The sequence below is a fragment of the Pigmentiphaga kullae genome, from assembly GCF_004216695.1.
GTDB lineage: Bacteria > Pseudomonadota > Gammaproteobacteria > Burkholderiales > Burkholderiaceae_B > Pigmentiphaga > Pigmentiphaga kullae.
Genome location: NZ_SGXC01000002.1, coordinates 1401393 through 1457161, shown reverse-complemented (window position 1 = coordinate 1457161; position 55769 = coordinate 1401393). Strand labels below are relative to the sequence as shown.

The window sequence follows — 55769 nt, the reverse complement described above, 5'->3', positions numbered from 1 at the left end:
GGGGCCGTTCGTGGCGGTCAACTGCGGCGCGATCCCCGACGGCCTGTTCGAGTCGCACTTCTTCGGCCATGCCAAGGGCGCCTTCACGGGCGCGACCTTCGCGCACAAGGGGTATTTCGAGCAGGCCCAGGAAGGTACGCTCTTCCTGGATGAAATCGGCGACCTGCCGCTCTACCAGCAGGTGAAGCTGCTGCGGGTCCTGGAGCAAAGCTGCGTGACCCGGCTGGGCTCCACGGCCGAGATCCCGGTGGATTTCCGCCTCGTGGCCGCGACCAACCGCGACCTGCGCGAACTGGTGCGCCAGGAGCTGTTCCGGGCCGACCTGTACTACCGCCTGGCGGTGATCGAACTGCAGGTGCCCAACCTGGAAGAGCGCGGCGCCGTGGACAAGATCGCCATCTTCAAGGCCCTGCTGGGACAGATCCTGCCCGAGCAGGAAGACGAGGTGCCCGACTGGTTGGCGGCCCTGGTGACGCGCACGCGCTTTCCAGGCAACGTGCGCGAGCTGCGCAACGTGGCCGAGCGGGTGGGGGTGATGGTCAGGCAGTTCCGGGCCTGGGACCGGGAGCGCATCGGCCGCATCTTCGCGTCGCTGGCCGAGGGGGTGATACCGGCCAACGAGCGCAGCCCGCAGGAACTGGCCGAGCGCAACCGGATCGTGGGCGCGCTGGATGCCCACGGCTGGCGGCGCCAGGACACCGCCAGTTTCCTGGGAATCAGCCGCAAGGTGCTGTGGGAAAAGATGCGCAAGTACCAGATTGTCGGCCAGGACGCCGAGGTGGCGGGCGAACTGGACTGATTTGGAGTGCCTTGGCGCCAAAAAAGGCTCAATAAAGAGCCCAAGGCGCCGTACTTTCATTAAAATCGGACACGCTTTGTTACGGCCTGTCCGACGAACTCGATATGACCAAGGAAGCTGGAATGAAAATGAGGACATGCAGAATGTTCCGACAAGTGGGGATCGCACTGTTGCTTTCCGCGGCATCCCTGGGGGCCTCCGCCCAGGTGGTCCAGAACGCGACCGCCAGGACGGCGGCGCAGGCGCCGGCCCAGGCCGCGCCAGCCCGGCCGGTCGATGCCGCCCAGTCTGCTTCCAACAACAGCACGATGGCGGAACTGCAGCAGCTCATACAGAACCGCACGCTGAACGAACTGCGCACCACGTACAACGGCAACTACGGAGCCAGCCTGCTGTTCAAGGCGGATGACCTGACCTACTACGTGGCGATGTTCCAGCAGAAGAATTTCTGGCGCGTGGTCAAGACCACTTCCGAGTCGCAGGCGGAGCAGACCTACAAGGCCTTCGTCGAACAGACGGTGCAGCTGGCGGATGTGGACATCCGCCGCATCAAGCTCGACGCCGAGCGCGCCGTGACCGAAAAGCAGATCAGCGCCAACGAGACGCGCCTGAACGCGCTGCAGAACGACCTGAGCATGCAGCGCCAGCAGGAGCAGCAGGTGGCCGCCCGCCAGGAGCAGGCCCGCCAGGAAGCCGCCGCGCTGGCCAACGAACGGCAGGCCGCGCGCGAACAGCTCAATACCCTGCAGCGCCAGATCCGCATGCTGGAAGAACAGCAGACCAAGCTCGACAGCGCCAACAGCGTGACGAGCCAGGACGGCCGGCGCGGCCGCTGAGTCTCGACCGCCGCACAGTGCCGGAACCGGGGCCCCGGCCCCGGTTTTCATTTCGGGGCGCCAGGAACCAGCAAGGCTGCCAGCCCGAGCGCCGCGCCGGTCGCGCATACCGCTTGCCACTGGCCCAGGCTCCATGCCAGGCCGGCCAGTGCGGATCCGGCCGCGCCGCCAAGAAAGAACAGGCCGACGAACAGTGCGTTGATGCGGCTGCGGGCCGCGGGATCCAGCAGATTGACGGCGCGCCGTCCCAGTGTCTGGTCGCCGGTGACGCCGGCATCCAGGACGATGGCCGCCAGGCCCATCGCGATCCAGGGCGCATGGCCGCCGTGCCCGGTGCTTGCGGCCCAGGCCGCCAGGGCAAAGCGCCGATCATGCCGAGATGGGAGATTGCCGTCACCGGCCGGGTCCAGCCCCGGTCGCCGGCCCGGCCCACCCAAGGCGTGATGAAGGCGGCGGCCGCGCCCACCAGCGCGAACACGGCGATGCCGCGCTGTCCCACCGAGTAGGGCGGCTGCGCGAGACGCAGCGCGACGGCGGTCCAGAACAGGCTGAAGGCCGCCATGCTGAGGGCGGCGCTGGCCGCGCGCCGGCGCAGGACCGGTTCGCGGCGCAGCAGCGATCCCAGCGACACGATCAGATCGAGGTAGCGCGGACCGGGCGGCGGCGGCCGGTCGGGAATGCCGCGCACCAGCGCCCGGCCGAGCGCCAGCGACGCCACGGCGCTGGCGGCATAGAACGCGCGCCAGCCCAGCGTGTCGGCCAGCAGGCTGGCCAGCGGACGGGAAAGCAGAATGCCCACCATCAGGCCGCCCATGATGTCGCCGATCACTCGTCCTCTGATTTCGGGGCCCACCATGGCGGCGGCGATGGGCACCAGCACCTGGATGACGGAACTGGCCGCGCCCAGGACGAACAAGGCCGCCAGCAGCAGCGCGGCGGAGGGGCTGCACGCGGCGGTTGCCGCGGCCGCCGCGGCGACCGCCAGCATCGCGCGCACCAGGCGGCGGTGCGGCGCCACGTCCGCCAGGGGCACGAGCAGGAATAGTCCGGCCGCATAGCCCAGCAGCGTGGTCATCGCCATCAGGCCCGACGCCATCGGTGCCAGGCCCAGCGAGGCGCCCATGACGCCAACCAGCGTCTGCGGCGCGAAGAGATTGGTGACGAGGACGCCGGTGGCGGTGCCGAACAGCAGCACCGGGGGCCGGGTCGATGGAGACGCGCGCGGGGCCAGGGCCCCGGACTTGCCGCAGGTGGTCATGCAAAGCTCCGTTTGATAAATTAATTGCATATCGAACAGAAACTTTATTTTTCTATCGCATGATCAGGCAATTCAATCCTTCGCATCATCATTATGCGCAGACGTCATGAATATCCATGACCTGGAAGCTTTCGTGGCGGTGGTGGAAACCGGTTCCATCGTCGGCGCATCGGCCCGCCTGCACCTGACGCAGCCGGGCGTCACACGTCGCGTGCAGAACCTGGAGGAGCGCCTGGGCGCGACCCTGCTGGACAGGCAGTCCAAGCCCCTGAAGCCGACGGCGGCGGGCCGCGAGGCCTACGAGCACGGCCGCCGGGTGTTGCGCTCGCTGGAAGACCTGAAGGCCGGGGTGTCGCCCCACGGGGAAGTGCAGGGCGAATTCCGGCTCGGCATCATGCCCTATCTGTCCGAAGCCGCGCTGATGCAACCTTTCGATCGGCTGCGCACCGATTTCCCGGCGCTGACCCTGCGCGTGACCTCGGGCTGGTCGCCGCGCCTGGTGGAGCAGGTCGCGCGCAGCGAACTGGATGCCGTCGCGGTGTGCCTGGCCGATGGCGTGCCCCCGCCCGAGACTCTGGTGTGCGATGACCTGGGCGCCCAGCGGGTGCTGCTGGTTGCCGCGCGTTCGCTGAAGGTGCCGCGCCGTCCGGACCTGGAACAGTTGTCCCGCTTCCCCTGGGTCATGAACGAAAACGGTTGCGGCTTCCGGGCCTTCATCCGCCATCGGTTCGAGGCCGAGCGGCTGCCTCTCCAGGTAGCGGTCGAAGCGCTGAGCGTGGACTTGAGGATGTCGCTGGTGGCACGCGGCTTCGGCATCGGCATCGTGACGCCCGCCGCATTCGCGGGGGGCGCGTGGCGCGACGAGGTCGAGGTCATCGCGTCGCCTGATTTCCGCCCCTGCGTGCGCGCCTGGCTGTTGCACCGTGAGCCGGCGGGCCGGCTGGCGCGGCCCATCGCCGCGTTTCGGGAGGCGCTGGTCGAGGTGCTGAGGGAACCGGACTCGTTGCGCGAGCCGTGACCGTGGGGTGGCCGACCAGCGGTCCAGGATTCAGGTGATGGACGTAGCCCGTGCCGGGGCATGGCCGGCATCCGGGCGCCTGTCCACCCAGGCCAGCGCTGCCAGCACCGCCAGCGCGGCCGCGGCCGGCACGACCGCGGTCAGCACGATGTCCCGGGGGCTCCAGTTCAGCGCCAGCATCAGGCCGCCAAGCGCCGGTCCGGCGATGGAGCCTATGCGGCCCGCGGCGGCGGCCCAGCCCACGCCGGTGGTGCGGATCTCGGGCGGGTAGTAGGACACCGCCAGCGCGCTTTGTCCCACGCAGCCAGTGATCAGGCCGGCACCCATGCCGCCGATCACGGCCAGCACCTGTCCAGGCGCCAACGCGGCCTGGTTCACGACCAGTATCGAGGCGATCGCGATCAGCGTCGTGATCGCCAGGAGCCGCTTGACGCCCAGCTTCGCCACCAGCGCCATCATCGCCAGGCTGCCCAGCAGGCCGCCCATGCCGAAGGCGGCCGTCGCGGCCGGCGCCTGCGCGGGACCGAAGCCGAACTCGGCCAGCAGCGTGGGAATCCAGAAGGTAAGGGCATAGGCGTCCACGAAGATCAGGAAGGCGAACAGCCACAACAGCCAGGTGCGCAGCCGCCACCGGCGGTCGAACAGCGCCGCCACGCTGCCGCCCTGGGCCGGCCGGGCGGCCAGGGTTGCCAGGCTGCGGCCGGGAATGGCTTTCAGGAAGAAGGGCAGCAGCACCAGCGGCAGGATGCCGCCTATCATGAACACCGAATGCCAGCCGTACTGCCGCATCAAGGGCACGCCGGCCACGCCGCCGATAACGGCTCCCGCCGACAGGCCCGCCGCCACCAGCATGGCCGCCGTTTCCTTGTAGCGCGCCGGCGTTGCGCCGGCGGCCACCGACACCGCCACGGGCAGTGCGCCGCCCAGGCCCACGGCCGCGACGAAGCGCAGCGCCGCCAGCACCGGGACATCGGGCGACCAGGCCGACAACAGCGTGCCCAGGCCGAACAGCACGACACTCAGGCCCCCCACCGTGCGCTGGCCCCAGCAGCCGGCCAGCGGGCCGCAGGCCAGGTAGCCCACGACGGCGCCGACGCTGGTGGCGACGAAGGCCGGCGTGAACGCCGCGGGCGGCAAACCCCATTCACGCGCCAGCGCCGGCGCGACGAAGGCGATGGACGTGGTGTCCAGACCGTCCAGCAGCACGATCAGAAAGCAGATCGCCACGACGCCGATGCGGGCCAGGCGCGAACGCGGCGCGTCGCCGGACGCGGCGGCCGATGCGGAGGAAGTGTCCATGGTGGTCCTTGCTGGGAAGGGATTCAACGCGGGGCGTACCAGGCCTGGATGCGGCGGTCGATGTGCAGCACGGCGCCGTCCTGCGCATGGCCGGGCCACGGGGGCAGCGTCGTGCGATTGGGGTCGCCGGTGTGGGCGAATGCCGCGCAGATGTCCTGGAAACTTCGGCTCAGTCCCGCAAGCTCGGCGGCATCCGCACCGGCCACCATGGGGGCGTCCCGCCAGACGGCCAGATTGCCGAACAGGAAGGGCAGGTCGATGCAGTGGCAGGCGCCGATGCCCGGCGTGGGCGACTGCCAGTCGAACTGATAGACGAAAGGCGAGCGGCCCTTGGCGGCCAGCGCGCGGGCATAGGCCAGCGTGGGTTCGATGAAATCCAGGTCGGACCGCAGGTCCATCAAGGCCGCGATGGGCGTGCCCGGCGTCCGGCTGGCGCACGCCTGTTCATACCGCTCGGCGCCGGCCTGTCCATGAAGGGCCCGGTACACCTCGCGCACGGTGTCCGCCGGCAGGTCGCGCATGGCGGCGTCGTCCACGTAGAACGCGGCGTTCTCTTCGCGCGTGTAGCCGATGATGGTGTCGCACCAGGCGCCTGCCCCGGCGGCCGCGAGCGGAGGCGCGGCGATCACCTCGCCGTCGACCGTCGGCATGAAGGGCGGCGTGACTTCGCCGGGACTGGCCGGAACCGTCTGCCGCAGTACCTGCAACTGGGCTTTCAGGATGGCATCGACCGGCAGCCGCGACAGGGTGTCCGGCGCCGCGGTATCGATCCCCGCGGCGCGCGTGAACATATCGGCCACCTCGCGCTTCTCCGCCGGCGTCTGCAAGGCCACGCCCAGCGGCGTGCTCATCATGATGGCGCGGTCGAACAGCTCCGGACCGTCCGCGCGCGTTTGCAGCGCGGCGATCGAATACGCGCCGGCCGACTGTCCGGCCACCGTGACGTTGGCCGGATCGCCGCCGAACGCGCCGATCGCGCGGCGTATCCACGACAGCGCGGCCATCTGGTCGCGCAGCCCCAGGTTGGCCGGCGCGACTCCGGGAATGGGCAGGAAACCCAGTGCGCCCAGGCGATAGGTCACGTTGACCACGATCATGCCGGTGCGCTCGGCCAGCACGGCGCCGTCGTAGCAGGGCAGCGAACCTCCTCCCGTCATGAACGCGCCGCCATGTAGAAACACGAACACCGGCGCCCGGGACGGGCGGTCGACGGGTACCCAGATGTCCAGGTGCAGGCAGTCCTCGTCCTGCCGGGCGGGATAGTCGCCCATGACTTTGGCCAGCCTCGACGGCAACTGCGGCGGGATGGCCGCGGGCGCCGTCGCGTCGAACCGGCCATCGCCTTCGGCCAGCGGCCGGGGCGGCGCGAAACGCCGGCTGCCGGTGGGGGGCAGGGCGTAGGGCACGCCCAGGAAACGGACCACCTTGCCCTCGCGGGCGCCTAGCAGGCGGCCGTAAGGCGTGTCCACGACGCTTGGATCGTTCGGGTTCATGGCATGGGCTCCCCTTTGTGGTGAAGGAAGCGTAGCATCGTGAACTGCCCGAGTTCGTTCTGTTATTGGAACGCTAACGTACTGGAAAAGGAACGAATCCATGCGCGGCCTGGACGACATGTACGTGTTCAAGATGGTGGTCGACCATGGCGGCCTGTCGCCCGCCGGACGACAGATGGGCGTGGCCAAGTCCACGCTGGCGCGCAGGCTGTCCGACCTCGAGCGCCGCCTGGGAGCGCCACTCTTCCACCGTGGTCCCAGGCAGTTCGTGCTGACCAGCTTCGGACAGGAGTGCTACCGGCAGTGCGCGCGGGTGGCCGCCGAGGCCGACAAGCTGCTGGCACTGGCCGAACGCCTGCAGGCCGTGCCCACCGGATCCCTGCACGTCATCGCGCCGCCCTACCTGAGCGAGATCGCCGTCGAACAACTGGCCACCGAGTTCGCGCTGGCCCACCCCCACGTGCGGCTCCACTTCGAGGCCAGCGCGCTCATCTTCGACCCGCGCTTCGTTTCGGCCGACCTCGTCATCTACCCCGCGTTCGAAGCGCTGCCCGACGCCGACATCGTCGCGCGCAAACTGATCACCAGCCCCTTCGCCCTGATGGCCAGCCCCGGCCTGCCCGGCGTGGACACCTTGGCCGACCCGTCCGGCCTGGCTGCCATGCCCTGCCTGGGATTCGGGCGCAAGACCACCGAATGGCTGTGGCGGCTCCGGCGCGGCCGGGAAACCAGCGTCGTGCGCTTCGAACCGCGCTTCACCACCTACCACCTGTCCGCGCTGCTGCAGGCGGCACGCCAGGGCCTGGGCATCGCCGCGCTGCCCCTGGACCTGTGCGCGGAGGAACTGCGCCAGGGCCGGCTGGTACGCGTCCTGGAGGACTGGCTGCCGCCGCCGGTCAATATCTTTGCCGTCTATCCCGGGGGCAGGACCCTGACTACCGCGGCCCGGTCTTTCCTGGACATGCTGGTACAGCGCCTGCCGGGCGCGGATTTCGACGTCTCGCACACGCCACGGGGCAGGGCGGAGCACCCTGGCAAGAGCGGGCGCGGCAAGCATTCGGGGTAGGGGGAATGCGCGGTTTGCAGATTTTTCAGCCCCCGATTTGCAAGCCGAAAAAAGTGTCGCTATAATCTTATTTCTTTGCAGCGCCCGTAGCTCAGTTGGATAGAGTACTTGGCTACGAACCAAGGGGTCGTGGGTTCGAATCCTGCCGGGCGCGCCAGAATTACCCTGTTAAATCAGGGACTTAAACGGCTTGAGGTCCACGACCCTCAAGCCGTTTTTCTTTGCGTTGAGGGGATTTGGGGGAGATACGTCCGCCTGATTTCTCTCACGAGAGCCAGCAGATTGGGCATAAGAAGGCTATCCAGGCGAATGCGTCTTGAGCCAGTCCTTAAGGGCGTTATTCATCCGTGTCTGCCAACCCCTGCCGGTGGCGCGGAAGGCGGCCAGGACTTCTTCGTCCAGTCGAATGGTCGTGGCGGACTTGCTGCTGCCGGTTGGCCGGCCACGGCGCTTGCGCGCTTCCTCCACTCCGGCTTCCATCTCTTGCCTGGTCAGCGGACGTTCATCTTCATCCTTGCCATCCCACTCGAAATAGCCGCTGGCCGGCGGCTTCTTCATGGCAAGCAGGGCTTTCTCACGATTGGTCTGGGTCTTCGAGCCAGGCATGATATTCCTCTGATTCTTCCTTGCTGGCGGAACGGAAACTGATGACACGTGTTGTACCGCCACGATGCATATGTACCAGCGCCAGCACCATCAACTGGTCGAACACGTAGGCGAAAGAATGGATGCGATGCTCGCCATTGCGCCAGACGGTAATGTCCAACCGGATATCGCTATCCAAGACCCAAGTGGCATTGGCGAAATCCAATCCGTGTTTTTCCAGATTTTTCCTGCGCTTGTCTTCGTCCCAGGTAAGGTACGATTTCATGAATTATTGTACTAACAAATAATTTAAAATCAAGCAACAGAGCCATCGTTGCCATGAAGCGCCTCGGCAACTCCAGAAATCGTCCTTCAGGCACGACAGTTGCTGCCCATCTCCTTTCTCGAGGAGGCCACCATGCTGACCATCAACGACGTTCAGGACGCGATGCGGGTCTGGGACGAGGCCCACGTCGCGGTCCACGACTATTTCGGGAACAACGACATCCTTGATCCGCACTGCTGGACGAGATGGCAGGATCTGGTCGAAACCGAAAACCTGGCGCGTACGCAGGCTTTGACGACCATCAACAGCTATCGGGGATTGGAGCAGGCGAAGTAGGGCACGCTGGTTCGGACCAAGGATGATCCGTCCGATGAACGTGAACGGCAACGTTGCCGAGGACATCCTGGTCCATGTAGGCCCATGCGACGATCGGTCGCGTCCCACTCCCCGCGTTTCCCCACCAACCCCGAGTACACTGCCTGTGTCGAAACGCTGCCCAGAGGCGCGGCTTCACGCCGTGGCCTCGCTGACTCATGCCATTCGTCAACTACAAATACAAAATCCTGGGGGGACTTGCCGCGATGGCCCTGTCGGCGCCGTTGTCGGCTCAGCAGTCCGAGAAGCTCGAACCGGGCACCATGGCCGGACGCATGGCGGCCTGTACGGCCTGTCATGGCGAGCAGGGCCGCGCCGGGCCCGATGGCTATTACCCCCGCATCGCCGGCAAGCCGGCCGATTATCTGTACAACCAGCTCGTTTATTTCCGTGCCGGCCAGCGCCAGTACCGGCCGATGCAGCATCTGCTCGAGAACATGTCGGACGAGTATCTGAAGCAGATCGCCGTGTGGTTCTCCGAACAGCATCCGCCTTACCCCGACCCCAAGTCTTCGCGCCTGCCGGCCGCCACGCTGGAGCATGGCCGGCGGCTCGTGATGGAGGGCGACCGCGCGCGCGGGGTGCCCGCATGTGTGTCCTGCCACGGGCAGGCGCTGTCCGGTGTGCTGCCGGCGGTGCCGGCGTTGCTGGGCTTGCCGCATGACTACCTGAGCTCGCAGTTCGGCGCATGGACCAATGGCCTGCGCAAGGCGATCGCGCCCGATTGCATGGCGGACATCGCGCGTCGCCTGACGCCCGAGGACGTCAGCGCGGTGGCGGGGTGGCTGTCTTCGCAGCCGGTGCGCGAGGTGGCCCCGGCCGCCAGCCTGCCCGAGCCGATGCCGATGGAGTGCGGCAGCCAGGTGCACGTGGGGAGCCGGCCATGAACAAGCGTGGATTCCTGCTGGGTGTGCTGGCGGCGGCCGTCGCGGCGGTGGGGACGGTGTTCTGGATGGGGCACAGGGAGTACGATGCGCCCGTCCGGGTTGTTGCCGCGGAAGATGGCGGGCAGCAGATCGAGCGCGGGCGCTATCTGGCGCGCCTGGGCAATTGCGTGGGTTGTCATACCGCGCCGGGCGGCGAGGCCTTTGCCGGTGGCCGTGCGCTGGCCACGCCGTTCGGCACGTTCTATGGGCCGAACCTGACGCCCGATCCGGAACACGGCCTGGGCAAGTGGAGCGCCGACGATTTCTGGCGCGCCCTGCATCAGGGCAAGGCGCCGGACGGCAGCCTGTTGTATCCGGCCTTTCCGTATCCCAGCTATCGCCACGTTTCGCGCACGGACGCGGACGCGCTGTTCGCCTATCTGCGTTCGCTGCCTCCGGCGGCGCAGGCGAACCGGCCGCACGAGCTCGGCTTTCCCTATGACCAGCGCTGGCTGGTGGCGGTGTGGCGGGCCTTCTATTTCCGGCCGACGTCGGACGAACCGGCTCCGGCGCAGCCGTCCGAGGCCTGGCTGCGCGGGCGCTATCTGGTCCAGGGCCTGGCCCATTGCGCCGAGTGCCACACGCCGCGCAACCGCCTGGGCGCGATGGCGCTGGATGCCGGGCTGGCCGGTTCGCTGATAGGCGGTCAGTCCTGGTATGCGCCGCCGCTGACGGGCGACCGCGTGACCGGCCTGGGGGACTGGAGCCGGCAGGACATCGTCGACCTGCTCAAGACCGGCATCGCGCCCCGCTCGCATGCGGCGGGGCCGATGGCCGAGGCGGTCCATCAAGGGTTCCAGTACGCGAACGACGCCGACCTGGACGCGATGGCGGTCTATCTGAAGTCGCTGCCGGCGGTCGGTACGGACACCGCCTCGGTGTCCGGCCCCGCCTCGCCCGCGCTGATGAGCGTGGGCGGCAAGCTGTACGAGCAGCATTGCGCCCAGTGCCACGGCGCCGATGGCCAGGGGCGCTCGCCCGCGTGGCCGCCGCTGGCGGGCAATATCTCGGTCGTTGCCGCTTCGTCGGACAACGCGGTGCACATGGTGCTGTCGGGCGGCTTCGCGCCGGCCACGGCGGGCAATCCCCAGCCGCACGGCATGCCGCCGTTCGGCCAGTTGCTGGGCGACCAGGATGTGGCGGCGGTGGTGTCGTTCATACGCCAGAGTTGGGGCAACCAGGCCAGCGCCGTCAGCCTGCCCGAGGTGCGCCGGGTGCGCGAGGCGGTGCGCTAGTCAACCAGCGCGCGGCACCGGTCCGGCGTTCAGCGCGCCGGACCGGCCTCGAAGCGGCGCGCGAGCGTCTGGCTGTCGAATTTCCATCCTTGCTCGGTGCGCACGAGTTCGGCCGTGCCGGCCAGCAGCATGGCCGGTCCGGCCATGGGCGCCGCCGCGTCGTCCGCGATCTCGCCCGCATGGCGATACACCGTCAGGTAGTAGGTCGCGCTGGCCGTGGAGGCCGAGCCGGGTTCCACGCGCAGGTTGGTGACCACATGGGCGACCCGTTGGTTGCGCGGGCGGCGTTCCAGTTCCTCCAGGATGCGGGCATGGCCGCGCAGCGCGGCGCCGGCGCGGTGCCATACGCCTTCGGGCGTGTACAGGTCCAGCATGCGCGCATAGCGCCAGTGGTCGTAGTGGTGGAAGAAGTCGTGCACCACGCGGCTGCACGACCATGCGGTTTCCAGTTCGGAGGTCGTCATGGCGGTCGGGTCCTTGGAAGGTTGGGGGGCATCAGCTCACCGCGAGCACGATCTTGCCGGTGTGGGCGCTGCTTTCCATGCGTTCGTGCGCGCGCACCGCGTCGGTCCACGGGATGACGCTGTCGATGGCCGGCGTGCCTTGTCCGGCCGCCAGGCGTGGCCACCAATGGCGTTCCAGCTCGCGCGCGATGGCGGCCTTCTGGGCGACCGAGCGGGGCCGCAGCGTGGAGCCGGTCAGCGTGGCGCGCTTGCGCAGCAGGGCGGGGATGGGCAGGACCGCCTCGGGGCCGCCCATGAAGGCGATCAGGGCGATGCGGCCGTCCGGCGCCAGGGCCTCGATGTCGCGGGCCACATAGGGGCCGCCCACCATGTCCAGCACGACGTCGACGCCGCGGTCCCGGGTGAAGGCCAGCGCCTGCCGCACGAAGTCTTCGTTGCGGTAGTCGATCGCCAGGTCGGCGCCCAGCATCCTGCAGAAGGCGGCCTTGTCGGGCGTGCCTACGGTCGTGAGTACACGGGCGCCGAAGGCCTTGCCCATCTGGATGGCGGTGACGCCTATGCCGCTCGAGCCGCCATGGACCAGCAGGCTTTCGCCGGACTGCAGGCGTGCCCGCGAAAACAGATTGTCCCAGACGGTAAAGCAGGTTTCGGGCAGGGCCGCGGCCTGTTCCAGCGAAAAGCCAGCCGGCACGGGCAGGCAGTGTTCGGCCGGAGCGAGGCAGTGACTGGCGTAGCCGCCGCCCGGCGTCAAGGCGCAGACCGTATCGCCCGCGCGCCAGCGTTCGACGCCGGGGCCGACGGCGGCAACGCGGCCCGAGACTTCCAGGCCCAGGACGGGCGAGGCGCCCGGAGGAGGCGGATAACGGCCGACGCGTTGGGCGCAGTCGGGCCGGTTGACGCCGGCGAAAGCCACTTCGATCAGGACCTCGCCCGGGCCGGGCTCGGGCATGGCGCCTTCGGCCAGCCGCAGGACCTCGGGCGGTCCGCCGCCGCCATGGTCGATGTAGCGCAGCGTGCTCATGGCTGGGTCCTCCGGTCCCGCTGTTCGCCCACGAGTTCGCGCGCGGCCTGACTGATGCGGCCGGCGTCGGGGATGAGCGCGGCCTGCAAGTGCGGCGCCGCGGGAATGCGGCAGTCGGCCACGCCCAGGCGCCGCACGGGCGCGCGCAGGCGGCCGTACAGTTCGTCCTGCACGCGGGCCGCGATCTCGGCGCCGAAGCCGCCGGTCACGTTGGCCTCGTGCACGACCAGCAGGCGGCCGGTGCGGCCGACGCTGGCCAGCAGGGCGGGCCAGTCGAAGGGGGCGATCCAGCGCGCGTTGATCACTTCGGCCTCGATGCCTTCGCGCGCCAGCCGGGCGGCGGCCTCCAGCGCCTGGAACAGCATGGCGCCCCAGGCCACGACGGTGAGGTCGCCGCCTTGTCGCGCGAGGCGGGCGCCGCAAGCGTCTTCGATGGGGCTGCCCAGCCTGACCGGCTGCGGGTCGCCGTGATACATGGCGCGGTTCTCGATGACCAGGGTCGGGTCGTCGCAGCGGATGGCGGCCAGCAGCATGTCGTAGGCATCCTGGGCGGTGGCCGGAATGCCCACGCGCAGCCCGGGTATGTGCGCGTACAGCGCCTCCAGGTTCTGCGAGTGCTGGGCGCACGAACCGGGCGTGGCGCCCTGCTGGGTGCGCACGGTCAGCGGCGCGGCCAGCCGGCCGGCCGAGACGTAGCGCACGTTGGCGGCCTGGTTCACGAGCTGGTCCATGGCGACCAGGCTGAAATCTATCCACATGATCTCGACCACGGGCCGCAGGCCGCTCATGGCCGCGCCCACCGCCACGCCCAGCATGGCGGTCTCGCTGATGGGGGTGTCGAACACGCGCGCGGCGCCGGCCTGCCGCTGCAGGTCCTTGGTCACGCCGAAGACGCCGCCGGGCTTGCCGACGTCCTCGCCGTACAGGACGACCTCGGGCATGTCCTCCAGCGCGCGGGCCAGCGCGGCGTTCACCGCCTTGCCGAAACTGAGCGGAACAGCGTCCGTGGAAGAAGGGGCTTCAGGCATACAGGTGCTCCATGACGGTGGCCGGATCGGCCAGGGGCGCGGCCAGGGCCGCTTCGGCCGCCCGCGCGATGTCGGCCGTGGCCGCGGCTTCCAGCGCGGCCAGGGTGTCGGCCGCCACGCCGTCCGCCGCCAGGCGCTGCCGCAGGCGCGCGATGGGCTCGCGCTGCCTGGCCTCGGCCAGTTCGCCGCGGGGCCGGTAGCCTTGCAGGTCGCCGTAGTAGTGGCCGACCAGCCGCTGGGTCATCATCTCGATCAGGGCCGGGCCTTGTCCCGCGCGGGCGCGCGCCGCGTGGTGCGCCACGCAGTCGCGCACGGCGGCGACGTCGTTGCCGTCTACCCGTTCCCCCGGCATGCCATAGGCGGCGGCCCGTTTGTGCAGCTCGGCATCGCGCACGGTCTCGGCTACCGGCGTCAGCTCGGCGTAGGTGTTGTTCTCGCAGATGAACAACACCGGCAGGTCGCGATACGCGGCGAAGTTCATCGCCTCGTGGATGGCGCCCTGGTTCATCGCGCCGTCGCCGAAGGCGGTCAGCGCCACGCGTTCCTCGCCGCGCAGCACCGAGGCCAGCGCGGCGCCGCAGGCGATCGGGGCGCCGGCGCCGACGATGGAGTTCTCGCCGTAGAAGCCATGGTCGGCGGCGCTGAACATGGCCGACCCGCCGCGGCCCCGGCACACGCCGCTTTCGCGGCCCAGCAGTTCGGCCAGTATCCCTTGCGCCGGCACGCCGCGCGCCAGCGCCCACCCGTGGCCGCGATAGGTGGAGAACACCGGGTCGTCCGCCCGCAGTGCCTGGCACGAGCCCGCATAGATGGCTTCCTGGCCGATGCACAGGTGGACCGAGCCCTGGATGGACTGCGCCTTGCGCAGCTCGGTGATTTTTTCCTCGAGCAGGCGGATGCGCAGCATGGTGTCCAGGGCCGCGAGTCCGCGCGCGAACGGCCCGTCGCCGGAGGTCGCCGCGAGGTTCATCGGGCGGCCTGCACGTGCTTGGCGGCCAGCGCGTCGGCCGTGCGCACCAGCAGCGACAGGTCCGAGCCGACGATGACCACCGTGGCGCCTGCCGCGACGTAGCGCTCGCATTCCGGCGATCCCGCCAGCACGCCGGCCGGCATGCCCAGGGCCACCGCGCGCCGTATCCCTTGCTCGATGGCTTCCACGACCTCGGGATGGTTGGGCTGCCCCATGTGTCCCATGTCGGCCGACAGATCGGTCGGCCCGAAGAACACCATGTCCACGCCTTTGACGCGGCAGATCGCGTCCAGGTTGGCCATGGCCTCGCGCGTCTCGATCTGCGCCAGCAGGCAGGTCTCCTGCGCGGCGCGCGCATAGTATTCCTTGTCCCGGCCGTAGCGCGTGGCGCGCATGGTGCCGCCCAGGCCGCGCACGCCGCCCGCCGGCGGGTAGCGGGTGTAGCGCACGGCGGCGCGGGCTTCGTCGGCGTTCGAGATGTTGGGTACCATCAGCGCCTGCGCGCCCAGGTCCAGGTACTGCTTGAACGAGGCGGGCTCCAGGATGGGGACGCGCACCGTGGCCGCCGTGTGGCCCGTCGCCAGCGCCGCGAACTGGGCATGCAGGTGGGGCATGCTCTGGGGCGAATGCTCCAGGTCGAACATGATGAAGTCGAAACCGCTGCCGGCCAGCGCCTCCACGGTCTGCAAGGCGTTGGAGACACAGAACAGTCCATACTGGGGATGCCCGGACTGGATCAGGCGCTTGAATCGGTTTTGCACGGGGGATGAGGTCATGTCTTACTCCGGTGAAATGCCTGCCTTGCGTTGGACCTCCTGCCAGATGGGCAGGTCGGCCTTCATTTGCGCCGTCATCTCGGCGGGGGTGCTGCCGGTCAGCTCGACGCCGCTGCTGCGGAACTTCTCGCGCAGCGCGGGTTGGCGCAGGATGGCGCGCAGTTCGGTCGACAACTTGTCGATGATGGGTTGGGGGACGCCGGCCGGCGCGACGATGCCGAACCAGAACGAGGCGTCGAAGCCGGGCACGGTGTCGGCGATGGGCGGGATGTCGGGCGTGCCGCTGGCGCGCGTCTTGCTGGTCACGCCCAGCACCCGCAGCCGTCCGCCGTGCACCAGCGGCAGGGCCGAGGTGCCGACGTCGAACACCAGCTGGATCTGCCCGCCCACGAGGTCGCTCAGCGCCGGCATGCTGCCCTTGTAGGGAATGTGGACCATGTCCGTACCGGTCATGGACTTGAACATTTCCGCGGTCAGGTGCAGCGAGCTGCCCGCGCCTATCGAACCGAAGCTGAGCTTGCCGGGATTGCCGCGGGCATAGGCGATGAGATCGGCCACCGACTTCACCGGCAGGGATGGATTGACCACCAGATACAGCGGCGTGGTGAAGGCCAGCGACACCGGCGCGAAATCCTTGAAAGGGTCGTAGGGCAGGTTCTTCTGCGCCGCGATGTTCAGCACCAGGCTGGACAGGCTGCCCAGGAACAGCGTGTAGCCGTCGGGCGCCGACTTGGCCACGAACTCCGCGCCTATCATCTGGCTGGCGCCGGGCTTGTTCTCGACGATCACCGGCTGGCCCAGGCGCTGAGCGAGATTCAGCGCGATGTCGCGCGCGGCGGTGTCGCCGATGCCGCTGGGCGGGTAGGGCACCACCAGCTTGATCGGTTTGACCGGGTAGTTCTGGGCGTGCGCGCCCGGTGTTGCCAGAGCGCAGGACAGCACTGCGCTCGTTGCCGCGAGCAGCTTGATTAGTCTCATCATCGTCTCCGGAATGGCGGCGCTGTCTTCGCGCCGCTTCATGCTTGGGGGGAAATCAGCGAGTCATCGTTCCTGCCCGACGTAGCCCAGGGGGTTGCCGAAGCGCTCGGTCATGACTTCGTCCAGCGCCTTGGACTTGTGCGCGACCCAGCCGCCGGACAGCACGGCGTATTCGTCGGGGTGGGACAGCGCCTGGGGCGTCCTGCCCGCCATCTCGTCGCGGATCAGGCCCAGCAGCAGGCGGCGCATGCGCACGATGCCCAGGTCGGTGGGACCGAGGTGTTCGCGCGTGCGGTCGGCGATCGGGCCCTGGCTGTCCTGGATGGCGGCGTCCTGTTCGGATACGCCCTGGATGCCGGTGAAGCTGTTGCGCTTCTGGTCCTCGCGGTCGATCAGGTAGTCGTTGCGCAGGTTCCGATAAGGCACGTAGTGCTCGTCCACCTGGGCGTGGATGGTGTGCCCCTGGCGCGCCGCCTCCCGTTCTTCCTCGGTCAGCGGCCGGTCGGGGTTCCAGGTATAGGTATAGATCCAGCACGAGGTGTCGTTCACGGGCACGAAGGTCTGCCCATGGTAGTTCTCGCCGGGGAAGGCGCTGGGCGCCAAGGCATGGTTGGGGACCAGGTAGTGGGCGATGCGCCAGTACAGGTCGTCGCCGTCGGCCTTGCGCGCGCCGCCCACCACCAGGCCGGCGGGGAACTCGTCCACCGAGAAGGCCGGCATCGGGTCGTCGCGCACCCACTTGAAGCGGTCGTTGCGCACGGCCTGCGCGCCCAGCGCGGCATGCTTGATCCGCTCCATCACGGCCTCGGCCGTCTCGGCTTCTTCCGTGCCCAGCAACATGTGCAGGAACGAGAAATGGGTCGTGTCCAGCGCGCCTTCGACGCATTGCAGCCAGTTGCAGTCCTGCCATTTCTTGCTGACGTAGCGGTGCGAAGGCGGCACCAGGGCGAAGGCCAGCCGGGGCAGCGGCGGCGGTTCGGCGGCCGGCCCCATGTAGGCCCACACGTATTCGCCCCATTCGCGCGTGGGATAGGATTTCAGGCGGACGCGGTCGCGGTAGGGCGAATCGGCCGGCATGGTGGGCATCTCCAGGCAGCGCCCGTCCACGCCGAATTTCCAGCCATGGAACACGCAGCGCAGTCCCGAATGCTCGTTGCGGCCGTAATAGAGATTGGCGCCGCGGTGCGGACAGACAGGGTCGACCACGCCGACGCGTCCGGCGCTGTCGCGAAAGGCCAGCAGGTCCTCGCCCATGACCTTGATGCGCTTGGGCGGACAGTCCGGCTCCGGCAATTCCTCGGACAGCAGGACCGGCACCCAGAACTGGCGCAACAGGCGCCCGGCGGGAGTGTCGGGGCCGGAACGGGTGATCAGTTCGTTGTCTTCCGCGCTCAGCATGATGGGGCCGTCTCCTTGGTGTTCGTGCGGGAAGTGTCGTGCCGTGCGGGAAATCGCTGGTAGGGAAGTTCGGATATTTTGAATAGCATTCTGCAATGCAGAATACGCACTGGACCGCCATGCCGCGCAATCCCTATCAGATCGACGAGGAGCCCAGCGACATCGAGTTCGATGCCTACGAGGCGCACGAGGGCGACCGGCTGTTCGCCTCCACGCTGGCGCGGGGGATGCAGATCCTGCGCTGCTTCACCCCGCTCGAGCCGGCCCTGGGCAACAAGGAACTGGCGCGCCGCACGGGCCTGTCGCCCCCGACCATCTCGCGCTTCACCTACACCCTGGTGAAGCTGGGCTACCTGCGGCCCGATACGCTGTCGGGCAAGTACCGTCTGGCGCCGGGCGTGGTGTCGCTGGGCTACCCGCTGCTGGCCTCGCTCACCTTGCGCCAGCTGGCCCGTCCGCTGATGAACGTGCTGGCCGAGTCGATGAACTGCTCGGTGTCGATGGGCATACGCGACCGCCTCAGCATCGTCTACGTCGAGACGAGCCGCATCACGAGCGCCTTCGCGCCGCAGCTCTCGGACATCGGCCTGCGCTTTCCCATCGTCTCGACCGCCATCGGCCATGCCTTCATCTCGGGGTGCGAGCCCACCGAACGGCAGAAGCTGCTGAACGAGATCCGGGTCAAGACGCCGCGCATGTGGACCGAACACCAGGACCATGCGGCCCGTTCGGTCGAGGCCTTCGCCAAGAAGGGCTTTTGCAGCGTCTACGGCGAACAGCATCCCGACCACTATGCGGTGGGGGTGCCCATGGGCCGGCTGCGAGACGGCGAGCTGATCGTGTTCAACGCCGTGATCCCCCGTTTTCGCGCCTCGCGGCAGAGCGTGGAGGAGGGGCTGGCGCCCCGGCTGGTGGAGATGGTGGCGCAGGTGCGCCGCAGCAGCTACGCCGTCTGACGCGGCCGCCGCCGGCGGATGTCGTCGAAGGCCGCCGCGTTGCGCACGCCCTGGTCCTCGAAGTTGGTGTTGAACAGCACGTGGACGTTGGCCGCGGCCTGCGTGAGCTTGCGCACCAGTTCGGCGATGCGTGCCAGTTCCTCGGGCGTGTATTCGTAGACGAAGCGGCCCGACGAGGCGGCGATGCCCCGGCGGTTCCAGGCCTGGCCGTTGCGCCCGTGCAGGCGCACCACCGCCAGGTCCGGGCGCGTGGCCGCCCAGACGGCGGGCACGCTGTTCACGTACTGGTCAGGGCTGTCGACTACGGTATGGGCCGCGCCCAGGTCGCGCAGCAGGGCCAGCGTGCCGGCCCGGCCCGCCGGGTCCAGCCAGCCGCGATGGCGGAATTCCACCGCGTGCACCTGGTCTTCCATGCGGCGCGCGCAGGCGCCGACCAGGGCGCGGCCGGCGGCGTTGTTGCGCACCCGGGGCGCGTACTGGAAATGGACCGCCGCCAACTGGCCGCTCTGGCGCAGCGGCTCCAGGGCTTGCAGGAAACGGCCCCAGAGTTCGTCGCGCAGTTCGCCCGGCAGGGTGGCGTGGTCGACGATGCGGGCCTCGGGCGGAAGTTCGGCGGCGATGTCGGCCGGCAGCGCCGCGACCGGGGTCAGGTGTCCGGTGAACAGGCGGAAGGCCTTCAGGTGGAACACGAAGCCCGGCGGCGTGCGCTGCGTCCACAGGTAGGCCGTGCGCGCGGCGGGCAGGCGGTAGTAGCTGCTGTCCACCTCGACCAGCGGGAAGCGCGAGGCATAGAAGCGCAGCCGGTCCTCGGCCGTGCGGGCCGAGGCGGGATAGAAGCGGCCGCAGGCCAGCAGGGTGGGATCGGTCCAGGACGAGGTGCCGACGCGCACGGTCATGGCGGAAATCCGAAGGAAGGGAACGGGCGTTTATACTGGATGAATATACAGTCTTCCCGCCTCCCATGTCACATGTCCCCGACACGCCGGCCCACGATCCCTGGGCCGACCTGAATCCCCGCCAGCGCGAGGCCGTCGAATACGGCACCGGCGCCGACGCCGAACGCTGCGGACCGCTGCTGGTCATCGCCGGCGCGGGTTCGGGCAAGACCAGCACGCTGGCCCACCGGGTGGCCAACCTGGTCCTGAAGGGGGCCGATCCGCACCGGATCCTGCTGCTGACGTTCTCGCGCCGCGCCGCCATCGAAATGGAGCGCCGCGCGGGCCGGGTCATGCAGGCCGTGTTGGGCCTGGGCGGGCAGCCGCCGTCGCTGCCCTGGGCCGGCACCTTCCACGCCATCGGCGCGCGGCTGCTGCGCGACTACGCCACGCGCATCGGCCTGTCCGAGGCCTTCACCATCCACGACCGCGGCGACGCCGAGGACCTGATGGGCTTCGCGCGGCACGAGCTGGGGTTCTCGGGCACCAAGTCCCGCTTTCCCCTGAAGGGCACCTGCCTGGCCATCTATTCGCGCGCGGTCAACAGCCAGGCGCCGCTGCACGGCGTGCTGGCCCGGCACTTTCCGTGGTGCGCGCAGTGGGAAGAGCAGTTGAAGACGCTGTTCGGCTCCTACGTGCAGGCCAAGCAGGACCAGCACGTGCTGGACTACGACGACCTGCTGCTGTACTGGGCCGAGATGACCAGGGAGCCCGCCATCGCCGCCGAGCTGGGCGCCACCTTCGACCACGTGCTGGTCGACGAATACCAGGACACCAACCGCCTGCAGGCGCAGATCCTGCTGGCCATGAAGCCGGACGGCCGCGGCCTGACGGTGGTGGGGGACGACGCCCAGTCCATCTATTCGTTCCGCGCCGCCACCGTGCGCAACATCCTGGATTTCCCCTCGCAGTTCTCGCGGCCCGCGCACGTCGTCACGCTGGACCGCAACTACCGCTCGACCCAGCCCATCCTGGACGCCTCGAACGCGGTCATCGCCGAGGCGCCCGAGCGCCATGCCAAGCAGCTCTGGACCGATCGCGCTTCGGCGCAGCGGCCGCAACTGGTCTATGTCAGCGACGAGCCGGGGCAGGCGCGATGGGTGGCGGACCAGATCCTGGCGCGGCGCGAGACCGGCGTGCGGCTGATGTCCCAGGCCGTGCTGTTCCGCTCGGCCAGCCACAGCGCCGGGCTGGAGCTGGAACTCACCCGCCGCAACATTCCCTTCGTCAAGTTCGGCGGCCTGAAATTCCTCGAAGCCGCGCACGTGAAGGACGTGCTGGCCCTGCTGCGCTGGGCCGCCAACCCGCTTGGCCGCCTGTCGGGGTTTCGCGTGGCCCAGTTGATGCCCGGCATCGGCCCGGCCAACGCCGCGCGTCTGCTCGACGCCATGGCAGAGTCCGGGCAGGCGGTGCAGGCGCTGGCCGGCTTTTCCCCGCCGGCCGCCGCGGCGGAGGACTGGAAAGTCTTCGCCGACACCTTCGTGGCGCTGAGCGATCCGGGACTGGCCTGGCCCGCGCACCTGGACCTCGCGCTGCGGTGGTACGGTCCGCATCTCCAGCGGCTGTACGACGACGCGGTCGTGCGCCAGGCCGACCTGGACCAGTTGGCGCGCATCGCCGGCACCTACGGGTCGCGCGAGCAGTTCCTGACCGAGCTGACGCTGGACCCGCCGGATGCCACCAGCGCCCAGTCGGGGCAGCCGCTGCTGGACGAGGACTACCTCATCCTGTCCACCATCCATTCGGCCAAGGGGCAGGAATGGAAGGCCGTCTACGTGCTGAACGTGGTCGACGGCTGCATCCCCTCGGACATGAGCACCGGCGACGCCGACGAGATCGAAGAGGAGCGGCGCCTGTTGTACGTGGCCATGACCCGCGCCAAGGAAGACCTGCAACTGGTCGTGCCGCAGCGCTTCTACGTGCACCAGCAAAGCGGCATGGGCGACCGCCACGTCTATGGCACGCGCAGCCGTTTCATCCCGGAACGCATGCTGCCGCTGTTCGAGATCCTGCCCAAGGCCAGGCAGGGCGCGCCGGCCGCCGCGCCGGCCCAGCCGGCCGTTCGCGTGGACATCGCCAGCCGCATGCGCAACGCCTGGCGTTAGGCGCCAAAATGCTTGACGCAAAAATATTTTAAGTATGAAATAATAGCCACCAGACAGGCGGATACGCGTGTTCCGCCGCCACTTTTCCAGCCGTCGAGCCGGCCAGCGGAGGACTCATGAATATCGCGTGCATCGGAGGAGGGCCCGCCGGGCTGTATTTCGCGCTGCTGATGAAGAAGCGGGATCCATCATCCCGCATAGTCGTCATCGAACGCAACCGTCCTTACGACACCTTCGGCTGGGGCGTGGTGTTCTCGGACCAGACGCTGGGCAACCTGGTGCAGGCCGACGAGACCACCGCGCGCCGCATCCTCCAGTCCTTCAACCACTGGGACGACATCGACGTCCATTTCAAGGGACGCACCATCACCTCGGGCGGCCACGGCTTCTGCGGCATCGGCCGCAAGCGCCTGCTGAACATCCTGCAGGACCGCTGCGTGGAACTGGGCGTCGAACTGGTGTTCGAGACCGAGGTGGACGACGACCAGGAAGTGGCCCGCCGCTACGGGGCCGACCTGGTCATCGCCTGCGACGGCCTGAACAGCAAGGTCCGCAAGCGCTACGAAGAAACCTTCAAGCCGGACATCGAGACCCGCGACTGCCGTTTCGTCTGGCTGGGCACCAAGAAGCTGTTCCCGGCGTTCACCTTCGCGTTCGAGGAAACCGAGCACGGCTGGTTCCAGGCGCACGCCTACCAGTACGACGGCGATACCTCCACCTTCATCATCGAGACGCCCGACGAAGTCTGGCAGCGCGCCGGCATCGACAAGATGAGCCAGGCCGAGGCCATCGCTTTCTGCGAAAAACTCTTCGCCAAATACCTGGATGGCCAGCCGCTGCTGAGCAATTCGCCCCACCTGCGCGGTTCGGCGAACTGGATCCGTTTCCCGCGCATCGTCTGCGGCAGCTGGGTCCACTGGAACGACATCGACGGCAAGCGCGTGCCGGTCGTGCTGATGGGCGACGCTGCCCACTCGGCGCATTTTTCCATCGGCTCCGGCACCAAGCTGGCGCTCGAAGACGCGATCGAGCTGGCGCGCTGCTTCGACACCTACCAGGGGCAGGACCTCGAGGGCGTGATGGCCGGCTACGAGGCGGTGCGGGCCATCGAGGTACTGAAGATCCAGAGCTCGGCCCGCAATTCCATGGAGTGGTTCGAGAACGTCGACCGCTACGTCGACATGGAGCCCGAGCAGTTCGCCTATTCCATGCTGACGCGCAGCCAGCGCCTGTCGCACGAGAACCTGCGGCTGCGCGACGCGGCCTATGTAGAAGGCTACGAGCGCTGGTTCGCGCGCAAGGCGTTCGCGGCGGCCGGCCTGGCCGAGCCCCCGGCGTCGCGCGGCAAGCCCATCCCCCCTATGCTGACACCGCTGCGGGTGCGCGACCTGGTGCTGAAGAACCGCATCGTCATGTCGCCCATGGCCCAGTATTCGGCGGTGGGCGGCACGGTGGGCGACTTCCACATGGTGCACCTGGGCAGTCGCGCGATGGGCGGGGCCGCCATGGTCGTCGCCGAGATGACCTGCGTGTCGGCCGACGCGCGCATCACGCCGGGGTGTCCCGGGCTCTACCGTCCCGAACATACCGAGGCCTGGAAGCGCATCGTCGATTTCGTGCACGAGCATACCGATGCCCGGATCGCCGTGCAGATCGGGCACGCCGGGCCCAAGGGATCGACCAGGCTGGCCTGGGAAGGCACGGACCTGCCGCTGGAGTCCGGCAACTGGCCGCTCATCGCGGCGTCCGAGGAACAATACCTGGCCGGCGTGTCGCAGGTGGCCCGCGCGGCCACGCATGACGACATGCGCCGTATCCTGGGCGATTTCGTGCATGCCACGCTCGAGGCCGAGAAGGCCGGGTTCGATTGGCTGGAACTGCACTGCGCCCACGGCTATCTGCTGTCCACGTTCATTTCGCCGCTGACCAACCGCCGCACCGACGAGTATGGCGGCAGCCTGGAGAACCGCTGCCGCTATCCGCTCGAGGTGTTCGCCGCGATGCGCGCGGTGTGGCCCGCGCACAAGCCCATGAGCGTGCGCATCTCGGCGCACGACTGGGTCGAAGGAGGGATCACGCCCGACGACGCGGTCGAGATCGCCCGGCTTTTCAAGGCCGCCGGCGCCGACATGATCGATTGTTCGTCGGGGCAGGTCAGCAAGCGCGAGCAGCCGGTGTACGGCCGCATGTTCCAGACGCCGTTCGCCGACCGTGTCCGCAACGAGGCCGGGATCCGGACCATCGCGGTGGGCGCCATTTTCGAGGCCGACCACGTCAATGGCATCATCGCGGCGGGACGCGCCGACCTGTGCGCGCTGGCCCGGCCGCACCTGGCCAATCCGGCGTGGACGCTGCTGGAATCGGCGAAGATGGGATGGGACGTGGAGTGGCCCAAACAGTACTACGCGGGCCGCCTGCAACTGGAACGCAACCTGGAACGCGAACGCCAGATCGCGGCGGCGACGCAAGGCATGTCGCCCCGCGAAATCGCCGCGCGCCTACTGGAGTAAGGACGGGACCACTCCCTACGCCCTTCGGGCGCCCCCTCAAGGGGGCGGCGCTGGCGGACCGGCAAAGCCGGATCCGCGGTGCCATGGGTCTGGGCATGAGTCATACGATGGAGTGGTGACATAGCTCATGGATCAATTGAACGGAAAGCATGCGCTGGTGACCGGCGGCGCGCGGGGCATAGGCCTGGCCATCGCTCGCGAACTGCTGCGCCAGGGGGCCGCGGTCACGCTGACGGGCCGGGACCTGGCCGCGCTGGATGGCGCGGTGGCGGCGCTGGCGCCGCTGGGCGCCGCGCACCGGGTGCGGATGGACGTGGCCGAACCGGCCTCGGTCGAGCAGGGCATGGCCGACGCGGTGCGCGCGGCGGGCCGCATCGACATCCTGGTCAACAACGCCGGCCAGGCGGAATCGGCGTCCGTGGGCAAGACCGACGACGCCCTGTGGGCCCGCATGCTGGCGGTCAACCTGAGCGGCACCTTTTATTGTTCGCGCGCGGTCCTGCCCGGCATGCTGGAAGCCGGCTGGGGGCGCATCGTCAACGTGGCCAGCACCGCCGGCCTGATCGGCTATACCTACACGGCGGCCTATTGCGCCTCCAAGCACGGCGTCGTCGGGCTGACGCGCGCGATGGCGCTGGAAGTCGCCACCAAGGGCGTCACGGTCAACGCCGTGTGCCCCGGCTTTACCGAAACCGACCTGGGCCGCGAGGCCATCGCCAACATATCCGCCCGCACCGGCCGCAGCCAGGCCGAGGCCACGGCGGCGCTGGCCGCGTTCAATCCGCAGAAGCGGCTGGTGCAGCCCGACGAAGTGGCCCATGCCGCCGTCTGGCTGTGCCTGCCGGCCTCGGCCGCGATGAACGGCCAGGCCATCGCGGTCGCGGGCGGCGAAGTCACTTGAAGGAGTAACGATGGCTCGCAAGCCCATCGATGAAACCGGTACCGGCGCGGGACGCGAGCCCGCGCCGGTGCTCGACCTGGAAGCCCGGCTGACGGAAGACCACCACCAGTCGCTGGTGCTGTGGCTGCGCATGCTGTCCTGCACGGTGCGCATCGAGACCGAGATCCGGTCGCGCCTGCGCGCCGATTTCGACATCACGCTGCCGCGCTTCGACCTCATGGCCCAGCTCGAGCGGCATCCCGAGGGATTGCGCATGGGCGAGCTGTCGCAACGCATGATGGTGACCGGCGGCAACGTCACCGGCATCACCGACCAGCTCGAAGAAGAAAAGCTGGTGGTGCGCGAGCCCTCGCCGGAAGACCGGCGCGCCTTCGTGGTCAAGCTCACGCCGTCCGGACGCAAGGCCTTCGCGAAAATGGCGGCCGTGCACGAGCAGTGGATCGTCGAGCTGTTCTCGTCCCTGCCCGCGGCTTCCAAGGACACGCTGATCGAACTGCTGTCGCAACTGAAACAAGGGCTGACCGAGCGGTCGCCCGCCGAACGCAAATAGAACAGGAGGTGACGACCATGCGCTACGTTCATGGGGAAAGACAGATGCTGCACGGCGGCCGCACCGCCATGGCCGACTACGAGGCCCGGCATTTCTCGCTGGAGGTGCGCGACGGGGTCGCCATCGTCACGCTCGACCGCCCCGAGCGCAAGAATCCGCTGACCTTCGATTCGTATGCCGAGTTGCGCGATTTCTTCCGCGCGCTGGCCTATGCCGACGACATCCGCACGGTGGTGGTGCAGGGCGCGGGCGGCAATTTCTGCTCCGGCGGCGACGTGCACGACATCATCGGCCCGCTTACTCGCCTGGACATGCCGTCGCTGCTGGCCTTCACGCGGATGACCGGCGACCTGGTGAAGGCCATGCGCGCCTGCCCGCAGCCCATCGTCGCGGCCGTGGACGGCGTGTGCGCGGGCGCGGGCGCGATCCTGGCGATGGCCTCGGACATGCGCCTGGGCACCGCGCGCAGCAAGACCGCCTTCCTGTTCACCCGCGTCGGCCTGGCCGGCTGCGACATGGGCGCGTGCGCGCTGCTGCCGCGCGTGATAGGACAGGGCAGGGCGTCCGAGCTGCTGTACACCGGCCGTTCGATGGGGGGCGACGAGGGTGAGCGCTGGGGGTTCTTCAACCGCCTGTGTGAACCGGACGCCCTGTCGGACCAGGCCTACGAACTGGCGTCCAACCTGGCGCAGGGCCCGATGTTCGCCCACGCGATGACCAAGCGCATGCTGCACCAGGAATGGAACATGGGCATCGAGCAGGCCATCGAGTCCGAGGCGCAGGCCCAGGCCATCTGCATGGCCACCAACGATTTCCACCGCGCCTATCACGCCTTCGTGGCGAAACAGCGCCCGATCTTCGAAGGTGATTGAAGTGAGCGACACATCGAATTCGAGCAGGGCGCAGCACCTGGCCTGGCCGTTCTTCGAGCTGCGGCACCAGGAACTGGTGGCGGAGCTGGACCCGTGGGCGGCGCGGCGGGTGGCGCATGCGCATGGCGGGGATACCGATGCGACCTGCCGCGGACTGGTGCGGGCGCTGGGCGAGGATGGATGGCTACGGTATGCCGTGGCCGGACTGGAGCATGGCGGGCTGACCAACACCATCGACACCCGCGCCGTCTGCCTGATCCGCGAGACGCTGGCCTATCACGACGGGCTGGCGGATTTTTCCTTCGCCATGCAAGGCTTGGGGTCGGGCGCGATCAGCCTGTTCGGCACCGGCGACCAGCGCGCGCGCTACCTGCCGCGCGTGGCCGCTGGCCAGGCCATCGCCGCGTTTGCGCTGTCCGAACCGGAGGCGGGCTCGGACGTGGCCGCGATGGCCTGCGCGGCCACGCTGGACGGTTCGCACTACGTGCTGGACGGCAGCAAGACCTGGATTTCGAACGGCGGCATCGCCGACTTCTACGTGGTGTTCGTGCGCACCGGCGAGGCGCCGGGCGCGCGCGGCATCACCGCGCTGGTGGTCGATGCCGACACTCCCGGGCTGGAAATTGCCGAGCGCATCGACGTGATCGCGCCGCATCCGCTGGCGCGGCTGCGCTTTGCCGGCTGCCGCGTGCCGGTGTCCCAGCGCCTGGGCGAGCCGGGGCAGGGCTTCAAGGTCGCGATGGCCACGCTGGACGTCTTTCGCACCTCGGTGGCGGCCGCGGCGCTGGGCTTCGCCCGCCGCGCCCTGGACGAGGCGCTGGCGCGCGCGACCTCGCGCCGCATGTTCGGCCAGACGCTGGCCGATTTCCAGTTGACCCAGGCGAAGCTGGCCGAAATGGCCACCGGCGTCGATGCCGCGGCGCTGCTGACCTACCGGGCGGCCTGGATGCGCGACGGCGGCGCGCGCATCACCAAGGAGGCGGCCATGGCCAAGATGACCGCCACCGAAACCGCGCAGCGCGTGATCGACGCGGCGGTGCAGATGTTCGGCGGGCAGGGCGTGGTCAGCGGCGAGACGGTCGAGCGGCTGTACCGCGAGATCCGCGCGCTGCGCATCTACGAAGGCGCCACCGAAGTCCAGCAACTGATCATCGCCCGCGAGCTGCTGCGCGCGGCGGGCGCGGCCTGAAGAACGACGAAAGGAGAACCCATGGCACCGAACATCGAGATACTGCAGCCGGCCGGATGGCCCCGCCCCCGCGGCTACAGCAACGGCCTGGCCGCACGCGGCAAGCAGGTCTTCATCAGCGGCATGATAGGCTGGGAGCCCGACGGCGTGTTCCGAGCCAAGGACTTCGCCGGCCAGGTCCGGCAGGCGCTGGCCAACATCGTCGAGGTGCTGGCCGAGGCCGGCGCGGGGCCGGAGCACATCGTGCGCATGACCTGGTACGTGCTGGACAAGCGGGTCTACGTCGCGTCCTACGAGGACATCGGCAAGGCCTATCGCGAGATCATCGGCCGCCATTTCCCCGCGATGACGGCGGTGCAGGTGGCCGGCCTGGTCGAGGACGAGGCCCAGGTCGAGATCGAGGTGACGGCGGTCGTCCCCGACTGACCGCATCCGGGTCGCGCGGCGCGGGGGGGATGGGTATCATTTCACGTATGGACGCTTGCACACACGGAGAGCCATCGTGAAAGACACCCCCCACAGCCTCAAGCCCGGGTACTACTGGTATTTCATCGACACCGACCCGCCGTCCGTCATCCACATCCACGACACGGGCGCGGCCAGCCTGATGGGCACCGACTACGAGGTGCCGCCCGAAGACGTGGCGGAAATGATCTCGCGCGGCGAGACCTTCGTCTGGATCGATCCGCCGCTGGTGCCCTAGTTACAGGTTTCAGTGCCAGACGCCGGCCTCGACGAAGATGTGCCGGCTGGCTTCCAGCAGCTCGGCGCGGGGCGCGCCCAGCTTGATGGCTTCGCCCACCTGCAGCGGCACGTACTTGGTGGCCGACACCAGCACCGGCTGTCCGGCCGGCTGGCCCGGCCAGCTCAGGGCCAGGCAGTGCTGGTGATGCGGTTTCTCGCCTTCGTACTTGGCCACCACGACGCCGCTGCGCAGCTCGATGGCGGTGCCCGCATGATGGTCGATCTCGAACTGCGGCAGACTGCCCAGGAATCTGATGTAGGGATGCAGCGCGGCCATCGTCGTCTCCCCCGCGTACCGGGTGAAGCTATCCTACTTCAACGGGGGATTTCGTCCAATGCCTGCGCGATACTGCGCTTGCCCTTGCCGAAGGTATCGGCGTATTGCCGCGTGAAGGCGGCGCCGAAGAAGAATATCTGCGCCGAATAGTAGATCCACAGGATCAGCGCGATGACCGAACCGGCCACGCCGTAGGACGACGCCACGCTGCCGTGACCCAGGTACAGGCCGATGACGCCCTTGCCGATCAGGAACAGCACGGCCGTCATCAGCGCGCCCGGAACGACCTCCCGCCAGGGGATATGGATACTGGGCAGCAGCTTGAACACCACCGCGAACAGCGCCGTGACCACGGCGAACGAAAACAGGTTGGACACCAGCAGCGCCGCGGTCGAGAACACCGACTCGGCCCAGTACGCGTGCCAGTATTCCTGCAGTGCGGCCAGCGCGGCGTTGATGGCCAGCGAGATCAGCAGGAACAGGGCCAGCACCAGCACCAGCCCGAACGACAGCAGCCGGCCGCGGACCAAGGCCCAGATGCCGGACGTCCTGGACGATGGCACGTCCCACAGCTCGTCCAGGCTCTCTTTCAGTTCCGAGAAGGCCGTGGTCGCGCTGAACATCAGCAGCACGGTCGAGATCAGGGCGGCGGCCCAGCCCTTGTCCGATTGCTGGGCGCTGGCCAGGACGGTCTGGATGGCCTCGGCTCCCTGGCGCCCCGTCAGCGAGCCGATCTGGCTGACGAGCTGGTTGCGCACGGCATCTTCGCCGAAGAATGCGCCGGCGATGGCGATGACCAGCAGCAGGATGGGCGCCAGCGAGAACACCATGTACAGGGCCAGCGCCGCACCCTTGCTGGCGGCGCGGTGATCGGACCACCGGCGCGCGGTGTCCCACAGCAGTGCGACGATGAGCACGCGGCGCAGACGGTCCAGGTAAGGGCCCAGGGGCATGGCGGCGCAACCTCCGCGGGAACGGCATGGCTCCATTCTGGGCGTGGGGCGGCGCAGCGTCAGTATCCGAACACAAACCGACGCAAATGTAGATTTTGCTAACGCGTTACCGATATGCGACCATCGGCAGGTTAAATGTGCATCGAGGCGCGACCCGGAACATTCGGAAAGGACATTCATGAAGCATCGAATCCTGTTGGCCATGCTGGGAACCCTGTGCGCCGCGGCGGTTCACGCGCAAGGCGCCGGATCCAACGTCTTCGGCGTGGGCTGGATGCATCTCGCCCCGCAGGATACGAGCAAGCCGTTGACCATCGTTGCGCCCGGCGCGGTGGCGGGGCCCGTACCCGACACCGGATCGTCCCTGGAAAGCGCGGATACCCTGGGGCTGACCTATACGCGTTTCCTGACCGACCACGTCGCGGCCGAACTGGTCCTGGGCGTGCCGCCCCGGTTCAAGCTGAATGGCGAACAGGCATTGGCGCCGGTGGGGCTGCTTGGCTCCGCCCGCCAGTGGAGTCCGGCCGTGGTGTTCAAGTATTTCTTCGGCCCGGCCGACAGCGCTTTCCGGCCTTTCGTCGGAGCCGGTCTGAGCTACATCTGGTATTCGGACGTGCGCCTGACCGATGGCTTCCAGCGCGCGGTGTCGGCCACCGTCACCCGGAACACCAATCCCGGCTTGAAGACCGAGGCCGAGGTCGACAGCAAATGGGCGCCGGTGCTCAATGCCGGCGCCGCCTATCAGATCGACAGGAACTGGGGGGCGCTGCTGTCGGTGTCCTACCTGCCGGTCAAGACCCGTGCCCGCCTGCGTACCCATGGCACGCCGGCGGGTACGATCGAAAGCCAGGCGGACCTGAAGATCAACCCCATCGTGGGCATGCTGGCCGTCACCTACCGTTTTTGAACGGCGCCGGCGTCAGTCCTGCGCGCTGAAGCCGGTCTGGGCCACGATGTCGCGCCAGCGCGCGATTTCGCTGCGCGTGTAGGCGGCCAGCGCGTCGTGCCCGGCGTAGGCCGGATTCACGCCTTGCTCGATCAGCTTGCGCTGGACGTCGGCGTCCTTCATCACCTGGCCCACGGCCTCGTCCAGCTTGTTCACCACGGCGGCGGGCGTGCCCTGGGGCGCATACAGCCCGTACCAGCCGGTGGCGTTCACGTCGGGGTAGCCGGCTTCGGCCATGGTCGGGACGCCGGGGGCGGCGGGTTGCCTGCGCTCTCCGGTCACGGCCAGGATCTTCAGCTTGCCGCCCTGGGCCAGCTGCTGCGCGACCTGCAGGACCACGAAACCGAACTGCACCTGGCCGCCCACGAGATCGGTCACCAGGGGCGCCGAGCCCTTGTAGGGGACGTGCTGCATGTCCAGCTGCGCCTTGCGGTTGAACATGTCGCCGGCGAACTGCGACGGCGAGGCGGCGCCGAACGATCCATACGAGTACTTGCCGCGTCCGGCCCGCAGCCAGGACACCAGCTCGCCCAGCGAGGCCGCCGGCACGCTGGCCGGAGTGGCCAGGGCCAGCTCGAAATCCACCAGCCGCGCCACGGCGGTGAAGTCCTTGACGGGGTCGTAGGGCAGTTTCTTGAAGGTGACGGGGTTGACCGCCATGGTCTGGGCAAAGCCCATCAGCAGCGTGTAGCCGTCGGCCGGGGCCTTGGCGGCGGCGGCCGAGCCGATGAAGCCGTTGGCGCCGGCCTTGTTCTCGACGATGACGGGCTGCCCCAGGCGGGTGCGCAGCTTGTCGGCGACCATGCGGGCGACGACGTCGGGCGTGCCGCCCGCCGGGCCCGGCACCACCAGGGTGATGGGGCGCGAAGGATAGGTGTCGGCCTGCGCGGCGGTGGCCGCGAGCAGGCAGGAGATCGTCAGGATGGCGTGGCGGAACATGATTTCCCTCTTTGCTGCGAACCCCCCATCCTAAGGGCGGTGCGCCGCGCCGGGTAATGAAAATCCCCGCCCGGGATATGCCGGTTGCCTATATCGACATGCCTGGCACGGGAAGTTTCGGGGTATTCCTTAACGAAACCGGTGTGGGCAACGGTACGGTTTTTGCTATCCTCGAGAGGACGCTACTCCGGGGAGGTGGTCGATGCGCCTGACGTGCGCTGCGGGTTTGAGACAGGGCGCACAGGGCGCGCGCGGTTGGGCCGGAACCTTCCTCCTGGCGGTGGCGGCGGTCGTCGCGGCTGGCTGCTCGCCCGGCGGCCCCGACGGCGGCACGCCGCTGAACAGCCCCTACGCGGCCGGCGCCGAGCGCGAGAACGTGATGTACACGGCGTTCACCCAGCGCTCGCCCAAGTACCTGGACCCGGCCAGCTCCTATTCGGTCGACGAGACCCCCTACACCTACCAGATCTACGAGCCGCTGTATGGCTACGACTACCTGAAGCGCCCCTACCAGCTCGTGCCCCGGGCCGCCGTCCGGGTGGTCGATCCGGTCTACCTGGACGCGCAGGGCAACCGCCTGCCGGACAGCGTGCCGGGCGAACAGGTGGTGCAAAGCGTCTACGACATCCCGATCAAGCCCGGCATCCGGTTCCAGCCGCACCCCGCGTTCGCGGTGGACGAGGCCGGCCGGGACCTGTACCGGCACCTGGCGCCGGCCGACCTGGAAGGCAAGTACGCCATCCCGGACTTTCCCCGAACCGGCTCGCGCGAGCTGACCGCCGACGACTACGTCTACGGCATCCGCCGCCTGGCCACCACCCGCGTGGTCTCGCCCATCTACGCGCACATGACCGACTACATCGTCGGCTTCAAGGAGTACGGCGACCGCATCCGCGCCGCCGACGCCGAGCTGCGCAAGGGGCTGGCCCCGACCACGCGCGACCTGCCGTGGCTGGATTTCCGCAAGTACGCCTTCGAAGGCGTGGAGGCGCTGGACCCCCATACGCTGCGCATACGGATCAAGGGCAAGTACCCGCAGTTCAAGTACTGGCTGGCCATGACCTTCTTCTCGCCCATCCCGTGGGAAGCGGACCAGTTCTACAGCCAGGCCGGCATGGCCGAGCGCAACCTGACCCTGAACTACTGGCCGGTGGGCACGGGGCCCTACATGCTGACGGAGTATCGCGAGAACCGCCGCCACGTGCTGTCGCGCAATCCCAATTTCCGCGGCGACCCCTATCCCTGCGAGGGCACGGACGAGGACCGCGCCGCCGGCCTGCTGGAGGACTGCGGCAAGCCCACCCCCTTCATCGACCGCATCGTCTTCAACATCGAGAAGGAAAGCGTGCCGCTGCAGGGCAAGTTCCTGCAGGGCTACTACGACGTGCCCCAGGCCGAGCGCGGCGAGTACGGCGTGGCCTACCTGGTGGCGGCCGGCGATTCCAAGGAGAAGGCGGCCCTGTACGCCGAGCGCGGGCTGAAGCTGCCGACCACGGTCGAGACCCAGAACTGGTACATGGGGTTCAACTGGCTGGATCCCGTGGTGGGCAAGGGCGACAACCCCGACCAGGAAGCGCGCAACCGCAAGCTGCGCCAGGCCATCAGCATCGCGGTGGACTGGGAGGAATACGTCACCATCTTCGAGAACAGCCAGGCGCAGGTCGCGCACGGGCCGCTGCCTCCGGGCCTCCTGGGCTATCGCGATCCGCCCGCCGGCGCCAACCCGGTGGTCTACGACATAGACGGCGACAAGGTCACCCGCAAGCCGCTGGCCGAGGCCAAGAGGCTGCTGGCTGAAGCCGGCTACCCCGATGGCCGCAACGCGCAGACCGGCCAGCCCCTGGTCCTGAACTACGACGCGATGGGCGGCGTGTCGCCCGGCGCGCGTTCGCAGTTCGACTGGCTGCAGCGCCAGTTCGGCAAGCTGGGCATCCAGCTCGAGGTCCGCTCCACCGACTACAACCGCTTCCAGGACAAGATGCGGCGCGGCGTGGCGCAGATCTTCCTGTGGGGCTGGAACGCCGACTATCCCGATGCCGAGAACTTCCTGTTCCTGCTCTACGGCCCGAACGGCAAGGCGAAGGAGGGCGGCGAGAACGCCTCGAACTACGTCAATCCCGAGTTCGACAAGCTGTTCGAGCGCATGAAATACCTGGACGACGGGCCCGAGAAGGAAGCCCTGATCGCCCGCATGGTCGCGATCGTGCAGACCGACGCCGCGTGGATGTTCGGCTATTTCCCCAAGTCCGGCGGCGCCTACCAGCAGTGGGTGGGCAACGGCAAGCCGACCCAGATGATACGGAACAACCTCCAGTTCATGAAGATCGATTCCGCCCTGCGGACCCGCAAGATCGCCGAATGGAACCAGCCGGTCTGGTGGCCGGTGGCGCTGGCGGTGGTGCTGCTGGTCCTTCTGGCCGTGCCCGCATGGCGCATGGTCCGGCGCCGCGACCGCGCCGTGGCCGTCCATACCGACCGTCCGACGGGAGATGCGGCATGACCGCCTACATCGTGCGCCGGATCCTGTACGGGGTCCTGATCCTGATCGGCGTCAACCTGTTCACCTTCATGCTGTTCTTCGCGGTCAACACGCCGGACGACATGGCGCGCCTGTCCATAGGCGGACGCCGGGTCACCGCCGACGCCATCGAGAAATGGAAGGTCGAGCGCGGCTACGACAAGCCGCTGCTGGTCAACACACAGGCCGAGGGCGCGCGGCGCTACACCGACACCATCTTCTTCGACCGCTCGGCCCGGCTGTTCGTGTTCGACTTCGGCGCCTCGGACGCCGGCCGGGACATCGGCTACGAGATCCGGCAGCGGGTGGGGCCCAGCCTGGCGCTGGCGGTGCCGACCTTCCTGCTGGGTTTGTTCGCCAGCGTGGCGTTCGCGCTGCTCCTGGTGTTCTTCCGGGGAACCTACCTGGATTTCTGGGGCGTGGTGCTGTGCGTGGCCATGCTATCCATCTCGGCGCTGTTCTACATCATCGCCGGGCAGTATCTGTTCTCCAAGACCCTGCGCCTGGTCCCGCTGTCCGGCTTCGCCGGCGGGCTGGACGCCATGCGCTTCCTGGTGCTGCCCGTGCTGGTGGCCATCATCGCCAAGCTGGGGCCCGAGGCACGTTTCTACCGTGCGCTGTTCCTCGAGGAAATCGGCAAGGACTACGTCCGCACGGCCCGCTCCAAGGGGCTGTCCGAGCGCCTGGTGCTGTTCCGCCACGTGCTGCGCAACGCCATGCTGCCCATCCTGACCAGCACCATCTCGGCCATCCCGCTGCTGTTCATGGGCAGCCTGATCGCCGAATCCTTCTTCGGCATCCCCGGCCTGGGCAGCTACACCATGGACGCCATCAACGCCCAGGACTTCGCCATCGTGCGGGCCATGGTGTTCATCGGTTCGGTGCTCTACATCATCGGCCTGATCCTGGCCGACATCTCCTACACGATCGCGGATCCGCGCGTGCGTTTCGAGTAAGAACATGCCCAAGATCGTCTTTCTGTGGACCGACGTCGCGCTGTTCCTGCTGGTGCTGGGGGTAGCCTGCTACGCCTGGCACGCCCGCCGCACGCCCAACCTGCGGGCCACCTGGGCCCGGGTGGCCCGCGACACGCCGGCCATGTGCGCCGTGGTGGTGCTGGGCGTGTTCGTGACGATCGGCTTGCTCGATTCCCTGCACTACCGGCCCTTGCTGGAATCGGTGGAAGTCAACGGCGGGAAAGGCGCGCGCGCCTATTCCCCGGTCACGCGCTCGGTGCTCGACGCCTTGCTGGAAAAACCCATGGCGGGGCGCGAGAAGACCTACTCGGCCCCGCTGGCGGTGCGCCAGTTCACCAAGGAATCCATGTTGGTGGACGGCAAGCCGGTGCGGGACTATCCGCGCCTGCGCCACGGCGGCGCGCACCTGACCGACCCCGACACGCAATGGCTGGGGGACGTGCTGCGGCGCACGGCCGTGGGCGTCGTGGCCGGCGGCCTGCTTGCCGGCGCCGTGGCCCTGCTGGTGGCGGGCGCCCTGGCGCATCGCGGCGGGCAGGGCTTTGCCGTGGCGTGGCGCGACATCGTCCACCGGCGCACCGCCGTGCCGCTGGCGCCCATGCTGCTGACCTTCGGCATCATCGCCATCCTGGCGGGCGCGGCCGTATCCCTGTCCACCGGCTATCACGTCATGGGCACCGACAGCACCGGCAACGACGTCCTCGTGCAGACCGTCAAGAGTTTCCGCACCGCGCTGGTGATCGGCAGCCTGACCACCCTGGCGACCCTGCCGCTGGCCCTGGCGCTGGGCATCATGGCCGGCTATTTCAAGGGCTGGGTCGACGACATCATCCAGTACGTCTACACCACGCTGACCTCCATTCCGGGCGTGCTGCTGATCGCCGCCTGCGTGCTCATGGTGCAGGTCTTCATCGACAACAATCCCGACCTGTTCGAGACCGGCGCCGAACGCGCCGACCTGCGCCTGTTCCTGCTGTGCATCATCCTGGGCGTGACCGGCTGGGCGGGGCTGTGCCGGCTGCTGCGGGCCGAGACGCTCAAGCTGCGCGAACTCGACTACGTGCTGGCCGCGCGCGCCTTCGGCGCCTCGCCGGTGCGCATCATGACCCGCCACCTGCTGCCCAACGTCATGCACATCGTGCTGATCACCGTGGTGCTGGATTTCTCGACCCTGGTGCTGTACGAGGCCGTGCTGTCCTACCTGGGCGTGGGCGTCGATCCCTCCATGAACTCGTTCGGGTCCATGATCAACCTGGCGCGGCTGGAAATGTCGCGCGACCCGATGATCTGGTGGAGCCTGCTGTCGGCCTTCGTCTTCATGCTGGCCCTGGTGCTGTCCGCCAACCTGTTCGCCGACGCCGTGCGCGAGGCCTTCGACCCGCGCGCCCGGGCCTACCGGCCGGCATGGGCGCGGGCCCGGTCGGCCAAGATGCTGGAGGACCGTTGATGAACGCGCCCGCGCAAACCGCCATGCTGGACGTGCGCCGCCTGGACGTGCTGCTCGACAGCGACCATGGCGTCGTCCATGCCGTGGACGCGCTCGACCTGGCCATCGCGCGCGGCCAGACCTTCGCGCTGGTGGGCGAGTCCGGTTGCGGCAAGAGCATGACCGCGCTGGCGCTGCTGCGGCTCTTGCCAGACGCCGGGCGGATCGAGCGCGGCCGGACGCTGCTCGAAGGCGTGGACCTGAACCGCCTGCCCGAGCGCGACATGCGCACCGTGCGCGGCCGCAAGATCAGCATCATCTTCCAGGAACCCGCGACCAGCCTGAACCCGGTGATGCGGGTGGGCGACCAGATCGTCGAGACCATCGCCACCCATACCTCGCTGCGCGGGGCGGCCGCCCGCGCCAAGGCCGTCGAGTGGCTGCGGCGGGTCGGCATACCCGAGCCCGAGCGGCGCGTGGACGACTACCCCTTCCAGCTGTCTGGCGGCCAGAAGCAGCGCGTCATGATCGCGATCGCGCTGGCGGCCGAACCGGAGCTGCTGATCGCCGACGAGCCCACCACCGCGCTGGACGTCACCATCCAGGCCCAGATCCTGGAACTGCTGCGCACCCTGCAGGCCCAGCTCGGCATGGCGATGATGCTCATCACCCACGACCTGGGCATCGTGCGCAGCATGGCCCACCACGTGGCGTTGATGTACGCCGGCCAGATCGTGGAGTCGGCTCCGGCCGAGGAATTCTTCCGCCATCCCCGCCATCCCTATGCGCGGCTGCTGTTCGGCGCGCTGCCCAGCATGGGCCGCCGCGGCGAGCACCTGGCCGCCATTCCGGGCACCGTGCCGGCCCTGAACCAGACGTTCGGCGGCTGCCGTTTCGCCCAGCGCTGTCCGGCCCACGCGGCCGAATGCGACGCCGCGCCGCCGCCCCTGGCCCAGGACGCGCCCGGCCACGCGGTGCGCTGCGTGCGGCTGACCCAGATCGACGCCGCCCGCGCGGCGGGCAAGGGCGAACCGCTGCCCGAAGTGCACGTCGTGGAATCACCCGAATCCGCCGTGGCGGCTCCCGCGCCGGCGGCCGCTGCCGGCGCGCCCGGATCCACCCTGTTGAGCGTGACCGACCTGAAAGTCCATTTCCCCATTCGCAAGGGCGTGCTGCGCCGCACGGCCGGCTGGGTCAAGGCCGTGGATGGCGTGAGCCTGTCGCTGGACACCGGCAGGACGCTCGCGCTGGTCGGCGAATCCGGCTGCGGCAAGACCACCACCGGCAAGGCCCTGCTGCGCCTGCTGGACGGCGTGGCCACCATTTCCGGCCAGGCCAGCCTCCACGGGCAGGACCTGCTGCGGGCCGGCGGCCGCTCGCTCAAGCGCCTGCGGCGCGACATCCAGATCATCTTCCAGGATCCGTATGCCTCGCTGAACCCCCGCATGCGCGTGGGCGAGATCCTGGACGAGGGACTGGCCTCGCTGCGGCCCGACATGGACGCGGCCAGCCGCCAGGCCGCCTTGCTTCGCCTGCTGGACCAGGTCGGACTGCGCGCCGATGCCCGCGACCGCTATCCGCACGAGTTCTCGGGCGGCCAGCGCCAGCGCATCGCCATCGCCCGCGCGCTGGCGGTCGAACCCAAGCTCATGGTGTGCGACGAACCGACCTCCGCGCTGGACGTCTCGGTGCAGGCACAGATCCTCAACCTGCTGCACGCCTTGCAGCGGGACATGGGCATTGCCTACCTGTTCATCACCCACAACTTCGGCGTGGTCGAATACCTGGCCGACGACATCGCCGTCATGCAGGGCGGCCGCATCGTCGAGACCGGCCCGGCCGAACGCGTGCTGACCCGGCCGGACCACGCCTATACCCGGCAATTGCTGGACGCCGTGCCGCGCTTCGACGTCGAGGCGGCCTGAACGGACAAGGAGACCAAGCATGTCGTACGAAGGGAGTTGCCATTGCGGGGCCGTCGCGTTCGAGGTCGACGCCCCCGTGCCCACCCAGGCCATGAGCTGCAATTGCTCTCATTGCCGCCGCAAGGGTTTCCTGCTGAGCTTCGTGCCTGAAGGCCAGTTCAGGCTGAAGCAGGGCCAGGAACAGTTGCGGTCCTATTTTTTCCACGCCCACAAGATCGAACACATGTTCTGCGCGACCTGCGGCACGCAATCCTTCGCCCGGGGCGCCATGCCCGACGGGACGCCCATGCGGGCGGTGAACCTGCGCTGCGTGCCGTCCATCGACCTGGACGCCCTGCAGATCAAGCGGGTGGATGGGGCCAGCTTCTAGGCCGGCAGGGGCGGGGGGCTAAAATGGATTATCATTCCGCTCCTGGCGCCGCATAGGGAAGCGTGGCAGAGTGGTCGATTGCACCGGTCTTGAAAACCGGCAACGGGCAACCGTTCGTGAGTTCGAATCTCACCGCTTCCGCCAAAGAACGTAAAAACCCCTGGATTTCGTTTGGAAATCCAGGGGTTTTTGTTGACGATGGAAATTGGCTTCAAATTGTTCGCAAGGCCCACCTGTCATTACCGACTGGCGTAATCTTCCCGGATGTTCCCCAAGCAGGAGAGTCCGCCATGACCATCGCCAAGAACACGATCTGCCTGTGGTACGACAAGGACGCCGAGGAGGCGGCCCGTTTCTACGCCAAGACTTTTCCCGACAGCGCGGTGCACGCCGTCCACCGCGCGCCCGGCGACTATCCCTCCGGCAAGGTCGGCGACGTGCTGACGGTCCAGTTCACCGTCGCCGGCATTCCCTGCCTGGGCCTGAACGGCGGGCCCGCCTTCAAGCACAACGAGGCCTTCTCGTTCCAGATCGCCACCGATGACCAGGAAGAAACCGACCGTTATTGGAACGCCATCGTCGGCAACGGCGGCCAGGAAAGCGCATGCGGCTGGTGCAAGGACAAATGGGGTGTTTCCTGGCAGATCACGCCGCGCGTGCTGACCGAGGCCTTGGCCGCCGGTGGAGGGGAGGCCAAGCGCGCATTCCAGGTGATGATGGACATGCGGAAAATCGACGTCGCCGCGATCGTGGCCGCGCGGCGGGGCTGACACGCGGTTTCCGGCTCGAGCCGGTGAGCTACCGCTGGCTGCCTCCGGTCTGGTGCGTGGCATTGCCGGTCTTGCGAAGTCCTTTCATGTCTTGCCATATCCTCGTTCACGCCGACAGCATCCGATGAATCAGATCCGCCGTATTCGTCGCTGAAAATTTTTTCATCAGGCTCGCGCGGAACACCTCTACCGTGCGCGGACTGATATCGAGTTCCCGGGCGATCATCTTCGACGTCTTGCCGTCCAGGAGCCGCGACGCGACTTCCCGTTCGCGCGGCGTCAGGGCCTCCGACGTGTGCGGCCGTTCGGCGCTGACATCCTCGAAGGTCCAGATCCCCGCCTCGTGCGGCCGCTCCCGGTTGAAGGCCCGGCCGGTCACGCGGCACCAGAAGTGCTGCCCGGTGGCGCGTTTCATGATACGCGTGTCGGCGTAGCGCCCATGCTTGTTCAGGATGGGGGCGATGCGCTTGCCCAGGCGCTCGAATTCCTCGGTCGTCGGATACAGCTCGCGGAACGAGGCGCCCAGCAGGATTTCCCGGGACGCGTGGAAGACGTCGCAGACATAGCCGTTGCAGTCGACGATGATCCGGTTCTTCGAGAGGACGAGGCCGATGGGGGCCATCTCGAAGGCCAGGCGATAGTCCGAGTCGGTGGACACCGGCGGCTCCTAAGCAAAACTACGTAGATAGCTACGTAGTATCTTTCAAACGCGCGCCGTCCGCCAGTCCCCGGCGGGGCAGGCGCAGCGGTTGTTCCAGTCCTTGGAGGAGGTGTCGTGAACAAGATCTATCCATCCGCGCCCGATGCGATTGCGGGCGTCGTGAAAGATGAACAGATGATCGCGGTGGGCGGCTTCGGCCTGTGCGGCATCCCGGAGGCGCTGATCGAGGCGCTGCGGGCGTCGGGCGTCAAGGGTCTGACCGTGATCTCGAACAACGCCGGCGTGGACGGCTTCGGGCTGGGCAAGCTGCTGGAGACCCGGCAGATCCGGAAGATGATTTCGTCCTACGTGGGCGAGAACAAGGAGTTCGAACGCCAGTACCTGAGCGGAGAACTGGAGCTGGAGTTCACGCCGCAGGGCACGCTGGCCGAGAAGCTGCGCGCCGGCGGGGCCGGCATCCCGGCCTTCTTCACCAAGACGGGCGTGGGTACCCTGGTGGCCGAAGGCAAGGAGCTTCGGGAATTCGACGGGGAAACCTATGTGATGGAACGGTCCCTGGTACCCGACGTGGCCTTGATCAAGGCGCATGTGGCCGACCGTGCCGGCAACCTGCGCTTCCGCTATACGGCCCGCAACTTCAATCCGGCGGCCGCTACGGCGGGCAGGATCACCATTGCCGAAGTCGAGGAGATCGTCGAGGTCGGCGATCTGGCGCCCGACGATATCCACCTGCCCGGGATCTATATCCATCGCATCGTTCAGAACCGCAGCCCGGAAAAGCGGATCGAGCAGCGTACGACGACCAAGGCGGAGAATTGATCATGGCATGGAACAAGGACCAGATGGCGGCGCGGGCCGCCCGGGAACTGCGCGACGGTTTCTATGTGAATCTCGGGATCGGCATCCCGACCCTGGTGGCCAACCATGTGCCGGGCGATATCGAGGTCTGGCTGCAGTCCGAGAACGGCATGCTGGGCATCGGCCCGTTCCCGACCGAAGACCGGGTGGACGCGGACCTGATCAACGCCGGCAAGCAGACGGTGACCACGCTGCCGGGATCGTCGATCTTCGGCAGCGACCAGAGCTTCGCGATGATCCGCGGCGGCAAGATCAACCTGTCCATCCTGGGCGCCATGCAGGTCAGCGGGAAGGGGGACCTGGCCAACTGGATGATCCCGGGCAAGATGGTCAAGGGCATGGGGGGCGCGATGGACCTCGTGGCCGGCGTCGAGCGGGTGGTGATCCTGATGGAGCACGTGGCCAGGAAGAAGGACGGGGGCTACGAGCTGAAGATACTGCCCGAGTGCACGCTGCCGCTGACGGGCGTGGGCGTCGTGGATCGCATCATTACCGACCTGGGCGTGATCGATGTGACCGCGGACGGGCTGGTGCTGGTGGAACTGGCCGAGGGCGTCAGCGCCGACGAGATCCAGTCCAAGACCGGCGTGCCGTTGAAAGTGTCGTAAAAGCGGGGGCGCGAGCGGGGTCAGAGGCCCAATACCAGCTTGGCACCCTTGCAGCCGGACACGCAGACCATCATGGTCTTGTTCGACTCGCGTTCGCGCTCGGTCAGCACCGAATCCCGATGGTCGGGCGTGCCTTCCAGCACGGCGGTCTCGCACGCGCCGCACACGCCTTCGCGGCAGCTGTAGTCGGCATCGATGCCCGCTTCCAGCAGCGCGTCGAGCAGCGCCATGCCGGCCGGCACGTCGATGGTCTTGCCCGACTTGGCCAGTTCGACCTGGTAGCTGCCTTCCTGCGCGGCCGTGACTTCGCCGGCGGCGGCGAAGCGCTCGATGTGCACGTTCCGGTAGCCCAGTTCCTTGCAGGCCGCCTCGAAGGCATCCAGCATGGGCGTCGGCCCACAGCAGTAGAAATGCGTATCGGCCGGATGGCCGGCCAGCAGCTCGCGCAGATTGGGCGGACAACCCGCTTCATCGTCGAAGCGCGTGGTGACCTGGCCGCCCGAGGCCACCAGTTCGTCGACGAAGGCCGCTTCGGTCTTGGTGCGGGCGCAGTAGAGCAGTTCCACCGGATTGGCAATCGCGCGCAACCGGTTGACCATGCAGAAGATGGGCGTCACGCCGATGCCGCCGGCCAGCAGCACCGACTTGGCCGCCGACTCGTCCAGCTCGAAGTTGTTGCGCGGCGGCGCGATCTTGATGGTCGAGCCCACCCGCAGCTGTTCGTGCACGAAGCGCGAACCGCCGCGGCTGTTACGGTCGTTCAGCACGCCCACCACGTAGCGATGCCGCTCTTCGGGCGAGTTGAACAGCGAATAGCTGCGCACCAGGCCGTTGGGCAGATGCAGGTCGATGTGCGAGCCCGCGGCGAAGGCAGGCAGTTCCTCGCCCGTGGGCGAGCGGAACTCGACGCTGATGATGCCCTGCGCTTCGAGGCGAATGGTGTGAACCAGTACCGTAAGGAGTGAGCTGCTGTTCATGGCAAAGGATTCGAATGAGAGGGTAGGGCGCATTCTGGAGGGGTGACGCAAGGGGGACGAGCGGCAAATATGCGCGATTGTCGTGTTTGTTCCAATGTGCGGGGCAAGGCCCGGGTTTGAAACAAAGCGGACATTCCGGGCGGTGCGGCGCTCAACAAACCGGGCGCGGCACACCAGAATCGGTTCCACGACTACGGAACGATCCTGGAGAACCCCCATGCTGTCCGCAGCAGACAATGACCGCTACAACGACGTCGAGCCGGGTTCCACCCTGCACGACATGGCCCGCCGCTACTGGCTGCCCTACCTGAGATCCGAGGCGCTCGAACCCAATGGCCCGCCGAAGAAGGTCGAGCTGCTGGGCGAGAAATTCGTGTCCTTCCGCGACGGCAGCGGGAAGGTCGGTTTCTTCGAGGAACAATGCCCGCACCGTGGCGCTTCCCTGGCGCTGGGGCGGACCGGCGACAACGCGCTGACCTGCATCTTCCACGGCTGGAAGTTCGATGTGTCGGGTACGTGCATCGCCGCGCCGTCGGAGTCTAATCCCCGCTTCTGTTCGACGGTCAAGGTGCCTGCCTTTCCCGTCCGGGAAGCGGGCGGTGCGCTATGGGTCTACCTGGGGCCGGGCGAGCCGCCTGTCTTCCCCGAATGGGAGTTCTGTCTACTGCCGCCCGAACATCGCCGTGCCCGGGTCGGGTACACGGATTCGAACTGGACGCAGAACCTGGAGACGCTGCTGGATTCCGCCCACATCGGGCTCCTGCATGCCCAGCCGGTCAAGGCGGAGATCAACGAAAGCGTCGTCGCGATCAAGGGCGTGCATGCGCCCAAGCTGTCGGTGGTCGATACGCCCTACGGGTTCCAGGCCTATTCGCGGCGCGAGCGCGAGGACGGCCAGGTCTACCTGCGCGTGACGGAGTACCTGGCGCCGTTCACGGTCCTGAACGGCAGCATGCGCACCGATGAAGGGCGCGTGTTGTTCATGATCCCGATCAACAACCGGCGTACGGCCTTCTGGCGTTTCGAGTGGGACATGGTCCATACCCAGGAATGGTGGAAGAAGCAATCGATCGAGCGGGGAGCGCTGGGCCTGAAGTTCGTCGACCATGACGACTTCCTGCACAACTCGCTGGACCGCGGCAGGGAGGACTTCGGCCAGAACCGCGAGGCGATGAAGCTGGGACACTGGTCGGGTTTCAAGGACCTGCGCGCCGAAGACGCCGCAGTGGCCGAAAGCGTGCCCATCGTCGATCGCACGAAAGAGCACCTGGGGGCCAGCGACCTGGTGATCGCCAAGATGCGCCAGCGTTTCTTCCAGGGGCTGGACGAATTCGAGCGCGGCGGAAAGCCGCTGGGGCTGGGACCCAATGGCGATGGCAGCGGTATTGCCTATACCGATCTGCGGGGCACATCGGAGGTGGTCGCCCCCGACATCGACCAGATCGAATACCACAATGTCGAACTGCGCGAGGAGCGCAAGGCCTTGCGCAGGGCGTTCCTGGAGGCGCAGGGCGCGGGCGCGGCCATCAAGGAGCGGCAACATGCGTGATGCTTCCTTCATGCAGGCTCCGGGGGCCTCGCGCCTGAACGAGACCCATGACCCGGCGCTGCGCTCGTTCGTGGCCTCGGCCAACCGGCCCGACGGCGATTTCCCCATCCAGAACCTGCCGCTGGCGGTCTTCAGGCCCAGGCGCCAAGGGGGCTTTCGTGTCGGCGCGGGCATCGGCGACCTGGTCCTGGACATCGGCGCAATCGAGGCCTGCCTGGCCGCCGAATGCGGGCCGGCGGTGCAGGCCTGCCGCGAAGCGTCGATGAAGGCGCTGATGGAGCTCGGGCCGGCGCATTGGGCGCGCCTGCGGCTGGGGTTGTCGCGGCTGTTGCGGGAAGGATCGGCGTTCCGGCGGGAGGCGGAGCCGCACCTCCATCCCATCGCCGATGCCGAGTTCCTGCTTCCCGCGAAGATCGGCAATTTCTCGGACTACCTGGCCTCGATGCATCACATCTCCAAGGTGATCCGGGTCAAGCGTCCCGATCATCCCGAGCTTCCCCAGAGTTTCGTCTGGAGCCCGATCGCCTATCACAGCCGGGCATCGACGGTCAGGGCCAGCGGCTACGGTTTCGCGCGCCCCCGGGGGCAGGCGGGGCGGTTCGAGAACGACCGGCCCCTGACGGATCCGACGCGGATGCTGGATTACGAAGTCGAGCTTGGCATCTACGTGGGCACCTCGAACGCGCGGGGCGAGCCGCTGGACGTGGACGCCGCCGATGCGGCGATCTTCGGCTATTCGGCGTTGAACGACTGGACGGCGCGGGACATGCAGGGATGGGAGTCCCAGCCGTTGGGACCGTTCCAGTCCAAGAGCTTCACCACCACGGTCTCGCCATGGGTCGTGACGACCGAAGCCCTGGAGCCCTACCGGGCGGCGATGTCGAGGCCGGATGGCCAGCCGGCCGCGCCCGCCTGCCTGGATTCGGACGCCAACCGCGCACGGGGCATGCCGGACGTGCGCATGGAGGTGCTGTTGCTGACCGAGCGGCTGGTCGCGGCGGGAGAGGGGCCGGTATTGCTGGGCGCGAGCCGCCTGACGGACGCCTACTGGACGCCGGGGCAGATGGTGGCCCATCACACGCTCAACGGCTGCGTCCTGGAGACGGGAGACCTGATCGGGACGGGCACGATCTCCGGGCCGGGCGACGACGCCTGCGGCTGCATGTTCGAGCTGAGCCGCGGCGGACGCCAGCCTTTCCCCCTGCCCAACGGCGAAGAACGCGCGTTCGTGCAGGACGGGGACACCGTGATCGTGCGGGCGCATTGCCAGCAGGCCGGACGGCCGAGGCTGGGATTCGGGGAGGCGGTCGCCACGGTCCTGCCTGCCCGGCCGCAAGCCTGAGCCGGCCAGGACGAGGAGCAGCGATGGCAAGCGTGATCAGGTTCCACCGGACGGGGGGACCCGAGGTCCTGAGGTGCGAGGAATACGACGTCGCGCCGCCGGGCTACGGCGAAGCAAGAGTTCGGCACGCCGCGGTGGGCGTCAATTTCAACGACATCTATTTCCGCTCGGGGCTGTATCCCGTCGCCTTGCCGTCGCCGCTCGGACGATCCGCCGCCGGCATCGTCGAGGAGCTGGGAGCCGGCGTGACGGACGTCCGGGTGGGCGACCGCGTGGCCTATGCCAGCAGTCCGCTGGGCGCGTACAGCAGCGAACGCATCGTCGATACGCGGTATCTCGTTCCGGTACCCGACGGTGTCGGGCTGGACGTGGCCGCGGCCAGCACCATGCGCGGCATGACCGCGGCCTATCTGATGCGGCGCATCCATCCATGGCGGGCGGGCGATTCCCTGGTGCTGCACGCGGCGGCCGGCGGCACCGGCCTGATCGTCAGCCAGTGGGCCCGGCATCTCGGGCTGCGTGTGATCGGAACGGTGTCCAGCCACGAGAAGGCCGAGATCGCGCTGGAGCATGGCTGCGAGCATGTGATCGTGCGGGGGAACGCCGACGAGGTCGTGGAAAAAGTGATGGCGCTTACCGGCGGGCGCGGCGTGCCCGTGGTGCTGGACGGCGTCGGCCGGAGCACCTTCGACGCTTCGCTGCGGGTCCTGTCCAGGCGTGGGCTGTTCGTCAGCTTCGGCGCCTCGTCCGGACCGGTGCCCCCGATCGATGCCATCGAGCTGGGGCGCCGGGGGTCGCCGTTCTTTACCCGGCCCGCATTGGCCGACTATGCGTCGACGAGGAAGGAGCGCATGGAACTGGCGGGCGAGTTCTTCCAGTTGGTCGAGTCGGGCGTGATACGCGTGCACGTGCACCAGAGGCTGGCGCTGGCCGACTGTGCGCAAGCCCACCGTGCGCTGGAGTCGGGCGGCCTGGTGGGAGTTTCGGTGCTCGTGCCCTAGCGGCCGGGCAGGCAGTCCAGGAGTTGGCTACAACAACAGGAGACATCATGAAAAGCAGATCGAGAAACTTGCGGGCCGTGCTGCGGGGGGCCGCCTGTCTGGCATTGACGGTCCACGCGGCGGCGTGGGCCATGGAGGGCTATCCGTCCCGTCCGATATCGCTGATCGTCCAGGCGGCGCCTGGCGGTTCGTCCGACATCACCGCGCGGGTGCTGGCCCAGAAGCTTTCCGTGGCCATGAACACGCAGGTGGTGGTCATCAATGAACCGTCGGCCGGCGGCATCGTCGCCATGCAGCGGGTCAAGCGCGCCGAACCGGACGGCTACACGCTGATGATCGTGGGCACCAAGGCGGCGATCGGCGATGCGATCTTCGCCGCCAAGAACATCGGCGTGCTGCGCGATTTCGAGCCCGTCGCGCAGGTCAGCACCGGCCAGCTCGCCGTTGTCGTCAAGCGCGATTCGCCGCTCAAGACCATGGATGACCTGATCCGGGAGATCAAGGCCAGGCCGGGGCGGGTCACGGTGGCCACGGGAGACGTGGCCGGAGGCATCCAGTACCTGGGCGCGGCCCTGGTGCGCGAGGAGCTCAAGGGGGATTTCGTCATCGTGCCCTATGGCACGGCCGCCAAGCTGACGACGGCCGTGCGGGCGGGCGAGGTCGATGCCGCCTTCGAGCTGGTGCCGGGCATCGTCGGCTCGCTGCGCGACGGCGAGGCGCGGGCCCTGGCGGTCAGCGGCACGAACCAGTTGCAGGATCTGCCCGGGATGAAAGGCGTGCCCACGATGAAAGACGTGGGCCTGCCCGGGAGCGACGTGACGACTTCCACCTTCGTCGTCGCGCCGGCGGGAACGCCGGCGAACATCGTCAAGACCTTGAATGCCGAGATCCTGCGCGCCCTGGCCCAACCCGACCTGCAGCAGGCTTCCCGCTCGCGGGGTTCGGGCATTCCCGAGCCGTATTCGGCGGCCCAGACCAGGACGCAACTGACCAGGGAAATCGAACGCTGGCAGGGCATCGTGAAGCAGGCGAACGTCAAGTCGCAATAGCACGGCCGCTGGGCTGTCGCTTTATCGAATCAAAACCAACGGAGGGGAAATGAGGACGATCACCATCGTCGGGGGAGTGCTTTGCCTGGGAGCCTGGAACTGCGCCAACGCACAGGCCCAGGTGACTTTGTACGGAATCGTGGATTCGGGCTTCGTGCACCAGTCCGATCCGATCGCGCCCAAGCAGGGAAGCGTGTCGTCGCTGACCGGAGGAGGGCAGTCCGGGTCGCGCTTCGGGTTGCGGGGCGTGGAAGACCTGGGCAATGGATGGAAAGCCACGTTCGACCTGGAGGCCGGGATCAACACGGACACCGGCACGTCGACGCTGGGCGCGCTGTTCGGGCGCAAGGCCCACGTCGGATTGGACTCGCCGCTGGGGAACGTCAAGCTGGGCAGGCAGTACAGCCCGTTCTACCTGGATTCGATCCTGCCCGCGGATCCATTCGGCATGGGATTGATGGGCAGGATGAACAACGTCTTCAGCACGCATTCCCGCGTCAACAATTCGGTGTCCTACTCGACGCCGAGGTGGCGGGGATGGGCCGCGGGTTTCCTGTACGGTTTTGGCGAGGTCGCCGGAAACAGCTCGGCCGCGCGTTCCTACAACGGCGCGCTGAGCTACCAGGAGGGACCTGCACGCGTGGCGCTGGGCTACTACAACCAGCGCAATGCCGCGGATACGGCCACCAGCCACGCCGTCGCGCTGTCGGGAAGCTACCGCGCCGGAGCGGTGACGGCGTACTCGGCGTTCCAGGCGGTCCGGTCCACGTTGAACGGGGTGCCGGGGGCGACGCTTGCCGACACCAGCGTCAACATCTACATGGCCGGCCTGAGATGGTCGAGCGGGCCGCATACCGTGCTTGGCGTCATCACCCATGCGCGCGACCAGCGACGGATCGCGGCCACCGGCGCCAAGGCCACGTTGTACGCGGTGGGCTATACCTATGCCCTGTCCAAGAGGACGAACCTGTATACGTCGTTCGGTATCATCCGCAACCGTTCTGGCGCCGTGTACGCGATAGGCGATGCGACGACTCCCGTCTACGGCCAGAAAGGCTTCGACGTCGGCATCAGGCACCGCTTCTAGGGTAGCGGGGCGGGAGCCGGCAGGATGGCCAGCTCCTGCAAGGCGGCCCTGTCGACGATCACGATGCGGCCGTACTCCAGGGCGAGCATGCCGAGTTTCTCCAGCGCCCGCAACTCGCGGTTGACCCCTTGCCTGCGGGTGCCGAGCAATTCGGCCAACTCGTCCTGGAGGACTTCTATTTCGTTCGTGGCGTGGCCTGACGCGTTGGCGATGAGACCCAGCAGCGAGGCGAGCCGCGCGCGCAGGGATCCTGTCGATGCATCGGCATACAGGGCGATCATGTTCCTGTGCCGCCGGTTGAATCCCGCGAACATGGCCACGGCCAGGCGGCCGTTGCGTACCAACATGTCTTTCAGAAAGGGGCCGGGTATCCTGACCAGATGGGTCTGGCCGCGGCACGTGACGGTATAGACGAAGGGTTCGCCGGACAGCAGCGGCCCCAGGCCCAGGAAGTCGCCGGCAAAGCGCAGGCGGAAGGCGAACTCGCGGTTGGACCCCGTACGCAGCGACATGCGCAGCGAGCCGGATGCGATCAGGTACAGGAAGGGAACGTTTTCTCCCGGGCCATGGAGCAGCGTGCCGGATTCGAGCCGCAGGACCTCCGAGACTTCGACCAGCCGGGCGATGTCGCCGTCGGCCCATTCCCGGAACAGCTCGGATTGCGAGATGGCGACTCGCGCCAGCGTGGAGGTCATTGTTCGCTTCGGCGGCCGGTCTGAAAAATGGGATGCGGCCATCCTAGCACGATGGGTTCGCCCGCTGGCTGATCCAGATGCCGCCCATGTTTTCCTGGTACGGCGGTCCGGCCCGGCTCCGTTGCGGCATGATGCTGGATTGAACGGGACGAAAGGAGAGCGGACATGAAGCCACGCATCAGCGTGATCACGATCGGCGTGGACGATCTGGAGGCCTCGGTGGCGTTCTACCGCGACGGCATGGGACTGCCGACCGAGGGCATCATAGGCAGGGAATTCGAACACGGCGCGGTGGCCTTCTTCGAACTGCAACCGGGGCTCAGGCTGGCGCTGTTCGCGCGGGCGGACATCGCGCACGACGCCGGGATCGAACGAAGCGGGCCCAGTCCGACCGAGTTCACCCTGGGCCACAACGTCGCGTCGCGCGAGGAGGTCGATGCGGTAATGGCCCGCGCCGCCGCGGCGGGCGCCCGCGTGGTGAAGCCGGCGCAGCCGACGTTCTGGGGCGGGTACGCCGGCTATTTCCAGGACCCTGACGGCCATCTCTGGGAAGCCGTCCACAATCCGGCCTGGATACCCGAGTAAGCAAGCAGCGCGCGTCGACCTGGCGCTCGGCCACGGCCGGCTTCCTTTTTATGAAACGATCGTATTAAAAATAATGATTTGTATCCCAATATTTGGGATATATTGAATAAAATTAAACGATCGTTTTATAAAAGGAGGCGCCATGCGGATCATTCCGGCGGTGTTCGCATTGTTTTCCTGCCTGGCCGCCGGCGCTGCCGCTGCCCAGGCCTACCCGGCGCATCCGATCAGATGGCTGGTTCCCTATCCGGCCGGCGGCGGCGCCGACAACGTGGCGCGGGTCGTCACGCAGCGCCTGTCGCAGAAGCTGGGCCAGGCGATCGTGGTGGACAACCGGCCGGGCGGCAACACCATCATCGGCACGCAGGCGCTGTTGTCGGCAGCCCGCGACGGCTACACCGTGATGAACACGGCCGAGCAGGTCGCGGTGAACGCCGCGCTGTATCCCGACCTGAAATACTCGGCCGAGCGCGACCTGGACTTCGTGGCGCCGCTGGTACGCACGCCGCTGCTCCTGCTGGCGCGCCGCGACCTGCCGGTTTCGGACGCGGCGGGGCTTCTGGCCTACATGAAGGAACGAGGCGATCGGCTTACCTACGGAAGCTGGGGGCAGGGCGGGATGAACCACCTGACCATGGAGGCCCTGGCCGCGCGGGTGGGCGTGCATCCGACCCATGTGCCGTTTCCGGGCGCCGCGCCGGCGATACGCGACCTCCTCGGCGGCCAGATCGATCTGTATTTTTCCGACCCGGCCACGGCGCTGCCCTATCTGCGCACGGGCAAGCTGAAGGTCCTGCTGGTGTCCACCCGGGAGCGCCTGCCGTACCTGCCCGACGTGCCCACCGTGGACGAAAGCGGCTATCCGGGGTTCGACATGTACAGCTGGCAGGGCGTGCTGGCGCCCAAGGGCATGCCGCCGCAGGTGCGGGATACCCTGGCGGCGGCCATACGCGACACGCTGCAACAACCCGACGTGAACCGGGAACTGCGTGACCGGGGCTTCATTCCTGATCCCGGTACGCCCGAGCAGTTCCGGGCGTTCTTCCTGCGCAGCCAGGCCGAGCTGGGCGAGATCGTTCGCAAGCGGAACATCCGGATCCAGTGACGGAGCCGGGCCGGGATGCGCCGGCGCGGCGAGTGCGCTATCTTTGGATCCTGTCCGTTGTCGGGCGTGCACAACCGCCGGGCCTATACGCAGGAGTTTCCCGCTTTCGTCGAGGCGCCCGACGAAGGGTTGCTGAAGTGCGTGGCCATTCTCGACGTCGACAACTTCAAGGCCTATAACCGCCGAGATCTTCGACAAGGTGGATGCCGCGCTTTATCAGGCCAAGGCCGAGGGGCGCAATACTTTGCGGCGCGCGGCCTTGTAGCGGAGTCATTCGAACGGAAGGGAGCGTGGCGATGGAGACGGCAGGGCTGGAAGTGTGGACGGTGGGGCATTCCACGCATTCCCTGGAAGTGTTCCTGGCGATGCTGGCCGCCCATGACATCGAGGCCATCGCCGACGTGCGGCGGCATGCGGGGTCACGCAAGTATCCCCATTTCAATCCGGATGCGCTGCGCCATGCGCTCGCGCAGGCCGGGGTGGAATACGTGCCGCTGCCGGAACTGGGCGGCCGCCGTCCGCCCCTTGCGGACTCCCATAACACCGTCTGGCGCAATTCGTCGTTCCGCGGCTACGCGGACTACATGGAGACCGATGCCTTTCGCGAAGGCATCGAGCGCCTGCTGGCATTGGCTCGCCGCCGGCGGACCGCCATCATGTGCGCGGAAGCCGTGTGGTGGCGATGCCACCGGTCGCTGATCGCCGACTACCTGAAAGTACGGGGTATCTGCGTGAGGCACATCCTGGGCACGGGGAAGAGCGAAGTCCATCCGTACACGTCGGCGGCGCGGATCCGGGACGGCGCATTGACGTACGCGCCGGCCGCCTGAGCCGCCGGCGCTCGCTGACAGGAGGACCCTCCATGGCGGACCGATTCAAGGTGGGCGACCACGTAAGCTGGAATTCCGAGGCGGGTATCGTCAGCGGCACCATCATCCGCGTGCACACCAGGGACTTCGATTACAAGGGGCACACGCACCGCGCCAGCAAGGACGATCCGCAGTACGAGATCCAGAGCGACAGGACCAGCCATGTCGCGGCGCATAAGGGATCGGCGCTGCACAAGACGGCGCGGTAGGCACGCCGGGGCATGGCCGGGGCGGCCGCGCTTCTTGTTCTACCCGTAGTTTCCCCGGTGTTGCGCCGGGGGTACTGGCTGAACCGCGGCCTGTCCGGTATCGCTATCATGTCTTCCGAGGAGGCCGGTCGTCGGCATTGGGCACCGACCCGGCCATGCTCCCGGGAGACCGGCGTGGGCCGGTCCGCAGCCGTTCCATACCGAGTGCGGCATCATGAACAACAACGACACCTTGCTTGCGCTCGCCCATCCCCTGATCGCATTCCTGCTGGCGGCCATGTTCTATGGCGCGTGGCGCTACGCGCATCGCCAGCCGCAATTCCTGTACTTCGCCGCGGGCTTCGCCTGCTACGCGAGCGGCATCTCCATGCAGATCCTGCCATGGCCGCCCTGGCGGCTGGCCAATATCGCGTTGACCGGCGCGGCCTACGCCTGCGCGATCTTCTGCTTCGCGCGGGGCCTGACGGCGCTGGAGGGCAGGCGGCTGCCCTGGCTGCCGGCCGCGCTCGTGCTGGCGGTCATGCTGACCATCCGCATGGCCAGCGCGCATGACGAGGCGCTGTTCCGGCTGCGGGTGGCTTCGACGCACATCGCCGCCGCCCTGGTATTCCTGCTGGCGCTGTGGCAGGTCCGCCACATGGCGCGGGGCACCGCCCTGGAGCGGCTGCTGTTCTGGTGCGTGGCCGCCTGCTCGCTCAGCCTGTTCCCCCGGGCCATGCTTGGCACGCAGCCGGGCGACCGGTACGGCTACGAGCACTCGCTCTACTGGGAGGTCACGCAGACCAGCTTCTATTTCTTCGGCATAGGCGTGGCGTTCCTGATGCTGGGGCTGACGTCGATGCGCACCATCGCCAGCCTGAGCCAGGCCAGCCGCCGCGATCCGCTGACGGGGATGAACAACCGGTCGGGGCTGGGCGAGTTCCTGGCGGCGCGCCTGCCCCTGTGCGAGAGCTATGGCCTGATCATGGCGGACGTGGACCATTTCAAGCGGATCAACGACCGCTACGGCCATCCGGTGGGGGACGCGGTGCTCAAGCGGCTGGCGGCGGTCATGGAGCAGGGCATACGCACGGGCGACGCGGTGGGCAGGTTCGGCGGCGAGGAGTTCATGGTGGTGCTGCCCGAGGCCTCGGAAGAAGAGACGAAGCGGGTGGCCGAGCGGCTGCGCGCCGCGGCGGCGGCCCAGGATTTCTCGGACATCGCGCCGGAGCTGCAATGCACCGTGAGCCTGGGCGTGGGCAGCTTCGAGCACGCCGTCTCGTTCGAGCAGGCCTACGCGACCGTGGATGAGCGTCTGGCCCGGGCCAAGCGCCTGGGCCGGAATCGGGTGGTGGGCAAGGAGCCCGGCTGGGCCGTCCGGCGCAGTTCGGGAGCCTGAGCTTGCCGGGGGCAAACGCGTGACTGGCCCACGGATGTTTTGCTATAAGAAGGGCGGGTTCTCCCGACAACGACGGTGGATGCGCATCCGGGACGACGGTCATGCACGGTGTCTATAACCCCCTGCTGGTGTTTCTTTCCCTGGTCGTCGCCTCGCTGGCCGCCTATACGGCGCTGGAGCTGACCGGCCGGATCGCGTCCCTGCCTGGGTGGAAGCGCCGGCTGCCCTGGCTGGTGGGCGGCGCCGTCGCCATGGGGGTGGGCATCTGGTCGATGCATTTCATCGGGATGATGGCTTTTTCCCTGCCCATCCCGCTGGGGTACACGCTCGGGCCCACGGTATTGTCCCTGTTGATCGCGGTCCTGGTCTCCGGCTTCGCGCTGGCCGTCTCGGCCAGCGGCCGCTTCCGTTTCCGCTGCTGCATGGCCGGCGGAGTGGCCATGGGAATGGGCATCGCGGGCATGCACTACATGGGGATGGCGGCGCTGGACATGGCGCCGGCGGTCAGCTACGTACCATGGATCGTGCTGGCTTCCGTCGGCCTGGCCATCGCGGCCTCGGTCGTGGCGCTGTGGCTGGGGGTCGCGCTGCGCGGCTCGGACGAACCCTACATCGCCTTCAAGCGCCTGGGCGCGGCGCTGGTGATGGGCATCGCCATCACCGGCATGCACTATACGGGCATGAGCGCGGCGCAGTTCGCGCCTGGCAGCGTCTGCCTGTCGGCCAGCCAGATCGACCCCAACTGGCTGGCGATGCTGGTGTCCGGCTCGTCGCTGGCCGTGCTGCTGGGGACCCTGCTGGTGCTGGGCTGGCGCGCCAACAGCCTGGCCGACTCGCTGCGGCTGGCCAACCGGCAGTTGCAATACCTCAGCATGCACGATGCGCTGACCGGGCTGCCGAACCGCTTGATGCTGATCGAGCAGATGAACCAGGCGATCCAGGCCGCGGATCGAGACAAGACGGCATTCGCGGTTTTCTTCCTGGACCTGGATGGGTTCAAGACGGTGAACGATTCGCTCGGGCACGCGGTGGGGGACGACCTGCTCAAGGGCTGTGCCCAGCTGCTGTCGTCGCACGTGCGCAAGGACGACCTGGTCGCGCGCATAGGCGGCGACGAGTTCGTCATACTGCTGCGAGGCATATCGGCGCCGGGAGATGCGGCATCCGTGGCCAAGAAGCTGCTGCGGGTGCTGCGGGACGACATGGTCGGCTGCCAGGCGCGCCTGAGGATCGGCGCGAGCATGGGGATCGCCATGCACCCGGGGGATGCCCGCGACAGCGAGGCGCTGCTGGACTGCGCCGATGCCGCCATGTATAGCGCCAAGCAGGCCGGCCGGAACACCTATTGTTTCTTCGAGCCGGGCATGCATGCCAACGCGGCGCGGACGCTGATGCTGCAACAGGACCTGGAGGCCGCGCTCGAGGAAGGGCAGTTCAGCCTGGTGTTCCAGCCCAAGTTCAGCGTGGCCACGCGCGCGATCTGCGGCGCGGAGGCGCTGATACGGTGGCACCACCCGACCTTCGGCAGCGTGGCGCCCATGGAGTTCATCACCGTCGCGGAACGCTCCGGGCAGATCGTCCAGATCGGCGACTGGGTGATACGCGAAGTGTGCCGCTGCATCGACGGCTGGCGGCGGCGCGGGCTGGAGCCGGTCCAGATCTCGATCAATCTGTCGCCCATACAGTTCAACGTGCCCGACCTGATCGGGCGCGTCGAGGACATCCTGGACGAGCGGGAAGTGCCGCGCCGCCTCGTGATGTTCGAGATCACCGAGACCGTGGCCATGCTGAACGCCGGACGCACGGCCGAGATCGTGAGCCGGTTCCGCGCCCGCGGCTTCGACATGGCGATCGACGATTTCGGCGCGGGCTATTCGAGCCTGGCCTATCTGCACCGGTTCAAGGTCAAGCAGATCAAGGTCGACCGGCTGTTCACCTCGGAGCTGGACCGCAACGAGGCGGAGGCTCGTGCGCTGCTGTCGGCCATCGTGACGCTGTCGCACGCGCTGCACATGGAAGTGGTGGCAGAGGGCGTGGAAAGCGAAAAGCAGATGCGTTTCCTGATCGAACTGGGATGCGACGAGGCGCAGGGCTTCCTGCTGGCGCATCCCCTGTCCGAAGA

At 67.9% G+C, this 55769-nt stretch carries 55 protein-coding genes and 2 tRNA genes (2 of these 57 cut by a window edge); 38 read left to right on the top strand and 19 right to left on the bottom strand.

The window, feature by feature from the left end; translation table 11 throughout:
* Both EV675_RS21255 and EV675_RS21250 read left to right on the top strand, forming a co-directional pair.
* Positions 1 to 799: the 3' portion of a sigma 54-interacting transcriptional regulator gene (locus EV675_RS21255; RefSeq protein WP_130359528.1), read on the top strand. The gene continues 560 nt to the left of window position 1, outside the view; only the last 799 of its 1359 coding nucleotides appear in the window; its start codon lies off the left edge, out of view; it ends in the stop codon at positions 797 to 799.
* A gap of 122 nt (positions 800 to 921) precedes the next feature.
* Positions 922 to 1635, top strand: coding sequence for a DUF2968 domain-containing protein (locus EV675_RS21250; RefSeq protein ID WP_130359526.1), 714 nt, complete (start codon positions 922 to 924; stop codon positions 1633 to 1635).
* Here EV675_RS21250 and EV675_RS21245 read toward each other — a convergent pair.
* Positions 1535 to 2893, bottom strand: a complete 1359-nt coding sequence (locus tag EV675_RS21245; RefSeq protein WP_242621525.1) for an MFS transporter — start codon at positions 2891 to 2893, stop codon at positions 1535 to 1537. The two genes, EV675_RS21250 and EV675_RS21245, sit on opposite strands and share 101 nt — an antisense overlap.
* A gap of 106 nt (positions 2894 to 2999) precedes the next feature.
* Between EV675_RS21245 and EV675_RS21240 the strand changes: the two genes are divergently transcribed.
* Positions 3000 to 3911 (top strand): LysR family transcriptional regulator, encoded by a 912-nt coding sequence (locus tag EV675_RS21240; RefSeq protein ID WP_130359524.1) that lies wholly within the window; start codon positions 3000 to 3002, stop codon positions 3909 to 3911.
* A 30-nt stretch (positions 3912 to 3941) separates the two neighbouring features.
* Here the strand turns inward: EV675_RS21240 and EV675_RS21235 are convergent, their stop codons facing one another.
* Together EV675_RS21235 and EV675_RS21230 are read right to left on the bottom strand one after the other, a co-directional pair.
* Complete coding sequence (locus EV675_RS21235; protein ID WP_207222010.1) at positions 3942 to 5210, bottom strand: MFS transporter; 1269 nt, start codon at positions 5208 to 5210, stop codon at positions 3942 to 3944.
* A 23-nt stretch (positions 5211 to 5233) separates the two neighbouring features.
* Positions 5234 to 6703: a carboxylesterase/lipase family protein gene (locus EV675_RS21230; RefSeq protein WP_130359522.1), complete on the bottom strand. Its 1470-nt coding sequence runs from the start codon at positions 6701 to 6703 to the stop codon at positions 5234 to 5236.
* Positions 6704 to 6803: 100 nt separating this feature from the next.
* Between EV675_RS21230 and EV675_RS21225 the strand changes: the two genes are divergently transcribed.
* The gene (locus tag EV675_RS21225) at positions 6804 to 7769 is read left to right on the top strand and encodes a LysR family transcriptional regulator (RefSeq protein ID WP_130359520.1); all 966 of its coding nucleotides are present in this window, start codon (positions 6804 to 6806) and stop codon (positions 7767 to 7769) included.
* An 80-nt stretch (positions 7770 to 7849) separates the two neighbouring features.
* A tRNA-Arg gene (locus tag EV675_RS21220) sits at positions 7850 to 7926 on the top strand.
* A 140-nt stretch (positions 7927 to 8066) separates the two neighbouring features.
* Here the strand turns inward: EV675_RS21220 and EV675_RS21215 are convergent.
* Positions 8067 to 8375, bottom strand: a complete 309-nt coding sequence (locus EV675_RS21215) for a BrnA antitoxin family protein (protein ID WP_242621524.1) — start codon at positions 8373 to 8375, stop codon at positions 8067 to 8069.
* A complete protein-coding gene (locus tag EV675_RS21210; protein WP_130359518.1) occupies positions 8344 to 8640 on the bottom strand; it encodes a BrnT family toxin in 297 nt (98 codons plus the stop codon). The genes EV675_RS21215 and EV675_RS21210 overlap by 32 nt, the downstream gene beginning before the upstream one ends.
* Positions 8641 to 8772: 132 nt before the next feature.
* On the opposite strand from EV675_RS21210, the gene EV675_RS21205 reads away from it, so the two are divergent.
* From EV675_RS21205 to EV675_RS21195, 3 genes are all read left to right on the top strand, one after another.
* Positions 8773 to 8976 (top strand): hypothetical protein, encoded by a 204-nt coding sequence (locus EV675_RS21205; protein WP_130359516.1) that lies wholly within the window; start codon positions 8773 to 8775, stop codon positions 8974 to 8976.
* A gap of 197 nt (positions 8977 to 9173) precedes the next feature.
* A complete protein-coding gene (locus EV675_RS21200) occupies positions 9174 to 9902 on the top strand; it encodes a c-type cytochrome (protein WP_130359514.1) in 729 nt (242 codons plus the stop codon).
* Complete coding sequence (locus EV675_RS21195) at positions 9899 to 11176, top strand: c-type cytochrome (protein ID WP_130359512.1); 1278 nt, start codon at positions 9899 to 9901, stop codon at positions 11174 to 11176. Before EV675_RS21200 ends, EV675_RS21195 begins: the two co-directional genes overlap by 4 nt.
* Before the next feature lie 29 nt (positions 11177 to 11205).
* On the opposite strand, the gene EV675_RS21190 is transcribed toward EV675_RS21195, so the two are convergent.
* The 7 genes from EV675_RS21190 to EV675_RS21160 form a co-directional block, all read right to left on the bottom strand.
* Positions 11206 to 11640, bottom strand: a complete 435-nt coding sequence (locus EV675_RS21190) for a nuclear transport factor 2 family protein (RefSeq protein ID WP_130359510.1) — start codon at positions 11638 to 11640, stop codon at positions 11206 to 11208.
* Between the two features lie 31 nt (positions 11641 to 11671).
* On the bottom strand, positions 11672 to 12661 hold the full coding sequence (locus EV675_RS21185) for an NAD(P)H-quinone oxidoreductase (RefSeq protein ID WP_130359508.1): 990 nt from the start codon (positions 12659 to 12661) through the stop codon (positions 11672 to 11674).
* A complete protein-coding gene (locus tag EV675_RS21180) occupies positions 12658 to 13689 on the bottom strand; it encodes an alpha-ketoacid dehydrogenase subunit beta (protein WP_130359506.1) in 1032 nt (343 codons plus the stop codon). Before EV675_RS21180 ends, EV675_RS21185 begins: the two co-directional genes overlap by 4 nt.
* Positions 13682 to 14659: a thiamine pyrophosphate-dependent dehydrogenase E1 component subunit alpha gene (locus EV675_RS21175; RefSeq protein WP_130359504.1), complete on the bottom strand. Its 978-nt coding sequence runs from the start codon at positions 14657 to 14659 to the stop codon at positions 13682 to 13684. Before EV675_RS21175 ends, EV675_RS21180 begins: the two co-directional genes overlap by 8 nt.
* Entirely contained in the window at positions 14656 to 15435 is a 780-nt protein-coding gene (locus tag EV675_RS21170; protein WP_130359502.1) for an HpcH/HpaI aldolase family protein, read from the bottom strand. The genes EV675_RS21175 and EV675_RS21170 overlap by 4 nt, the downstream gene beginning before the upstream one ends.
* Positions 15436 to 15438: 3 nt before the next feature.
* Complete coding sequence (locus tag EV675_RS21165) at positions 15439 to 16413, bottom strand: Bug family tripartite tricarboxylate transporter substrate binding protein (protein ID WP_165404690.1); 975 nt, start codon at positions 16411 to 16413, stop codon at positions 15439 to 15441.
* 63 nt (positions 16414 to 16476) lie between these two features.
* A complete protein-coding gene (locus tag EV675_RS21160) occupies positions 16477 to 17811 on the bottom strand; it encodes a Rieske 2Fe-2S domain-containing protein (RefSeq protein ID WP_130359498.1) in 1335 nt (444 codons plus the stop codon).
* Between the two features lie 95 nt (positions 17812 to 17906).
* Between EV675_RS21160 and EV675_RS21155 the strand changes: the two genes are divergently transcribed.
* Complete coding sequence (locus EV675_RS21155) at positions 17907 to 18767, top strand: IclR family transcriptional regulator (RefSeq protein ID WP_242621523.1); 861 nt, start codon at positions 17907 to 17909, stop codon at positions 18765 to 18767.
* Here the strand turns inward: EV675_RS21155 and EV675_RS21150 are convergent.
* The gene (locus tag EV675_RS21150; RefSeq protein WP_130359496.1) at positions 18755 to 19663 is read right to left on the bottom strand and encodes a DUF72 domain-containing protein; all 909 of its coding nucleotides are present in this window, start codon (positions 19661 to 19663) and stop codon (positions 18755 to 18757) included. The genes EV675_RS21155 and EV675_RS21150 overlap by 13 nt on opposite strands.
* A gap of 65 nt (positions 19664 to 19728) precedes the next feature.
* On the opposite strand from EV675_RS21150, the gene EV675_RS21145 reads away from it, so the two are divergent.
* From EV675_RS21145 to EV675_RS21110, 8 genes are all read left to right on the top strand, one after another.
* Positions 19729 to 21807, top strand: coding sequence for an ATP-dependent helicase (locus EV675_RS21145; RefSeq protein WP_130359494.1), 2079 nt, complete (start codon positions 19729 to 19731; stop codon positions 21805 to 21807).
* Positions 21808 to 21923: 116 nt separating this feature from the next.
* A complete protein-coding gene (locus EV675_RS21140) occupies positions 21924 to 24317 on the top strand; it encodes a bifunctional salicylyl-CoA 5-hydroxylase/oxidoreductase (protein WP_130359492.1) in 2394 nt (797 codons plus the stop codon).
* Between the two features lie 127 nt (positions 24318 to 24444).
* Positions 24445 to 25218, top strand: a complete 774-nt coding sequence (locus EV675_RS21135; protein ID WP_130359490.1) for an SDR family NAD(P)-dependent oxidoreductase — start codon at positions 24445 to 24447, stop codon at positions 25216 to 25218.
* A gap of 10 nt (positions 25219 to 25228) precedes the next feature.
* Positions 25229 to 25768, top strand: a complete 540-nt coding sequence (locus EV675_RS21130; protein ID WP_130359488.1) for a MarR family winged helix-turn-helix transcriptional regulator — start codon at positions 25229 to 25231, stop codon at positions 25766 to 25768.
* Between the two features lie 17 nt (positions 25769 to 25785).
* On the top strand, positions 25786 to 26640 hold the full coding sequence (locus EV675_RS21125) for an enoyl-CoA hydratase family protein (protein ID WP_130359486.1): 855 nt from the start codon (positions 25786 to 25788) through the stop codon (positions 26638 to 26640).
* A gap of 1 nt (position 26641) precedes the next feature.
* Positions 26642 to 27829, top strand: coding sequence for an acyl-CoA dehydrogenase family protein (locus EV675_RS21120; protein WP_130359484.1), 1188 nt, complete (start codon positions 26642 to 26644; stop codon positions 27827 to 27829).
* Between the two features lie 33 nt (positions 27830 to 27862).
* A complete protein-coding gene (locus tag EV675_RS21115) occupies positions 27863 to 28255 on the top strand; it encodes a RidA family protein (RefSeq protein WP_130360276.1) in 393 nt (130 codons plus the stop codon).
* Between the two features lie 76 nt (positions 28256 to 28331).
* Entirely contained in the window at positions 28332 to 28532 is a 201-nt protein-coding gene (locus tag EV675_RS21110) for a hypothetical protein (RefSeq protein WP_124688895.1), read from the top strand.
* A 9-nt stretch (positions 28533 to 28541) separates the two neighbouring features.
* On the opposite strand, the gene EV675_RS21105 is transcribed toward EV675_RS21110, so the two are convergent.
* Positions 28542 to 28850, bottom strand: a complete 309-nt coding sequence (locus EV675_RS21105; RefSeq protein WP_124688896.1) for a hypothetical protein — start codon at positions 28848 to 28850, stop codon at positions 28542 to 28544.
* Between the two features lie 38 nt (positions 28851 to 28888).
* Positions 28889 to 29803, bottom strand: a complete 915-nt coding sequence (locus EV675_RS21100) for a YihY/virulence factor BrkB family protein (protein WP_087839534.1) — start codon at positions 29801 to 29803, stop codon at positions 28889 to 28891.
* 178 nt (positions 29804 to 29981) lie between these two features.
* Here EV675_RS21100 and EV675_RS21095 point away from each other — a divergent pair, with 178 nt between their 5' ends.
* On the top strand, positions 29982 to 30710 hold the full coding sequence (locus tag EV675_RS21095) for an OmpW/AlkL family protein (RefSeq protein WP_130359482.1): 729 nt from the start codon (positions 29982 to 29984) through the stop codon (positions 30708 to 30710).
* Between the two features lie 12 nt (positions 30711 to 30722).
* Here EV675_RS21095 and EV675_RS21090 read toward each other — a convergent pair whose 3' ends face one another.
* On the bottom strand, positions 30723 to 31688 hold the full coding sequence (locus tag EV675_RS21090; RefSeq protein ID WP_130359480.1) for a Bug family tripartite tricarboxylate transporter substrate binding protein: 966 nt from the start codon (positions 31686 to 31688) through the stop codon (positions 30723 to 30725).
* Between the two features lie 202 nt (positions 31689 to 31890).
* Between EV675_RS21090 and EV675_RS21085 the strand changes: the two genes are divergently transcribed.
* From EV675_RS21085 to EV675_RS21055, 7 genes are all read left to right on the top strand, one after another.
* On the top strand, positions 31891 to 34188 hold the full coding sequence (locus tag EV675_RS21085; protein ID WP_130359478.1) for an ABC transporter substrate-binding protein: 2298 nt from the start codon (positions 31891 to 31893) through the stop codon (positions 34186 to 34188).
* Positions 34185 to 35162, top strand: a complete 978-nt coding sequence (locus EV675_RS21080) for an ABC transporter permease (RefSeq protein ID WP_087839363.1) — start codon at positions 34185 to 34187, stop codon at positions 35160 to 35162. The genes EV675_RS21085 and EV675_RS21080 overlap by 4 nt, the downstream gene beginning before the upstream one ends.
* Before the next feature lie 4 nt (positions 35163 to 35166).
* Positions 35167 to 36630 carry an ABC transporter permease gene (locus tag EV675_RS21075; protein WP_130359476.1) on the top strand — a complete coding sequence of 488 codons (1464 nt, stop codon included), beginning with the start codon at positions 35167 to 35169 and terminating at the stop codon, positions 36628 to 36630.
* Positions 36630 to 38534 (top strand): ABC transporter ATP-binding protein, encoded by a 1905-nt coding sequence (locus tag EV675_RS21070; protein WP_242621522.1) that lies wholly within the window; start codon positions 36630 to 36632, stop codon positions 38532 to 38534. Before EV675_RS21075 ends, EV675_RS21070 begins: the two co-directional genes overlap by 1 nt.
* A gap of 19 nt (positions 38535 to 38553) precedes the next feature.
* The gene (locus EV675_RS21065) at positions 38554 to 38904 is read left to right on the top strand and encodes a GFA family protein (RefSeq protein ID WP_130359474.1); all 351 of its coding nucleotides are present in this window, start codon (positions 38554 to 38556) and stop codon (positions 38902 to 38904) included.
* 56 nt (positions 38905 to 38960) lie between these two features.
* Positions 38961 to 39048 (top strand) — tRNA-Ser (locus EV675_RS21060).
* Positions 39049 to 39194: 146 nt separating this feature from the next.
* Entirely contained in the window at positions 39195 to 39674 is a 480-nt protein-coding gene (locus EV675_RS21055; RefSeq protein WP_130359472.1) for a VOC family protein, read from the top strand.
* Between the two features lie 106 nt (positions 39675 to 39780).
* Here the strand turns inward: EV675_RS21055 and EV675_RS21050 are convergent, their stop codons facing one another.
* The gene (locus tag EV675_RS21050) at positions 39781 to 40332 is read right to left on the bottom strand and encodes a LuxR C-terminal-related transcriptional regulator (protein WP_278044772.1); all 552 of its coding nucleotides are present in this window, start codon (positions 40330 to 40332) and stop codon (positions 39781 to 39783) included.
* Positions 40333 to 40449: 117 nt separating this feature from the next.
* On the opposite strand from EV675_RS21050, the gene EV675_RS21045 reads away from it, so the two are divergent.
* Together EV675_RS21045 and EV675_RS21040 are read left to right on the top strand one after the other, a co-directional pair.
* Positions 40450 to 41154 (top strand): CoA transferase subunit A, encoded by a 705-nt coding sequence (locus EV675_RS21045; RefSeq protein WP_130359470.1) that lies wholly within the window; start codon positions 40450 to 40452, stop codon positions 41152 to 41154.
* A 2-nt stretch (positions 41155 to 41156) separates the two neighbouring features.
* A complete protein-coding gene (locus tag EV675_RS21040) occupies positions 41157 to 41801 on the top strand; it encodes a 3-oxoacid CoA-transferase subunit B (protein WP_130359468.1) in 645 nt (214 codons plus the stop codon).
* Between the two features lie 20 nt (positions 41802 to 41821).
* Here EV675_RS21040 and EV675_RS21035 read toward each other — a convergent pair whose 3' ends face one another.
* Entirely contained in the window at positions 41822 to 42778 is a 957-nt protein-coding gene (locus EV675_RS21035) for a PDR/VanB family oxidoreductase (RefSeq protein WP_130359466.1), read from the bottom strand.
* 217 nt (positions 42779 to 42995) lie between these two features.
* Here EV675_RS21035 and EV675_RS21030 point away from each other — a divergent pair, with 217 nt between their 5' ends.
* From EV675_RS21030 to EV675_RS21010, 5 genes are read left to right on the top strand one after another with little or no spacing between them, the layout of a single operon-like run.
* Positions 42996 to 44327: a Rieske 2Fe-2S domain-containing protein gene (locus tag EV675_RS21030; protein ID WP_165404689.1), complete on the top strand. Its 1332-nt coding sequence runs from the start codon at positions 42996 to 42998 to the stop codon at positions 44325 to 44327.
* Complete coding sequence (gene fahA, locus EV675_RS21025) at positions 44320 to 45669, top strand: fumarylacetoacetase (RefSeq protein WP_242621521.1); 1350 nt, start codon at positions 44320 to 44322, stop codon at positions 45667 to 45669. Before EV675_RS21030 ends, fahA begins: the two co-directional genes overlap by 8 nt.
* 23 nt (positions 45670 to 45692) lie before the next feature.
* The gene (locus EV675_RS21020; protein ID WP_130359462.1) at positions 45693 to 46670 is read left to right on the top strand and encodes a quinone oxidoreductase family protein; all 978 of its coding nucleotides are present in this window, start codon (positions 45693 to 45695) and stop codon (positions 46668 to 46670) included.
* Between the two features lie 47 nt (positions 46671 to 46717).
* Positions 46718 to 47719: a Bug family tripartite tricarboxylate transporter substrate binding protein gene (locus EV675_RS21015; protein WP_130359460.1), complete on the top strand. Its 1002-nt coding sequence runs from the start codon at positions 46718 to 46720 to the stop codon at positions 47717 to 47719.
* A gap of 49 nt (positions 47720 to 47768) precedes the next feature.
* Positions 47769 to 48806 (top strand): porin, encoded by a 1038-nt coding sequence (locus tag EV675_RS21010; protein ID WP_130359458.1) that lies wholly within the window; start codon positions 47769 to 47771, stop codon positions 48804 to 48806.
* On the opposite strand, the gene EV675_RS21005 is transcribed toward EV675_RS21010, so the two are convergent.
* Complete coding sequence (locus EV675_RS21005; protein ID WP_165404688.1) at positions 48803 to 49501, bottom strand: Crp/Fnr family transcriptional regulator; 699 nt, start codon at positions 49499 to 49501, stop codon at positions 48803 to 48805. The genes EV675_RS21010 and EV675_RS21005 overlap by 4 nt on opposite strands.
* Positions 49502 to 49666: 165 nt before the next feature.
* On the opposite strand from EV675_RS21005, the gene EV675_RS21000 reads away from it, so the two are divergent.
* The 6 genes from EV675_RS21000 to EV675_RS20975 all read left to right on the top strand — a co-directional run.
* A complete protein-coding gene (locus EV675_RS21000) occupies positions 49667 to 50086 on the top strand; it encodes a VOC family protein (RefSeq protein ID WP_130359454.1) in 420 nt (139 codons plus the stop codon).
* 142 nt (positions 50087 to 50228) lie between these two features.
* Positions 50229 to 51191, top strand: coding sequence for a Bug family tripartite tricarboxylate transporter substrate binding protein (locus EV675_RS20995; protein ID WP_130359452.1), 963 nt, complete (start codon positions 50229 to 50231; stop codon positions 51189 to 51191).
* A gap of 296 nt (positions 51192 to 51487) precedes the next feature.
* Positions 51488 to 52021, top strand: coding sequence for a DUF488 domain-containing protein (locus EV675_RS20990; RefSeq protein ID WP_130360267.1), 534 nt, complete (start codon positions 51488 to 51490; stop codon positions 52019 to 52021).
* A 32-nt stretch (positions 52022 to 52053) separates the two neighbouring features.
* Positions 52054 to 52269 carry a hypervirulence associated TUDOR domain-containing protein gene (locus EV675_RS20985; RefSeq protein WP_130359450.1) on the top strand — a complete coding sequence of 72 codons (216 nt, stop codon included), beginning with the start codon at positions 52054 to 52056 and terminating at the stop codon, positions 52267 to 52269.
* Between the two features lie 214 nt (positions 52270 to 52483).
* Positions 52484 to 53647, top strand: coding sequence for a GGDEF domain-containing protein (locus EV675_RS20980; protein WP_130359448.1), 1164 nt, complete (start codon positions 52484 to 52486; stop codon positions 53645 to 53647).
* A 101-nt stretch (positions 53648 to 53748) separates the two neighbouring features.
* Positions 53749 to 55769, top strand: partial view of a putative bifunctional diguanylate cyclase/phosphodiesterase gene (locus tag EV675_RS20975; protein ID WP_130359446.1) — the 5' portion only. 85 nt of this gene lie beyond the right edge of the window; the window shows 2021 of its 2106 coding nt (coding positions 1-2021); it begins with the start codon at positions 53749 to 53751; its stop codon lies off the right edge, out of view.

Coding starts and splice junctions, on each gene's coding strand:
- EV675_RS20980 (WP_130359448.1), top strand. CDS start 52,484: ATGAACAACAACGACACCTTGCTTGCGCTCGCCCATCCCCTGATCGCA.
- EV675_RS21130 (WP_130359488.1), top strand. CDS start 25,229: ATGGCTCGCAAGCCCATCGATGAAACCGGTACCGGCGCGGGACGCGAG.
- EV675_RS21010 (WP_130359458.1), top strand. CDS start 47,769: ATGAGGACGATCACCATCGTCGGGGGAGTGCTTTGCCTGGGAGCCTGG.
- EV675_RS21205 (WP_130359516.1), top strand. CDS start 8,773: ATGCTGACCATCAACGACGTTCAGGACGCGATGCGGGTCTGGGACGAG.
- EV675_RS21095 (WP_130359482.1), top strand. CDS start 29,982: ATGAAGCATCGAATCCTGTTGGCCATGCTGGGAACCCTGTGCGCCGCG.
- EV675_RS21195 (WP_130359512.1), top strand. CDS start 9,899: ATGAACAAGCGTGGATTCCTGCTGGGTGTGCTGGCGGCGGCCGTCGCG.
- EV675_RS21030 (WP_165404689.1), top strand. CDS start 42,996: ATGCTGTCCGCAGCAGACAATGACCGCTACAACGACGTCGAGCCGGGT.
- EV675_RS21105 (WP_124688896.1), bottom strand. CDS start 28,850: ATGGCCGCGCTGCATCCCTACATCAGATTCCTGGGCAGTCTGCCGCAG.
- EV675_RS21055 (WP_130359472.1), top strand. CDS start 39,195: ATGACCATCGCCAAGAACACGATCTGCCTGTGGTACGACAAGGACGCC.
- EV675_RS21015 (WP_130359460.1), top strand. CDS start 46,718: ATGAAAAGCAGATCGAGAAACTTGCGGGCCGTGCTGCGGGGGGCCGCC.
- EV675_RS21005 (WP_165404688.1), bottom strand. CDS start 49,501: ATGACCTCCACGCTGGCGCGAGTCGCCATCTCGCAATCCGAGCTGTTC.
- fahA (WP_242621521.1), top strand. CDS start 44,320: ATGCGTGATGCTTCCTTCATGCAGGCTCCGGGGGCCTCGCGCCTGAAC.
- EV675_RS21235 (WP_207222010.1), bottom strand. CDS start 5,210: ATGGACACTTCCTCCGCATCGGCCGCCGCGTCCGGCGACGCGCCGCGT.
- EV675_RS21250 (WP_130359526.1), top strand. CDS start 922: ATGAAAATGAGGACATGCAGAATGTTCCGACAAGTGGGGATCGCACTG.
- EV675_RS21085 (WP_130359478.1), top strand. CDS start 31,891: ATGCGCCTGACGTGCGCTGCGGGTTTGAGACAGGGCGCACAGGGCGCG.
- EV675_RS21215 (WP_242621524.1), bottom strand. CDS start 8,375: ATGCCTGGCTCGAAGACCCAGACCAATCGTGAGAAAGCCCTGCTTGCC.
- EV675_RS21185 (WP_130359508.1), bottom strand. CDS start 12,661: ATGAGCACGCTGCGCTACATCGACCATGGCGGCGGCGGACCGCCCGAG.
- EV675_RS21070 (WP_242621522.1), top strand. CDS start 36,630: ATGAACGCGCCCGCGCAAACCGCCATGCTGGACGTGCGCCGCCTGGAC.
- EV675_RS21155 (WP_242621523.1), top strand. CDS start 17,907: ATGCAGAATACGCACTGGACCGCCATGCCGCGCAATCCCTATCAGATC.
- EV675_RS21140 (WP_130359492.1), top strand. CDS start 21,924: ATGAATATCGCGTGCATCGGAGGAGGGCCCGCCGGGCTGTATTTCGCG.
- EV675_RS21090 (WP_130359480.1), bottom strand. CDS start 31,688: ATGTTCCGCCACGCCATCCTGACGATCTCCTGCCTGCTCGCGGCCACC.
- EV675_RS21000 (WP_130359454.1), top strand. CDS start 49,667: ATGAAGCCACGCATCAGCGTGATCACGATCGGCGTGGACGATCTGGAG.
- EV675_RS21240 (WP_130359524.1), top strand. CDS start 3,000: ATGAATATCCATGACCTGGAAGCTTTCGTGGCGGTGGTGGAAACCGGT.
- EV675_RS21020 (WP_130359462.1), top strand. CDS start 45,693: ATGGCAAGCGTGATCAGGTTCCACCGGACGGGGGGACCCGAGGTCCTG.
- EV675_RS21035 (WP_130359466.1), bottom strand. CDS start 42,778: ATGAACAGCAGCTCACTCCTTACGGTACTGGTTCACACCATTCGCCTC.
- EV675_RS21065 (WP_130359474.1), top strand. CDS start 38,554: ATGTCGTACGAAGGGAGTTGCCATTGCGGGGCCGTCGCGTTCGAGGTC.
- EV675_RS20985 (WP_130359450.1), top strand. CDS start 52,054: ATGGCGGACCGATTCAAGGTGGGCGACCACGTAAGCTGGAATTCCGAG.
- EV675_RS20990 (WP_130360267.1), top strand. CDS start 51,488: ATGGAGACGGCAGGGCTGGAAGTGTGGACGGTGGGGCATTCCACGCAT.
- EV675_RS21190 (WP_130359510.1), bottom strand. CDS start 11,640: ATGACGACCTCCGAACTGGAAACCGCATGGTCGTGCAGCCGCGTGGTG.
- EV675_RS21175 (WP_130359504.1), bottom strand. CDS start 14,659: ATGAACCTCGCGGCGACCTCCGGCGACGGGCCGTTCGCGCGCGGACTC.
- EV675_RS21230 (WP_130359522.1), bottom strand. CDS start 6,703: ATGAACCCGAACGATCCAAGCGTCGTGGACACGCCTTACGGCCGCCTG.
- EV675_RS21145 (WP_130359494.1), top strand. CDS start 19,729: ATGTCACATGTCCCCGACACGCCGGCCCACGATCCCTGGGCCGACCTG.
- EV675_RS21245 (WP_242621525.1), bottom strand. CDS start 2,893: ATGACCACCTGCGGCAAGTCCGGGGCCCTGGCCCCGCGCGCGTCTCCA.
- EV675_RS21165 (WP_165404690.1), bottom strand. CDS start 16,413: ATGAGACTAATCAAGCTGCTCGCGGCAACGAGCGCAGTGCTGTCCTGC.
- EV675_RS21125 (WP_130359486.1), top strand. CDS start 25,786: ATGCGCTACGTTCATGGGGAAAGACAGATGCTGCACGGCGGCCGCACC.
- EV675_RS21080 (WP_087839363.1), top strand. CDS start 34,185: ATGACCGCCTACATCGTGCGCCGGATCCTGTACGGGGTCCTGATCCTG.
- EV675_RS21200 (WP_130359514.1), top strand. CDS start 9,174: ATGCCATTCGTCAACTACAAATACAAAATCCTGGGGGGACTTGCCGCG.
- EV675_RS21210 (WP_130359518.1), bottom strand. CDS start 8,640: ATGAAATCGTACCTTACCTGGGACGAAGACAAGCGCAGGAAAAATCTG.
- EV675_RS21100 (WP_087839534.1), bottom strand. CDS start 29,803: ATGCCCCTGGGCCCTTACCTGGACCGTCTGCGCCGCGTGCTCATCGTC.
- EV675_RS21170 (WP_130359502.1), bottom strand. CDS start 15,435: ATGACCTCATCCCCCGTGCAAAACCGATTCAAGCGCCTGATCCAGTCC.
- EV675_RS21150 (WP_130359496.1), bottom strand. CDS start 19,663: ATGACCGTGCGCGTCGGCACCTCGTCCTGGACCGATCCCACCCTGCTG.
- EV675_RS21075 (WP_130359476.1), top strand. CDS start 35,167: ATGCCCAAGATCGTCTTTCTGTGGACCGACGTCGCGCTGTTCCTGCTG.
- EV675_RS20995 (WP_130359452.1), top strand. CDS start 50,229: ATGCGGATCATTCCGGCGGTGTTCGCATTGTTTTCCTGCCTGGCCGCC.
- EV675_RS21225 (WP_130359520.1), top strand. CDS start 6,804: ATGCGCGGCCTGGACGACATGTACGTGTTCAAGATGGTGGTCGACCAT.
- EV675_RS21135 (WP_130359490.1), top strand. CDS start 24,445: ATGGATCAATTGAACGGAAAGCATGCGCTGGTGACCGGCGGCGCGCGG.
- EV675_RS21180 (WP_130359506.1), bottom strand. CDS start 13,689: ATGCCTGAAGCCCCTTCTTCCACGGACGCTGTTCCGCTCAGTTTCGGC.
- EV675_RS21160 (WP_130359498.1), bottom strand. CDS start 17,811: ATGCTGAGCGCGGAAGACAACGAACTGATCACCCGTTCCGGCCCCGAC.
- EV675_RS21040 (WP_130359468.1), top strand. CDS start 41,157: ATGGCATGGAACAAGGACCAGATGGCGGCGCGGGCCGCCCGGGAACTG.